Annotated in this window: 51 protein-coding genes and 2 tRNA genes (1 of these 53 cut by a window edge); 22 read left to right on the top strand and 31 right to left on the bottom strand. The window is 62.6% G+C overall.

Annotated features, from left to right (window positions below; genetic code table 11):
* The 5 genes from FHR23_RS11260 to FHR23_RS11240 all read right to left on the bottom strand — a co-directional run.
* Positions 1–184, bottom strand: the beginning of a protein-coding gene (locus FHR23_RS11260) for an enoyl-CoA hydratase (protein WP_184004010.1). The gene continues 593 nt to the left of window position 1, outside the view; the window shows 184 of its 777 coding nt (coding positions 1–184); its start codon is at positions 182–184; its stop codon lies beyond the left edge, outside the window.
* Positions 185–287: 103 nt separating this feature from the next.
* Positions 288–1,331, bottom strand: coding sequence for an enoyl-CoA hydratase/isomerase family protein (locus FHR23_RS11255; RefSeq protein ID WP_184004008.1), 1,044 nt, complete (start codon positions 1,329–1,331; stop codon positions 288–290).
* A 44-nt stretch (positions 1,332–1,375) separates the two neighbouring features.
* The gene (locus tag FHR23_RS11250; RefSeq protein ID WP_184004006.1) at positions 1,376–2,521 is read right to left on the bottom strand and encodes an acyl-CoA dehydrogenase family protein; all 1,146 of its coding nucleotides are present in this window, start codon (positions 2,519–2,521) and stop codon (positions 1,376–1,378) included.
* On the bottom strand, positions 2,518–2,892 hold the full coding sequence (locus FHR23_RS11245; protein ID WP_184004004.1) for a hypothetical protein: 375 nt from the start codon (positions 2,890–2,892) through the stop codon (positions 2,518–2,520). Before FHR23_RS11245 ends, FHR23_RS11250 begins: the two co-directional genes overlap by 4 nt.
* Positions 2,892–4,388, bottom strand: a complete 1,497-nt coding sequence (locus FHR23_RS11240) for a CoA-acylating methylmalonate-semialdehyde dehydrogenase (RefSeq protein ID WP_184004002.1) — start codon at positions 4,386–4,388, stop codon at positions 2,892–2,894. Before FHR23_RS11240 ends, FHR23_RS11245 begins: the two co-directional genes overlap by 1 nt.
* Before the next feature lie 97 nt (positions 4,389–4,485).
* On the opposite strand from FHR23_RS11240, the gene FHR23_RS11235 reads away from it, so the two are divergent.
* From FHR23_RS11235 to FHR23_RS11210, 6 genes are all read left to right on the top strand, one after another.
* Positions 4,486–5,367 carry a LysR family transcriptional regulator gene (locus tag FHR23_RS11235; RefSeq protein WP_184004000.1) on the top strand — a complete coding sequence of 294 codons (882 nt, stop codon included), beginning with the start codon at positions 4,486–4,488 and terminating at the stop codon, positions 5,365–5,367.
* A gap of 75 nt (positions 5,368–5,442) precedes the next feature.
* On the top strand, positions 5,443–6,678 hold the full coding sequence (locus tag FHR23_RS11230) for an alpha-hydroxy acid oxidase (protein WP_246359849.1): 1,236 nt from the start codon (positions 5,443–5,445) through the stop codon (positions 6,676–6,678).
* A gap of 96 nt (positions 6,679–6,774) precedes the next feature.
* A complete protein-coding gene (locus FHR23_RS11225; RefSeq protein ID WP_184003996.1) occupies positions 6,775–8,556 on the top strand; it encodes a thiamine pyrophosphate-requiring protein in 1,782 nt (593 codons plus the stop codon).
* Positions 8,557–8,560: 4 nt separating this feature from the next.
* Entirely contained in the window at positions 8,561–9,403 is an 843-nt protein-coding gene (locus FHR23_RS11220) for a hypothetical protein (RefSeq protein WP_184003994.1), read from the top strand.
* Positions 9,396–10,037 (top strand): gluconate 2-dehydrogenase subunit 3 family protein, encoded by a 642-nt coding sequence (locus FHR23_RS11215; RefSeq protein ID WP_184003992.1) that lies wholly within the window; start codon positions 9,396–9,398, stop codon positions 10,035–10,037. The genes FHR23_RS11220 and FHR23_RS11215 overlap by 8 nt, the downstream gene beginning before the upstream one ends.
* Positions 10,027–11,673: a GMC family oxidoreductase gene (locus FHR23_RS11210; RefSeq protein WP_184003990.1), complete on the top strand. Its 1,647-nt coding sequence runs from the start codon at positions 10,027–10,029 to the stop codon at positions 11,671–11,673. Before FHR23_RS11215 ends, FHR23_RS11210 begins: the two co-directional genes overlap by 11 nt.
* Before the next feature lie 15 nt (positions 11,674–11,688).
* Here FHR23_RS11210 and FHR23_RS11205 read toward each other — a convergent pair whose 3' ends face one another.
* From FHR23_RS11205 to FHR23_RS11195, 3 genes are all read right to left on the bottom strand, one after another.
* The gene (locus FHR23_RS11205; protein WP_184003988.1) at positions 11,689–12,495 is read right to left on the bottom strand and encodes a universal stress protein; all 807 of its coding nucleotides are present in this window, start codon (positions 12,493–12,495) and stop codon (positions 11,689–11,691) included.
* Between the two features lie 118 nt (positions 12,496–12,613).
* Positions 12,614–14,131, bottom strand: a complete 1,518-nt coding sequence (scpC, locus tag FHR23_RS11200) for a succinyl-CoA:acetate CoA-transferase ScpC (protein WP_425506363.1) — start codon at positions 14,129–14,131, stop codon at positions 12,614–12,616.
* Positions 14,132–14,155: 24 nt separating this feature from the next.
* Entirely contained in the window at positions 14,156–14,680 is a 525-nt protein-coding gene (locus FHR23_RS11195) for a GNAT family N-acetyltransferase (protein ID WP_184003986.1), read from the bottom strand.
* Between the two features lie 193 nt (positions 14,681–14,873).
* On the opposite strand from FHR23_RS11195, the gene FHR23_RS11190 reads away from it, so the two are divergent.
* On the top strand, positions 14,874–15,515 hold the full coding sequence (locus FHR23_RS11190) for a peroxiredoxin (protein ID WP_425506365.1): 642 nt from the start codon (positions 14,874–14,876) through the stop codon (positions 15,513–15,515).
* Complete coding sequence (locus FHR23_RS11185; RefSeq protein WP_184003982.1) at positions 15,512–15,892, top strand: ArsR/SmtB family transcription factor; 381 nt, start codon at positions 15,512–15,514, stop codon at positions 15,890–15,892. Before FHR23_RS11190 ends, FHR23_RS11185 begins: the two co-directional genes overlap by 4 nt.
* Positions 15,893–15,909: 17 nt before the next feature.
* On the opposite strand, the gene FHR23_RS11180 is transcribed toward FHR23_RS11185, so the two are convergent.
* The 5 genes from FHR23_RS11180 to FHR23_RS11160 form a co-directional block, all read right to left on the bottom strand.
* Complete coding sequence (locus tag FHR23_RS11180; protein ID WP_184003980.1) at positions 15,910–16,761, bottom strand: GGDEF domain-containing protein; 852 nt, start codon at positions 16,759–16,761, stop codon at positions 15,910–15,912.
* Between the two features lie 162 nt (positions 16,762–16,923).
* A complete protein-coding gene (locus FHR23_RS11175) occupies positions 16,924–18,225 on the bottom strand; it encodes a cytochrome-c peroxidase (protein WP_184003978.1) in 1,302 nt (433 codons plus the stop codon).
* A 3-nt stretch (positions 18,226–18,228) separates the two neighbouring features.
* On the bottom strand, positions 18,229–19,851 hold the full coding sequence (locus FHR23_RS11170; protein ID WP_184003976.1) for a phospholipase C: 1,623 nt from the start codon (positions 19,849–19,851) through the stop codon (positions 18,229–18,231).
* Between the two features lie 189 nt (positions 19,852–20,040).
* A tRNA-Ala gene (locus FHR23_RS11165) sits at positions 20,041–20,116 on the bottom strand.
* Between the two features lie 76 nt (positions 20,117–20,192).
* On the bottom strand, positions 20,193–20,510 hold the full coding sequence (locus FHR23_RS11160) for an FYDLN acid domain-containing protein (protein WP_184003974.1): 318 nt from the start codon (positions 20,508–20,510) through the stop codon (positions 20,193–20,195).
* A gap of 110 nt (positions 20,511–20,620) precedes the next feature.
* Between FHR23_RS11160 and aroA the strand changes: the two genes are divergently transcribed.
* From aroA to FHR23_RS11125, 7 genes are all read left to right on the top strand, one after another.
* The gene (aroA, locus tag FHR23_RS11155; RefSeq protein ID WP_184003972.1) at positions 20,621–21,967 is read left to right on the top strand and encodes a 3-phosphoshikimate 1-carboxyvinyltransferase; all 1,347 of its coding nucleotides are present in this window, start codon (positions 20,621–20,623) and stop codon (positions 21,965–21,967) included.
* Positions 21,964–22,593 carry a (d)CMP kinase gene (locus tag FHR23_RS11150; protein WP_184003970.1) on the top strand — a complete coding sequence of 210 codons (630 nt, stop codon included), beginning with the start codon at positions 21,964–21,966 and terminating at the stop codon, positions 22,591–22,593. Before aroA ends, FHR23_RS11150 begins: the two co-directional genes overlap by 4 nt.
* Positions 22,594–22,800: 207 nt before the next feature.
* On the top strand, positions 22,801–24,513 hold the full coding sequence (gene rpsA, locus FHR23_RS11145; protein ID WP_184003968.1) for a 30S ribosomal protein S1: 1,713 nt from the start codon (positions 22,801–22,803) through the stop codon (positions 24,511–24,513).
* A 165-nt stretch (positions 24,514–24,678) separates the two neighbouring features.
* The gene (locus FHR23_RS11140; RefSeq protein WP_184003966.1) at positions 24,679–24,957 is read left to right on the top strand and encodes an integration host factor subunit beta; all 279 of its coding nucleotides are present in this window, start codon (positions 24,679–24,681) and stop codon (positions 24,955–24,957) included.
* A 675-nt stretch (positions 24,958–25,632) separates the two neighbouring features.
* Positions 25,633–26,037: a hypothetical protein gene (locus tag FHR23_RS11135; protein WP_246359848.1), complete on the top strand. Its 405-nt coding sequence runs from the start codon at positions 25,633–25,635 to the stop codon at positions 26,035–26,037.
* A gap of 12 nt (positions 26,038–26,049) precedes the next feature.
* Positions 26,050–26,268 carry a helix-turn-helix transcriptional regulator gene (locus tag FHR23_RS11130; RefSeq protein WP_184003964.1) on the top strand — a complete coding sequence of 73 codons (219 nt, stop codon included), beginning with the start codon at positions 26,050–26,052 and terminating at the stop codon, positions 26,266–26,268.
* Between the two features lie 831 nt (positions 26,269–27,099).
* Positions 27,100–28,215 carry a permease gene (locus FHR23_RS11125; protein ID WP_184003962.1) on the top strand — a complete coding sequence of 372 codons (1,116 nt, stop codon included), beginning with the start codon at positions 27,100–27,102 and terminating at the stop codon, positions 28,213–28,215.
* 72 nt (positions 28,216–28,287) lie between these two features.
* Here FHR23_RS11125 and FHR23_RS11120 read toward each other — a convergent pair whose 3' ends face one another.
* On the bottom strand, positions 28,288–30,360 hold the full coding sequence (locus FHR23_RS11120) for a S9 family peptidase (RefSeq protein WP_184003960.1): 2,073 nt from the start codon (positions 30,358–30,360) through the stop codon (positions 28,288–28,290).
* Positions 30,361–30,493: 133 nt separating this feature from the next.
* Between FHR23_RS11120 and FHR23_RS11115 the strand changes: the two genes are divergently transcribed.
* Complete coding sequence (locus tag FHR23_RS11115; protein WP_184003958.1) at positions 30,494–31,792, top strand: APC family permease; 1,299 nt, start codon at positions 30,494–30,496, stop codon at positions 31,790–31,792.
* 104 nt (positions 31,793–31,896) lie between these two features.
* On the opposite strand, the gene FHR23_RS11110 is transcribed toward FHR23_RS11115, so the two are convergent.
* Complete coding sequence (locus FHR23_RS11110; RefSeq protein WP_184003956.1) at positions 31,897–32,496, bottom strand: hypothetical protein; 600 nt, start codon at positions 32,494–32,496, stop codon at positions 31,897–31,899.
* Between the two features lie 317 nt (positions 32,497–32,813).
* Here FHR23_RS11110 and FHR23_RS11105 point away from each other — a divergent pair, with 317 nt between their 5' ends.
* Positions 32,814–34,604: an aminopeptidase P family protein gene (locus FHR23_RS11105; protein WP_184003954.1), complete on the top strand. Its 1,791-nt coding sequence runs from the start codon at positions 32,814–32,816 to the stop codon at positions 34,602–34,604.
* A gap of 20 nt (positions 34,605–34,624) precedes the next feature.
* Here FHR23_RS11105 and FHR23_RS11100 read toward each other — a convergent pair whose 3' ends face one another.
* A complete protein-coding gene (locus tag FHR23_RS11100) occupies positions 34,625–34,807 on the bottom strand; it encodes a hypothetical protein (RefSeq protein WP_221227526.1) in 183 nt (60 codons plus the stop codon).
* 55 nt (positions 34,808–34,862) lie between these two features.
* On the opposite strand from FHR23_RS11100, the gene FHR23_RS11095 reads away from it, so the two are divergent.
* Positions 34,863–34,937 (top strand) — tRNA-Thr (locus tag FHR23_RS11095).
* Between the two features lie 342 nt (positions 34,938–35,279).
* On the opposite strand, the gene FHR23_RS11090 is transcribed toward FHR23_RS11095, so the two are convergent.
* The 13 genes from FHR23_RS11090 to FHR23_RS11030 all read right to left on the bottom strand — a co-directional run bounded on the left by FHR23_RS11090 (position 35,280) and on the right by FHR23_RS11030 (position 47,376).
* Entirely contained in the window at positions 35,280–35,528 is a 249-nt protein-coding gene (locus tag FHR23_RS11090) for a helix-turn-helix transcriptional regulator (protein WP_184003952.1), read from the bottom strand.
* Entirely contained in the window at positions 35,506–35,733 is a 228-nt protein-coding gene (locus FHR23_RS11085; RefSeq protein ID WP_184003950.1) for a DUF2274 domain-containing protein, read from the bottom strand. Before FHR23_RS11085 ends, FHR23_RS11090 begins: the two co-directional genes overlap by 23 nt.
* Position 35,734: 1 nt before the next feature.
* A complete protein-coding gene (locus FHR23_RS11080; protein ID WP_184003948.1) occupies positions 35,735–36,949 on the bottom strand; it encodes a TraB/TrbI/VirB10 family type IV secretion system protein in 1,215 nt (404 codons plus the stop codon).
* Entirely contained in the window at positions 36,946–37,857 is a 912-nt protein-coding gene (gene trbG / locus FHR23_RS11075; protein WP_184003946.1) for a P-type conjugative transfer protein TrbG, read from the bottom strand. The genes FHR23_RS11080 and trbG overlap by 4 nt, the downstream gene beginning before the upstream one ends.
* The gene (trbF, locus tag FHR23_RS11070) at positions 37,854–38,669 is read right to left on the bottom strand and encodes a conjugal transfer protein TrbF (RefSeq protein ID WP_184003944.1); all 816 of its coding nucleotides are present in this window, start codon (positions 38,667–38,669) and stop codon (positions 37,854–37,856) included. Before trbF ends, trbG begins: the two co-directional genes overlap by 4 nt.
* A 1-nt stretch (position 38,670) precedes the next feature.
* Entirely contained in the window at positions 38,671–39,975 is a 1,305-nt protein-coding gene (trbL, locus tag FHR23_RS11065; RefSeq protein WP_184003942.1) for a P-type conjugative transfer protein TrbL, read from the bottom strand.
* A gap of 145 nt (positions 39,976–40,120) precedes the next feature.
* A complete protein-coding gene (trbJ, locus tag FHR23_RS11060; protein WP_184003940.1) occupies positions 40,121–40,879 on the bottom strand; it encodes a P-type conjugative transfer protein TrbJ in 759 nt (252 codons plus the stop codon).
* Positions 40,876–43,341, bottom strand: a complete 2,466-nt coding sequence (gene trbE / locus FHR23_RS11055) for a conjugal transfer protein TrbE (protein ID WP_184003938.1) — start codon at positions 43,339–43,341, stop codon at positions 40,876–40,878. Before trbE ends, trbJ begins: the two co-directional genes overlap by 4 nt.
* Positions 43,335–43,607 (bottom strand): VirB3 family type IV secretion system protein, encoded by a 273-nt coding sequence (locus FHR23_RS11050; RefSeq protein WP_184003936.1) that lies wholly within the window; start codon positions 43,605–43,607, stop codon positions 43,335–43,337. The genes trbE and FHR23_RS11050 overlap by 7 nt, the downstream gene beginning before the upstream one ends.
* Positions 43,604–43,945: a TrbC/VirB2 family type IV secretion system protein gene (locus tag FHR23_RS11045; RefSeq protein WP_184003934.1), complete on the bottom strand. Its 342-nt coding sequence runs from the start codon at positions 43,943–43,945 to the stop codon at positions 43,604–43,606. Before FHR23_RS11045 ends, FHR23_RS11050 begins: the two co-directional genes overlap by 4 nt.
* A 3-nt stretch (positions 43,946–43,948) precedes the next feature.
* Complete coding sequence (trbB, locus tag FHR23_RS11040) at positions 43,949–44,953, bottom strand: P-type conjugative transfer ATPase TrbB (RefSeq protein WP_184003932.1); 1,005 nt, start codon at positions 44,951–44,953, stop codon at positions 43,949–43,951.
* Positions 44,950–45,354, bottom strand: coding sequence for a CopG family transcriptional regulator (locus FHR23_RS11035; RefSeq protein WP_184003930.1), 405 nt, complete (start codon positions 45,352–45,354; stop codon positions 44,950–44,952). Before FHR23_RS11035 ends, trbB begins: the two co-directional genes overlap by 4 nt.
* 3 nt (positions 45,355–45,357) lie before the next feature.
* Positions 45,358–47,376 carry a conjugal transfer protein TraG gene (locus FHR23_RS11030; protein ID WP_184003928.1) on the bottom strand — a complete coding sequence of 673 codons (2,019 nt, stop codon included), beginning with the start codon at positions 47,374–47,376 and terminating at the stop codon, positions 45,358–45,360.
* Positions 47,377–49,020: 1,644 nt separating this feature from the next.
* Between FHR23_RS11030 and FHR23_RS11025 the strand changes: the two genes are divergently transcribed.
* On the top strand, positions 49,021–50,385 hold the full coding sequence (locus FHR23_RS11025) for a PIN domain-containing protein (protein WP_184003926.1): 1,365 nt from the start codon (positions 49,021–49,023) through the stop codon (positions 50,383–50,385).
* 274 nt (positions 50,386–50,659) lie between these two features.
* Complete coding sequence (locus FHR23_RS11020) at positions 50,660–53,083, top strand: NACHT domain-containing protein (protein ID WP_184003924.1); 2,424 nt, start codon at positions 50,660–50,662, stop codon at positions 53,081–53,083.
* Between the two features lie 241 nt (positions 53,084–53,324).
* Here FHR23_RS11020 and FHR23_RS11015 read toward each other — a convergent pair whose 3' ends face one another.
* Positions 53,325–53,957: a tyrosine-type recombinase/integrase gene (locus FHR23_RS11015; RefSeq protein ID WP_184003922.1), complete on the bottom strand. Its 633-nt coding sequence runs from the start codon at positions 53,955–53,957 to the stop codon at positions 53,325–53,327.
* A gap of 115 nt (positions 53,958–54,072) precedes the next feature.
* Between FHR23_RS11015 and FHR23_RS11010 the strand changes: the two genes are divergently transcribed.
* Positions 54,073–54,363, top strand: a complete 291-nt coding sequence (locus FHR23_RS11010; RefSeq protein WP_184004387.1) for a type II toxin-antitoxin system RelE/ParE family toxin — start codon at positions 54,073–54,075, stop codon at positions 54,361–54,363.
* Positions 54,353–54,655, top strand: a complete 303-nt coding sequence (locus tag FHR23_RS11005) for a HigA family addiction module antitoxin (protein ID WP_184003920.1) — start codon at positions 54,353–54,355, stop codon at positions 54,653–54,655. The genes FHR23_RS11010 and FHR23_RS11005 overlap by 11 nt, the downstream gene beginning before the upstream one ends.
* 152 nt (positions 54,656–54,807) lie before the next feature.
* Here the strand turns inward: FHR23_RS11005 and FHR23_RS11000 are convergent, their stop codons facing one another.
* The gene (locus FHR23_RS11000) at positions 54,808–56,775 is read right to left on the bottom strand and encodes an AAA family ATPase (RefSeq protein WP_184003918.1); all 1,968 of its coding nucleotides are present in this window, start codon (positions 56,773–56,775) and stop codon (positions 54,808–54,810) included.
* Positions 56,776–56,983: the final 208 nt, after the last annotated feature.

Here is a 56,983-nt window from a genome sequence, read left to right as displayed (position 1 = left end):
ACGCCTTTTCACTGCCGGTCAGGACCGCGCAACGCTGGCTGTCATCGGCATCGAACGCCGCCATCGCGGCAAGCAGGTCGGAAAGGACCTGACTGTTAAGCGCGTTCAGCGCCTTGGGCCGGTTCAGCGTGACCAGCGTAACCGCCCCGCGCTGTTCAACGAGAATGGTTTCATAGTCTGCCATAGGTTTCTCCAAATCGTCATCCCGGACTTGATCCGGGATCGTTTTCGTTAAGCGGCTCGCTTGCCGCCTGCGACCCCAGCTTTCGCTGGGGTGACGCAAAAAATCAGTTCGGCGTCCACGCCGCATCGTCGGGCAACGGCGCGAAAATCTGGTCGATCAGATGCGCCGAAACCCCTTCGGGCGTCGCCGGATTCCATTGCGGCTTATTGTCCTTGTCGATCAGCACCGCGCGCACGCCTTCGATAAAGTCGTGCCGCTGACAGACATGGCTGGCGACCGCATATTCCTGCCGCATCTCATCTTCGAAAGTGGGCATCGTCGCGCCGTCGAGCAACAGCTTCAGGCTGACCTTCATGGTCTGCGGCGATTTGGTGCGCATCGTCTCAAGCTGCTGATTGCCCCAGTCGCTGCCCTCTTCCTCCAGCGCCATGAAGATATCCTCCAGCCGGTCCGACGCGAACAGCCGTTCGATCTCCTGCGCATGATCCATGAGCTTCGATTCCGGCACCTCGACCGCCAGTTCGCTCAGGATCGTCTCGATCGCCTGCGGGTCGGCGGCGATGCGCCGCTTCGCCTCGTCCAGCGCCTCACCCGGCAGATAATGGGTGGCCAGCCCCAGCGCGCAGCAGTCCGCCCCGTCGATCCGCGCGCCGGTCAGCGCCAGATACTGCCCCATCCGCCCCGACAGACGCGACAGATACCAGCCGCCGCCGACATCGGGGAACAGGCCGATCCCGGTTTCGGGCATGGCGAACTTCGTATTCTCGGTGGCGACGCGATATTTCGCAGGCAGCGAAATGCCGACGCCGCCGCCCATGGTAATCCCGTCCATGAACGCGACCACCGGCTTCACATAGGTGAACAGGCGGTGGTTCATGCGATATTCCTCAAAGAAGAACCGCCGTGCCTCGGCACCGTCGCCCTTGCCCGATTCCTGCACCATGCGGATATCGCCGCCCGCACAAAAGCCTCTGCCCTCAGCATGGTCGATCAGCACCGCCTCGACGCCGGTATCGCCGTGCCAGCCGTCCAGCGCCTGCGCCATCGCAATGCACATATCGGTATTGAGCGCATGGATCGCCCTGGGCCGGTTCAGGCGGATGCGCCCCACCTTGCCGTCGGTCGCAATCAGAACATCGTCGGTCATTCAATCTCCCATCCTTGTCCCCGACCGGGGAAAGGGCAACGGCATCACTGCCGGGTCAGTTCCCGGCCGACGATCATGCGCATCACCTGATTGGTGCCTTCCAGAATCGAATGCACGCGCAGGTCGCGCCAGAAGCGTTCGATCGGATAATCCTGCAAATAGCCGTATCCGCCATGCAGTTGCAGCGCGTCGTTGACGACCTTCGACCCCGTATCGGTGGCAAACCGCTTGGCCATCGCGGCAAAGCGCGTCTTGTCGGGCGCATTCGCCGTGACCTTCGCCGCCGCCGTGTAGAGCAGACAGCGTGCCGCCTGCAGCTCGGTATCCATATCGGCAAGCATGAACTGCGTGTTCTGGAAATCCGCGATCCGCTTGCCGAACTGCTGGCGATCCTTCGTATACGCAATCGCTTCGTCGAGGCAGCGTTGCGCACCCCCCAGCGAACAGGCGCCGATATTCAGCCGCCCGCCGTCAAGGCCCATCATTGCGATGCGAAAGCCTTCGCCCTCACCGCCGACGACATTTTCAATTGGCACGCGCACTTCTTCGAGGATCAGTTGCGCCGTCGGCTGCGAATGCCAGCCCAGCTTCTTTTCCTGCGCACCGAAACTGACGCCCGCCATGTCCTTTTCGATGACCATGCAGGTGATGCCCTTCGGCCCGTCCTCACCGGTACGGACCATGACGACATAGACTTCGTTCTCGCCGCCGCCGGAAATGAACTGCTTGGTGCCGGTGACGACATAATGGTCGCCGTCCTTCACCGCCCTGGTCTTCAGCGCCGCCGCATCCGAACCGGATGAAGGTTCGGTCAGGCAATAGCTCGCCATGCGGTCCATGGTGACGAGGCTCGGCAGATATTTCTGCTTCACCGCATCGGCACCGAACCGGTCGATCATCCACGACGCCATATTGTGGATCGAGATGAAGGCACTGGTCGACGGACAGCCATAGGCCATCGCCTCCATGATCAGCGCCGCCTCCAGCCGCCCAAGATTGATGCCGCCCGATGCCTCACTGACATAGATGGAGGCAAAGCCGAGTTCGGCCGCTTCCTTGATCACGTCGCGCGGGAAGATGTGCTTTTCATCCCACTCGCCCGCATTGGGCGTAATCCGGTCGGCGGTGAACCGCTGCGCCATCTCCTGAATCGCGCGCTGGTCGTCGGTAAGGTCGAATTGATCGGTCATGTTGCTTCCGTTGTTGGCGTGTCGAGCCAGTGCTCGGCTTCGGCCAGCGTCCTGAAAACGCGCAGCCGGGGATTGGCGAGGGTGCGGTCGACCTGCATCTTGTTGAGCACGCTGGCAACCACCACGGCCACACGGCCGGTCATGCGCGACATGATGCCCTGCCCCAGCATGCCCAGCATATCCGCCACCTCGTTGGTCTGAACCGGGAAGTCCAGCGACTCGACGATACCGTCGAAGTCGCTGCCTGCATTACGCACCGCCGCGTTCAGCGTTGCCGCGAAAGCGGACACCTCGCTGGGGGACAAATATCCCTTCACGACAATCCGAACACGACGGCGTCCGGCATCATAGCTGACGTCGAAGGCGCCCATCACCCCATCGTCGGGATGACGAAGGCGTTTTCGCCGGTTGCACTGCCGTCGGGCCAGCGTTGCGTCACCGTCTTTACCTTGGTCCAGAACTTCACGCCTTCGGTGCCGTACTGGTTGGTGTCGCCGAACGCCGAACGCTTCCACCCGCCGAAACTGTGATAGCTGACCGGCACCGGGATCGGCACGTTGATGCCGACCATGCCGACATTAACTTGGGCAGCGAACTCCCGCGCGGCATGGCCGTTGCGCGTGAAAATCGCGACGCCGTTGCCGTACTGATGCTGACTGGGCAGACGCACCGCTTCCTCGAAATTCTTCGCGCGCACGATTTGCAGCACGGGACCGAAAATCTCTTCCTTGTACGACTCCATGTCGGTCGTCACGCGATCGAACAGGCTCGGCCCCATGAAGAAGCCCTTTTCATGCCCCTGCAACGAAAAACCGCGCCCGTCAACGACCAGTTCGGCGCCTTCATCCACGCCCTTCTGTATCCAGTTTTCGATGCGCTGCTTATGCTCGGCGGTGACCACCGGGCCATATTGCGCATCCTTGTCGGTCGACACGCCGACGCGCAGGCTGTCGATTGCGGGGATCAGTTTCTCACGCAGCCGTTCAGCCGTCTCCTCACCCACCGGCACCACCACCGGCAGCGCCATGCAGCGTTCGCCCGCCGAGCCATAGGCCGCACCGATCAGGTCGTTGACCGCGCTGTCGAGATCGGCGTCGGGCATGATGATGCCGTGGTTCTTCGCACCGCCCATCGCCTGCACGCGCTTGCCCGCCGCGACGCCGCGCTTATAGACATAGTGCGCAATGTCCGACGATCCGACGAAGCTGACCGCGCTGATCGCTTCATGGTCGAGGATCGCATCGACCATTTCCTTGTCGCCGTGAACGACCTGCAACAAGCCTTCGGGTGCGCCTGCCTCGATAAACAGTTCGGCCAGCCGCACCGGCACGCTGGGGTCGCGTTCCGACGGTTTCAGGATGAAGGCGTTGCCGCACGCAATCGCCATGCCGAACATCCACATCGGGATCATCGCCGGGAAGTTGAACGGCGTGATGCCCGCACCGATGCCCAGCGGCTGACGCATCGAATAAACGTCGATGCCCGGCCCGGCCCCTTGCGTATATTCGCCCTTCAGCACCTGCGGAATGCCGCAGGCATATTCGATGACCTCAAGGCCGCGCTGCACATCGCCATGCGCGTCGTCGACGACCTTGCCATGTTCGGACGACAGCAGGCGGGCGAGATCGTCCTTGTTCGCCTCGACCAGTTCCTTGAATTTGAACATCACCCGCGCGCGGCGCTGCGGATTGGTTGCCGCCCATTCGGGCTGCACCGCCAGCGCGGCCTTCACCGCGGCGTCGAGTTCGGCCTGGCCGCCAAGACCGACCTTCGCCTGCACCTCGCCGCTATTGGGGTCGAAGACTTCGTGTTCCCGCGCCGATCCGCCGCCCGAATGGCCCGCGATGACATGGTCGATAGTGCGCATACGACTCTCCTGAAATTGGTGTTTGGCGTGCTTTTCGGCGATCGGGGTCAAAAAGACAATTGACGCGCATGCAGGTTGTACCTGCATATATGCAGTCATGGACTGGAGCGACCTGCCTTTTTTCCTTGCCGTCGCCCGCACCGGGCAGATTGCCCGCGCGGCGCGTGCGCTGGGGACCGACCCCACCACCGCCGGTCGCCGCATCCGCCGGTTGGAACAGGCGCTGGGCGAACGGTTGTTCGAACAGACGCCCGATGGCCAGCACCTGACCGCCGCGGGTCTGCGCCTGCGCGATCAGGCCGAGGCCATGGCACGCATCGCGACCGGCATCGGCCACCGTCCCAGCCCCAACGAACCAGTGCACGGTTCGCTCCGCGTCAGCGTGTCGGAAGGATTCGGTACCTGGTTCATCAGCCGCCATCTGGGGCAGTTCGCCGAACGCCACCCACAGGTGCAGGTCGAACTAGTGGCGACCAGCGGCTTCCTGAACCCCTCCCGCCGGGAAACCGATCTGGCGGTGCTGCTGGCACGCCCCCGGCGCGGACCGCTGGTGACGCGCAGGCTGACCGACTATGCGCTGACGCTCTATGCGTCGGAGGCGTATCTGGCGCAGCACCCCCTGCCCGATGCCGACGCGCTGCCCGGTCATCGGCTGATCGGCTATATTCCCGACATTCTCTACGCGCCGGAACTCAACTATCTCGACGAGCTGCCGGTGCCCGTCGAACCGCAGCTTCTGTCGTCCAGCATCAATGCGCAGCATCGCATGATCGCCAGCGGTGCCGGCGTCGGCATCCTGCCGCGCTTCATCGGCGACGCCGATCCGGGCCTGCGCCCTGTCCTGCCCGACATCGCCATCCGCCGCAGCTTCTGGCTGGTGACGCATCGCGAGACGCGCGAATTCGCTGCCGTGCGTGCCTTTGCCGACTGGCTGATTACCCTCACCCGGCGCGAACAACGGCTGCTGACCGGCGAATAAACCAGCCGATGGAACCAATTCCCGATGCCGCTCGTCCTGCCTGTGACGGGGCGGGATGCATTGGGAGTAAGCCGCATGGCCTTTGTCGAAACCGGATCCGTAGCGCAGATGAACCGCTCTCCGAAGCGGCGCTACTATACCGGTCGCAGGCTGAGCCGGGTTGAATCCATCGACGATCTGCGCGCCCGCACGCACAGGCTGATGCCGCGTTTCGTACTGGAATATCTCGAAGGCGGGTCGGGCGAGGAAGCGACGCTGCAACGCGAACGCACCGCCTTTTCCGAATGGCGTTTCGTACCGCGCACACTGATCGATGTCTCCGACCGTCATACCCGCCGCGCGCTGCTGGGCAGGGATGCGCAGCTACCGCTCGCCATCGCACCCACCGGCCTCAACGGCCTGTTCATGCGCCACGCCGATACCGCGATTGCCCGCGGGGCCGCACGCTTCGGCGTCCCCTTCATTCAAAGCACCATGTCCAACGATGCGATGGAGCGCGTGGCGGAGGTGCCGGACCTGCGTCACTGGTGGCAGCTATACGTCTTTGGCGGCGACGAAATCTGGCAGGAACTGTTGCGCCGCGCCGACGCCTGCGGTTGCGAGGCGCTGGTGCTGACCACCAATACGCAGGTGTTCGGCGACCGCGAATGGGACAATCGCACTCGCACCGCCGGGTCGCGACCGACGCTGGCCACCACGCTCGACGCCGCGCGCTATCCGCGCTGGTTCGCGACCACGCTGAACCACGGCATGCCCGACTTTCCCAACGTTATCGACTTCATTCCCAAGGATAAGCGCGGCTTTTTCGACGCCTCCTTCTGGATTCGCGAACAGATGCCCAAATCGCTGAGCTGGGACAATGTCGCAAAGATCCGCGACCGCTGGAAAAAGCCCTTCTTCCTGAAAGGGCTGATGAACCCGGAAGATATCCGCAAGGCACGCGACAGCGGCGTAGACGGCGTGATCCTCGGCACCCATGGCGGACGGCAGATGGACTGGTCGGCCTCCGCACTCGACGTCCTGCCGCAGGCGCGGGAAATCGTCGGCGACGACTTCCCGCTCTACATGTCGGGCGGCATCCGCCACGGCACCGATATCATGAAGGCGCTGGCGCTGGGCGCGGACGCGGTGCTCACCGGACGCGCAACGCTGTACGGCCTGTGCGCGAACGGCAGCGGCGGCGTGCACAAGGCGCTGACCATTCTCCAAAACGAGATGATGAATGAAATGGCGCAGGCGGGCGTTCCTTCGCTCGACGCGCTGTCGCCCGACATATTGATCCGCCGCGACGCCATGCCCGAAGCGCCCTGAAATTAGCGCTTTCCATCACGGAACGACCTCCCGGTCGATCCGTTGGTTACCCGAACGCACCGATATTTTTGGAACTATTTGGACAGGAGGCGCATCATGGCGCAGACCGTAGGCGATTTCGTATGGAAACGACTGCATCAATGGGGAGTAAAGCGGATTTACGGCTATCCCGGCGATGGCATTAACGGTCTGCTGGGCGCGCTGGACCGCGCGGATGACGAATTCGAACTCATTCAGGTCCGGCATGAGGAAATGGCCGCCTTCATGGCCTCCGCCCATGCCAAATTCACCGGTGAGCTGGGCGTCTGCATGGCGACTTCCGGCCCCGGCGCATCGCACCTGCTGACCGGCCTGTATGACGCGCGCATGGATCACATGCCGGTGCTCGCCATTGTCGGGCAACAGGCACGCACCGCCATCGGCGCGCATTATCAGCAGGAACTCGACCTTGCGTCGATGTTCAAGGATGTCGCTGGCGCGTTCACCGGCATCGCCAGTGCCCCGGCGCAGGTCCGCCACCTGGTCGACCGGGCGATCCGCATCGCCATCGGCAACCGCCGGGTGACGGCACTGGTGCTGCCTAACGACTTGCAGGATCTGCCGATGGAAGACCCGCCGCGCAAACATGGTGCGGTCTTTTCCGGTGTCGGCTGGAGCGCGCCGAACATCGTTCCTACCGGCAAGGATCTGCAACGCGCCGCCGATGTCATCAACGCCGGTAAAAAGGTCGCCCTGCTCGTCGGTGCAGGCGCCAAATATGCAACCGACGAGGTGATTGCGCTCGCCGACCGCCTTGGCGCAGGCGCTGCCAAGGCGCTGCTCGGCAAGCAAGTGCTGCCCGACGATCTGCCCTGGGTGACGGGATCGATCGGGATGCTGGGTACCAAGCCCAGCTATGACATGATGCTGGAATGCGACACGCTGGTGATGCTCGGTTCGGGCTTCCCCTATGCCGAATTCCTGCCGAAGGAAGGACAGGCGCGCGGCGTGCAGGTCGATATCGACCCCGGCATGCTGTCGATCCGCTATCCGATGGAAGTGCCGCTCACCGGCGACGTCAAACCGACCATCGAGGCGCTGTTGCCGCTGCTCGATCAAAAGGACGGTGCATGGCGCAAGAAAATCGCCGGATGGAAAGAGGAATGGGAAAAAACCATGGAAGAACGCGCCATGGTAGAGGCCAATCCGGTCAATCCGCAGCGCGTCTTTACCGAGCTTTCCCCGCGCCTTCCCGATCGCGCGATCATCACCAGCGATTCGGGTAGTTGCGCCAACTGGTACGCGCGCGACCTGAAAATCCGGCGCGACATGATGTGCTCGCTGTCGGGCGGGCTGGCCTCGATGGGCGCAGGCGTGCCCTATGCTATCGCCGCGAAGTTCACCCATCCCGACCGTCCGGTCATCGCCACGGTGGGCGATGGCGCGATGCAGATGAACAATATGGCGGAGCTGATCACGGTCGCCAAATATTGGGAACGCTGGTCCGATCCGCGCTTCATCGTGCTGGTTCTCAACAATGAGGATCTCAATCAGGTCACCTGGGAGCAACGGGTGATGGAGGGCAATCCACGCTATGAAGCGTCGCAGGAACTGCCCAACGTCCCCTATCATCGCTTTGCGGAGATGATCGGGCTGGACGGCATCTATGTCGACAATCCCGACAATCTGGGCACCGCCTGGGATCGCGCATTGTCGGCCAGCCGCCCGGTGGTGATCGAGGTCAAGACCGATCCGGAAGTACCGCCCCTGCCGCCCCATATCTCGCTCGAACAGGCGCGCAAATTCACCTTCATGCTTGCGAAGGGCGATCCGGACGAAACCGGCGTGATCAAGGGCAGCGCCAAACAGGTGCTTTCCAGCGTCTTCAGCCACGATTGAGATTATGGCTCAGAAGAATAAGGAGGAGGCACTGGCCGTCCGGCTGGTCGCAGGCGGGGCCACCGTGCTTGCCGTCTCGGTGCTGAGCGACAGCGGCATGGAACATTATCGCGGATCGTTTCGCGACCCGGCAATGGTCCTGCCGCTGCTCTCTTCCGCTGCCTCGATCGGCTTCAACGCTCGGCGCGCCGGCGCCCATCCCGAACGCGCGCCGGACAGTGAAGGCACCGAAATCAGCCATCTCATCTCGACCTCGATCGGGATCATCGGCTTCGGTTTCCATGCCTATAATGTGTTGAAACGCCCCGGTGGAATGCGGCTGGTCAACCTGTTTTACGGCGCACCGGTGGGCGCGCCCGTCGCGCTGACGCTGGCGGGGGCGCTCGGCAAGACGGCCGATGCCCTGTCGCGCAACAACGGCATGATCGGCCCCATCGACCTGAAGGACGGCCGCGTTATCGCCGGCGTCACCAGCATCGGTCTGGTCGGCACGGTGGCGGAGGCGGCTCTGCTGCATTTTCGCGGTGCCTATCACGATCCGTTCATGTGGCTGCCGATCATCGTGCCGCCGATCGCCGCCGTTTCTCTGGCCCGCGATGCCATCGACAATGTGCCACGCCCCGTGACCACCGCCTTGCTCGGCACCACCGCCGCACTGGGTCTGATCGGCGTCGGCTTCCACGCCTACGGCGTCGCGCGCAACATGGGTGGCTGGAAGAACTGGCGACAGAATCTGCTGGCCGGTCCGCCCGTCCCGACCCCGCCCGCCTTTACCGGCCTGGCCATTGCCGGGCTGGGCGCCCTGCTGCTCATGCGAACCGCGAAGAAGAAACGCTCCCATGCCTGACCGATTTCCCGATTATGACGTCCTCGCCAAACGCACTAGCCCAAGCTGGAATGACAAGACGCGCGAAGTGATCGACCAACGCCTGTCGATGCCCGAAAGCTGCGACGCGCTGACCGAACAGCAACAGGCGACGCTGCGGCTGGTGATCGACCGGGTGGTGCCGCAGCCGGAGGACCGGGCAAGCGTCAACGCCTTCGCGCTGCTTGCCGCAAAGATCGCCGCGAACAAGAGCGACGGGTTCCGCCATCACCGCCTGCCCCCGGTGCGCGAGGCATGGCAACGTGGGCTGGACGCCATCGATGCCGAAGCGAAAGCGCATTTCGATACGCCCTTCGCGCAACTCGACGCTGCGCAGGCCGACGCCATTCTGTCGATGGTCCAGCAGGAGAAGGTCACGCTTGCCCAATGGGCAGACATTCCGGCCGAACTGTTCTGGTCGTGGCGGCTGATCCCCGACATTGTTTCGGCCTATTACGCCCATCCTTCCGCGTGGAGTGCGATGGGGTTCGGCGGCCCCGCCTCGCCGCGCGGCTATGTCCGCCTGCAAAAGAACCGGCGCGATCCGTGGGAGGCTGCGGAGGCCGATAGCGGCATCCTGATTTCGGCGAAAAGGAAGAACCGGCATGTCGTCTGATCCGCAGGAAAATCCGCGCGCAAGGGACGGTCGCGCGCCGGACGTTTTCACCCCCGGCGGCTGGGTGCCGATGCGCGAACATGACGACGCGGACGAGGTTGATTTCGCCATTGTCGGCACCGGTGCGGGCGGCGGCACGCTCGCCTGCAAACTGGCCGAAGCGGGCTTTTCCGTCGTCGCGTTCGATGCCGGTCCCTATTGGCGCCCGCTGGAAGAATTCGCCTCCGACGAAACGCATCAGGAAAAGCTGTTCTGGACCGATCAGCGGATCGTCGACGGTAACAACCCGATCAAGATGGGCTCCAACAATTCGGGCAAAGCGGTCGGCGGCTCCACCGTTCACTTCGCCATGGTGTCGCTGCGGATGCGTCCCGAACATTTCGCCACCCGGTCGAAGCTCGGCTATGCCGTCGACTGGCCGATCGACTGGCAGGAAATGTGGAAATATTATGCGCAAGTCGAACAGGCGCTGCATATTGCCGGCCCCGTCAACTATCCTTGGGGGCCGCATCGCCCGCGCTATCCGCTGCGCCCGCATCCGCTGAACGCGGCGGCCGAATATCTCGCCCGCGGGGCGGAGGCACTCGGCACGAAATGGACGGAAACCCCGCTCGCCACCGTTTCGGCACCGATCGGCAAGTCTCATCCGTGCGTCTATCGCGGCTTTTGCGTCACCGGCTGCACCACCAACGCCAAACAATCGGTGCTGACGGCATGGCTTCCCCGCGCGCTGAAGGCGGGCGCGGAAATCCGCGATCTGGCGATGGTCGGGCGGATCGAAACCGGCAAGGACGGACGCGTCACCGGACTGCACTATATCCGCAACGGCCAGTGGCGGTTTCAAAAGGCGAAAAACGTCATCGTCGCGGGCTATGCGATCGAAACCCCGCGCCTGCTGCTCAACTCCGCCTGCGACCGGTTTCCCGACGGCCTTGCCAACAGCTCCGGACTGGTCGGCAAGAACCTGATGGTACAGCTCAATCAGGCGGCATGGGGACAGGTGAAGGACGATGTGCGCTCCTATAAGGGGCCGCCCAGCCTCGCCGTTTCCGAACACTGGAACTATACCGACACCGGCAAGGACTATGACGGCGGCTGGTCCTATATGAGTCAGGGACCGCTCCCCATCACCTGGGCCAAAAGCCTTGCGGGCGGGCGCGGCTTGTGGGGACAGGCGCTGATCGACGAAATGGCGCGCAATAACCATTCGGTCGGGCTGAAAATGGTCGGCGAATGCATGCCTGACGAAAACAACCGCGTGACGCTGGCCGATGAAAAGGATCAGTACGGCCTGCCCATCACCCGCATCACCTATGCGCTGACCGACAATGACAAGCGGATGCGCGACCATGCCGTGCGCTTCATGCGCGACAGTCTGCAAGCAACCGGCGCGACCGAATGCTGGGAAGAGATGGACGATACCTGCCACCTGAACGGCACCGCACGGATGGGTGACGATCCCGCCACCAGCGTCGTCAATGCCGACTGCCGAAGCTGGGACATTCCCAATCTGTGGGTGTGCGACGGATCGGTGTTCCCAACCGTGGGCGGCGTCAATCCGTCGCTGACCATTCAGGCGCTGGCGTGCCGCACCGCCGACCGGATCAAGGCCATGGCGGCGCGCGGAGAATTGTAACCGGCAACCCTGCGCCTACCGCGCCATCAGCAGCGGCACCTCCGTCCGGTCCAGCATGCGTTGCGTGACCCCGCCGAACAGGCGCTCACGCACGCGCGAGTGGCTGAACGCACCCATCACCATCAGCTTCGCGTCCATGTCCTGCGCGGCACCCATCAGAATATCCGAAACCATATCGTCGCCATGCGGCAAATGGGTGATCTGCGGCTCGATCCCATATCCGCCGATATAGCGGGCCGCCTCTTCGGGCGTGAAGAACATATCGATTTCGCCGACCGTCAGGATTTTCACGTCCGACGCTCGTGCAAGCAACGGCATGGCGCTGCGTAACGCGGCCGCCGCTTCGGGCGATCCGTTCCACGCCACGACCATCGTACCGGTGCAGTCGAAACTGCGGACCTTTGGCGGCACGACGAGGACCGGCGCACGCGCATTGACCGCTATGTCGGCAGCCTCCGATATGGGTTCGACCCCCTCTTCCTGCCGCACCCGCCGGCTGATGACGACCAGATCCGCAAGGCCGGAGCGCTGGACGAGGACGTCCAGATCCATGCCCGAAACCGTTTGCCAGTCCCAGGGAACATCTTCGGCGTTCATGCGCGTTTCGATGGTCTTGCGAAAAGCCGCCAGCGCCTCTTCCGCCTCGCGCCGGAACTCGGGCGGCAGAACCCCGAAATACGGATCGCCCAGGACCATGTAGTCATAGGGAGCGGCCTGCATACAGGTTACATGGCCATCCATTGCCCGGGCAATGTCCAGCGCAACCTGAAGTCGCGATTCCTGTCCGTCATCCTTGTGAACATGCAGCATAATCGATTTCATCGCGTCCTCCCGAATCTACGCCTCAACGCTTCACCAGTGTACCGGCAACTGACGACACCCGCTAAATATAGGCAGGCTCTGCTCCACAGGCAAAACCCTCTTCAGGAGTATCGGAACATCATGTCCGCATGGTCCCGGTTTCCACGAACCGCTGGTGCCAGGACAGCGCCTCGCCGAGCAGCGACGGCGACTGCTGGCCATAGGAATGTATCTTCGCCCGGTTGTAATAATCCTCCAGCGCGTCGCGATAGTCGGGATGCGCGCAATTGGCGATGATCACGTCCGCCCGCTTTTTGGGACTCAGCCCGCGCAGGTCGGCAAGCCCCTGTTCGGTGACGATCACCTGCACATCCTGCGTGATGTGATCGACATGGCTGACCTGCGGCACGATCGCGGAAATCTTCCCCTGCTTCGCGGTCGACGGCGTCATGAAGATCGAAATATAGCCGTTGCGTGCAAAATCGCCGGAGCCGCCGATGCCGTTCTGAATGCGCGATCCCATGATGTGCGTCGAATTGACATTGCCGTATATATCCGCCTCGATCAGCCCGTTCATTGCGATGCAGCCCAGCCGCCGCACCAGTTCGGGATGGTTGCTGATCTCCTGCGGCCGCAGAATCAGGCGGTCGCGGAAGAATGCCATATTCTCGTTGATATGTGCCGCCTTGTCCGGGCTGAGTGAAAAGGCGGTTGCCGACGCCATGCGCAGCTTGCCTGCTTCCAGCAGGTCGATCATGCCGTCCTGAACGACCTCGGTATAGGCGGTCATGTCGTCGAAGGGGCTGTCGATCAGGCCGGACAGCACGGCATTGGCGATATTACCCACCCCCGACTGAATGGGCAGCAGCGACTGCGGCAGCCGCCCCTTCGCCACCTCATGCCGGAAGAATTCGAGCAGATGACCCGCAATCGCCTGCGCGTTCGCATCGGGCGGTGCGAACGGCAGGTTGCGGTCGGGCGAGTCCGTTTCGACGATCGCGACGATCTTTTCGGGATCGCAACGCAGCACCGGCTCACCGATACGATCATCGGGACGTACCAGCGGAATCGGCACGCGATGCGGCGGCAGCGCGGTGCCGTAATAGATGTCGTGCATCCCCTCCAGCGCGGCGTTCTGCCATCGGTTGACCTCCAGAATCACCTTGTCGGCGCAATCGAGCCACGTCTTGTTGTTGCCGACCGAGGAGGAGGGGATCAGCGTACCATCCGCACGGATGCCGCTCACTTCGATCACCGCCATGTCGAGCTTGCCGAGAAAACCCTCCCACGCCATCGGCGCGACCTGGCTGAGATGCATGTCGAGATATTCCATCTCGCCGCGGTTGATCTTCTCCCGCGCAATCGGGTCCGAATTATAGGGAAGCCGCAATTCGATACCGTCGGCTTTCGCCAGTGCACCGTCGAGTTCGGGACCGGTCGACGCCCCGGTCCAGACGCGGACGTTGAAGGGCGTTCCCGCCGCGTGCGCCTCCTCGATCCGGGATGCAAGCGCCATCGGCACCGCCTTGGGATAGCCGGAGCCGGTAAAGCCGCTCATTCCCACCGTCACACCGGACGGGATCAAACCGGCGGCATCCTGAGCCGACATCAGCTTGTGGCGCAGGCGCGCGCATGCGATCCGCGAAATTCCGTTCACCGCTATCCCCTAAAGTCGTTCGACCTATGCAGACCGAAAGGTCCGGCGCACGACTACTAAGCCTGGATCGTCCGGACAAGGTTCGCTTTTGAAACCCATTTCATGTTCCATCGCAATCGCCGCATGGTTGCCGCTGTCTTCGATCGACTCGACCATCTGTACACCGCGAACCAGTGCGACTTCCGTAATCAGCCGCAGCATCTCCCAGCCGACACCGCGCGTCTTGTAATCGCGATCGACCACAATCGCGATCTCACCGCGTTCCAGTGCGTCGTCACAGGCCAGCATCGCGGTCGAAACCAGCCGCCCCTTCTCGCTGTCGAACCCCAGCAGGGTTTCGCTTGTGCGGTGATCCACCTCCACCATCGCGGCGATCTGTTCGGCATCCACATGCTGAACCGCGGAAAGGAAGCGAAATCGCAAATCTTCGCGAGAAACATGCCGGAAAAACTCCTCCAGCAAGGCCCGGTCCTCATCGCGAACCGCACGGACGCTCAGATGCACGCCACCGCTGGTGGTTACGCTACGCAGTTCGGTTCGTTCGGTCATGCCTGATTCCACTGCTGTTCGCTGGACGCGGAGAGAAACATACAACAATTCGGGCATCCGCCGAAGCGCCCGAACCGACAATTGCGCTTTGGCATTGCCAACCATATCTCATCAATTAAATATAATGTGGAATCTTTACTATCGATACGATGACGGCCGCAAGGCCGCCCCGTCGAATGGAGTTGCCGTGAATATTCCGTCTGCGTCCCCAGCCCCGCTTCGCCTCGGTGACGAAGTTCCCAGCTTCACCGCCCGCAGTACGCAGGGCACGATATCGCTCAGCGACTATCGCGGGCGCTGGCTGGTCCTGTTTGCACATCCGGCAGATTTCACACCGGTATGCACCAGCGAGTTTGTCGCGCTGGCGCAAGCAGCCGACCGGTTTGCAGCACTTGATTGCGCGCTGGTGGCAATGTCGGTGGACAGCCTCTATTCCCACCTCGCATGGCTGCGGCTGATCCATGACCGGTTCGGCGTCCGCGTCGACTTTCCGGTCGTCGAAGACCCTTCGCTCGAAATCGCGCGCGCCTATGGCATGATCGCTCCCGACGCAGCCGATGCGGGCACGGCGCGCACAACCTATTTCATCGATCCTAACGGCATTCTGCGCGCCTGTACCGATTATCCGGCGACCATCGGCCGTTCCGTGGAAGAGATGCTGCGCGTAGTGGAGGCGCTGCAACGCGTTGAAAGCGGCAAATGTCTTGCCCCCGCCAACTGGTCACCGGGCAGCGCCCTGCTGACCACGCCGGGCAATACCGCCGACGCTGCCCTGAACGCGAAGGGCGCCAGCGACTGGTTCTATTCCGAAACCCCGGACAGGAACCGCAAATGAAACAGGTTCTGAAAGATCGCGATCTGGAAGCAGATGCCGAAATCCTACGCGCGCTCGCCCATGGTGTCCGGCTGGAACTGATGCGCACGATCGCCTTGCGGGAACGTTCGGTCGGCGAGATCGAGAGCGCGACCGGCATCGGTCAGCCGGGCTTGTCGCAACAACTTGCGATATTGCGCAAGGCGGACCTGGTTCAGACCCGTCGGGAGGCGAAGCAGATATTCTATCGGATCAATCGCCGGCAACTTGCCGAAATCAACGACCTCATCGTGGCGCTTGCCGATACGGCAACGAACGAGACGGGGAGGAAAAGCGAACCCCGCCCTTCCGCGAAAGATGGCGGCATCGCAATGTTCGCACGCATCGAACGGACGTAACGCCCCCACGCGCCGGTTCAGGCTGCTGCAACGCTGATCCGGTTGCGCCCCTGTTTTTTGGCGCGGTACAGCGCTTCGTCGGCCCGATGTCGGGCCTCGGCAAGGCGCGCATAGCCGCGCACCGGGGCCAGCCCCGATGAAAAGGTCACCACATGGCCGTCGATCGCTGCCTCTTGCCGCGCGGCCATCGCGACACGGATGCGGTCCATGATATCGCGCGCCGTTTCCAGCGCGGTATCGGGGAACAGTACCACGAATTCTTCCCCGCCCCAGCGCGCCACGACATCCGAACGCCGTACCGAACCGCTCAGGTGCCGGGAAAAATCGAGCAGCAACTTATCACCGCGATCATGCCCGAACCGGTCGTTGACCTGCTTGAAACGATCCAGATCAATCATCGCCAGCACGGCGTCACCATCGTCCGACAACAACCCCGCAACCTGATCCATGAATCCGCGCCGGTTATGCAGGCCGGTCAGCATGTCGCGCCCTGCGGCCTCGATCAACTGGTCGATCCGACCGGCATTTTCATCGGCGGCAACCGCAACCCCACTCAGCAACCGGCCGATCACGTCATCGCCACCTGCGGGCACGGTGGCGACAGGCTGCCCCCGCTGGATACAGCGCAGCATTTTCGTCGCCCCGTCGATCGGCGCCAACAGCGCCGACAGGGCCCATAGCCCCGCCGCCGTTCCGGCCAGCGTCGCGATCAGCAGCACGGTCACCGAGATCCAGTCCCAGTGCCCGCGCACTGCTTCCAACCCGGCAAAGGCGATCAGCGGCACATGCACCGCACCGAAACAGATGGCGAGGATTCGCCACTCGTAATGACGGGGAAATAGAAACTGTGTAGCCCGGTAAAACGCCATTTTTGTTCCGGATTGGCTGGGGTCCGGGAATAGGTTTTGATGCTGCATAACGGGCAGCGCTATCGTCCGCCGCTTTCCCAAAAGTTAACGGCTCGGCAATATAAAGAATCGGACGCGACAAACGGGTATGACACCATGTCGCACCGTCGCGACCGCGCGTTTCTATCGATCCGTCAGCGTTTTCAGAAACGCGATGATATCGTCCATCTCCGCGTCGGTCAGCGCGGGCTTATCGCCCTTTTTACGGTTCAGCGGAGCGTCGATCCGGTCGATATTGCGGCGATAGCGCGGTGGCAGGTCGTTGTAGTACGCAATGCTGCCGTCCGCCCGCCGGGGATAGATTTCTCCCGGTCTGGTGTCGCGGTCGGCATAGAAGCGCAGCACCTGTTTCAGGCTGTGATAGACGCCGTTGTGAAAGAAGACGCGGCGTGTCGCGACGTTGCGCAGGGTCGGCGTCTTGAACAGCCCGCAATTGGCGTTCTGATGCGCATAGGCGTCGTGGCGCAAAGGGCCGCAAATGCCCAGATCGTAATAATCGGGATCGTGGTTCGCCGGGATCGCCGGATTGCGCGGCACTGCCAGCGCCTCATATTCATGATCGGTAAAGACCGGCGGCTGCCCGTCGGGCGTCGGCTTGTCGAGGTGGCAGGCCGCGCAATTGCCCTTGTCCGGATCGTTGAACAGCGCCAGCCCGCGCCGTTCGGCGGGCGTCAGCGTCGCATGACCGTGCAGATAGGCGTCATATTTGCTGCTATAGGGATGAAATCGCGGATCCTCGATCTGAAAGCGAGACAGCGCAAAGCCCGCCTCATCCAGCGCGCGGGTCGGGTGGTCGAAGATGTCCGCGCCGAACAACCGCCGGAAATCCTCTGCATAGGTCGCCTTGCGCAGTTTCGCGACCAGCGATGCCGTATCCTTGTTCGCCATCTCGAATGGCGACATCAGCGGCCCTAACGCCTGTTGCTGAAAGGTGTCGGCGCGACCGTCCCAGAACAATCCGCCCTGCGGCACGTCGTTGGGCTGGCCTGCATGTTTGCGTGCCGCCTGCCCTTTCAACGGGCCGAGAGGGTTTTTCGCTCCGGCATTGACGGTTCCCGGCACGGCGACGATCGCATCCTGATCGTACAGGCTTTCCGGGCCGACGGTGAAAGGCGGCGTGCGGTCGAGATAAGCCAGCGAGGGCACCGCGCGAATACCCGACAGTTCCCCGTGCGGGCCGCCGGACTGTACCGACCGGCCATCGGGCGGACCGAAATGATGCGCGGGGTCATGACAGCTTGCGCAGCTTTTCTGTCCCGACGCCGACAGTGCGGGGTCGAAGAACATCTTTGCGCCAAGCTGCGCCATCGCGCTCAGGCGGGGACCGGCGGGAACCTGCCCCGCCGCCATCCGCTCCCGGCTGGCAACCGCCACCGTGAACAGCAGCGCCGCGAGCGCCAGCAGCACGGAACCGGCGCGTATCATGGCTTATCGCGGCGTGCCCGTCTTCGGATCGAGCAGCAGTTTCGGTGCCTTCGCGCCGTGCCAGGCAAACAGACCGTCGATCGATCCCGAATGGGCGTCATACGAACCCTTGCCCAGCCGCGCGCCGCCCATCCAGTTATCCTCAATAAAGCGCAGGACGGAGGTCTGGTCGGTCAGCGTGTGATCGACATAATTCTGCTTCGCATAGGGCGAAATCAGCAGGAACGGCTGGCGTGCGCCATGGCCGCACCGGCCGCCCGCGGGCTTGCCGTCGACACCGGGCAGCGGCGTGCCGGTGCCGCAATGATCGCCTTCCAGCACGTCATAGCCGGGCACATGCGATGCATTCATCACCGCATGGGCATGATCGTACCAGCCGTCCGAATCGTCCCACAGCACGATGATCGCCGTGTCTTTCCACAGGGGCGACTGCTGGATCGCGTTGATCGTGCGGGTCAGGAAATGCTGCTCATCGACCGGGTCGGAATAGCCCGGATGTCCGTCCTCGAACGCGCGCGCCTTCAGGAAGCTGACGGCGGGCAGCCGCCCGGTCTTCAGCACCGCAAAGAAATCGCGGATGTCATATTGGTGGTTGGCGCCGCCGTCATGCGCGGTGCCGATCGCCGCCACCGAACTCGGGCGGACATGCTGCGGATTGGCGGTCGAGGCGTAATATTGGAACGGCTCATGATGCGGGATGTAGTCGGCGCTCGGTACGCCGGTGACGGCGGACCTGGTAAAGCGCTTACAGCCCTTCGAGCCGTTGGCGGCGACATAAGTGCGGTCGAAACCGCCCTCGAACCAGCCCCAGCTCAGATGATGCGCGTTCATCATATCTCCGATATTGGGGCCGGTCATCGTCACCTGCACCGGACTGGTCGAACACACATCGCCCGCCGGATCGGCATCGGAAATCAGCGTCAGCCCGCCATTGCCGTCGGGGGCCACGAAATGCTTTGCCGCCTGCGGGTCGGTGCCCGGTTTCACCACCGCACCGTTGGTCTGACCCGAAACCAGATTGATCGCGCCGATTGTCGAGGGGCCGAAGGTGGTGCCGAAGCTGTTGTCGCTCATCGCGTAGTGCTGCGCATAGTTCCACAGCGCGGTGACTGTATTGCCGTCGAAATAGCCCATCACCTGCCCCTTGGTGCCGAACGCACCGACCCCGCCGGGGCTGGCCCGTCCGGTATATTTGGGAAACAGGTCCATCTTGAAACCGTCAAACGCAGCCTGTTCGGCGGTATAGCCGTGATTCTGCGACTGAGTGGCCGCCTGCGTCACGTCGAGCCGAAACGGCCCGCTGGCATTATCCCCGTTTTCCGGGTTGGTCGCGTTGGGATTGTCATGCAGCAGATGCGCACTGGCCAGCGTGTTGACGGCGTCCGCACCGGGGAGTCCGGGGGTACCGGGGCGAGCATGGAATGCCACTTCTCCCGAAGGATTCGCAGCCACCGGATAGGTGCCGAAATAATGGTCGAAAGACGCATTTTCCTGAAAGATGACCACCAGATGCTTGATCGGCGTTGCGGTCTTATGGGGCTTTTGCGGCTGTCCGGCCGAAGCGACGCCGGTAAGTGCCAGACTGGTAAGCGCAAATGCGGCAAGGCGCGCCGACGAACGGAACATGGCTGGGGGTCTCCTGTGGGGGGAAGATGACTGACCGTGCCCCCTACCTGCCGTTCGTGTCACTTATGCGTCAATTAAAATACAAAAGCGCGCACGCGATACCGGCGTGGCCGACGATGTTCGAAAATCGTCAAAGCCCGCGCGCTGCACGGCCGCAGCCCTACAAATCGACTATCGAAAAAGAGAAAATGGTGGAGCCGAGGGGGATCGAACCCCTGACCTTCGCAATGCCATTGCGACGCTCTCCCAGCTGAGCTACGGCCCCGTTTCCGGTGGGAAGGCGTCGCCCATTAATCAGGCGACGCCGGTTTGGCAAGCGCTGTTTGCGCCCGCCGGGACAATCAGTTGTCCTCGTCCTTTTCTTCCTTGGTGTTGACGCCCAGATCGTCGTCACCACCCAGATCGTCGTCATCGACGGTGTCTTCATCCTCGTCGATGTCCAGATCCTCATCTTCGAGGTCCTGATCCTGCTCGGCTTTCTTTTCCTTATCCGTCTTGACCTGATCGAACGGTACCGGCTGTTTGGATTTCAGCACCGGTTCGGGAATCCAGGCATAGCCGCATTCGATGCAGGTTACCGGGTCTTCCTTCGTCAGGTCATAGAATCGGGTAGCGCATTTCGGGCAGGTCCGCTTCGTGCCCCATTCCGGCTTCACCATAGATACGGCCTCTATTGCCTTTCAACATTGATGTAGGATTCGGCGGATTGTTCCGCAAAGTGGCGCGCGCCTTGCCATAGCGCAAGCGCGCTGTCAAAAGCCGCGCGCTTATGACGATGCAATCGCCCCGCCCGCTGTCGCTTTCGGCACACAGTCCGCTGACCGGAACCATCACGGTTCCCGGCGACAAATCGATCAGCCACCGATCGCTGATGTTTGCCGGACTTGCGGTGGGCGAAAGCCGAATCACCGGCCTGCTGGAGGGCGAAGACGTGCTGGCCACCGCCGCCGCGATGCGCGCGATGGGTGCCGATATCGTACGGGGCGACGACACTGTCTGGCGCGTGCACGGCGTCGGCGTGGGCGGTCTGCTGCAACCCCAAACCGCGCTCGACATGGGCAATTCGGGTACCTCCACACGGCTGCTGATGGGGCTGGTGGCGAGCCATGCGATCACCGTCAGCTTCACCGGCGACGCCTCTTTGTCGAAACGGCCGATGGACCGCGTCATCACCCCGCTGTCGCAAATGGGCGCGGAATTCACCGCCAGTCCGGGCAACCGCCTGCCGCTGATGGTGCGCGGGATCGCGCCCGCCGTACCGATCACCTATACGCTGCCGGTCGCATCCGCGCAGGTAAAGTCGGCGGTGCTGCTCGCCGGACTGAACACCCCCGGTGCGACCCGTGTGATCGAGCCGGTGCCGACGCGCGACCATTCCGAACGGATGTTGCGCGGCTTCGGTGCCGACCTGACCGTCGAGGAAACGCCGGAAGGGCGAATTATCGCGATCACCGGCGAAGCGGAACTGAAGCCGCAGACGATCACCGTACCGGGAGACCCCTCTTCGGCCGCCTTCTGGATGGTCGCCGCCTCGATCGTGCCGGGTTCGGACATCCTGATTCGCAATGTCGGGCTGAATGCGACGCGCAGCGGCATCGTCACCGCGCTGAAGATGATGGGCGCGGACATCGAGGAAGTGGACGCGCGGGATGTCGGAGGCGAGCCGGTCGCGGACCTGCGCGTCCGCCACGCGCCGCTGTCGGGAATCGAGGTGCCGCCCGAACTGGTGCCCAGCATGATCGACGAATATCCCGCACTGTTCGTCGCCGCTTCCTTCGCACAGGGGCGGACCGTCGCGCGCGGGGCGGAGGAACTGCGCGTCAAGGAATCGGATCGCATCGCGGCAATGGCTACCGCACTTCAGGCGTGCGGCGCGGCAATCGAGGAATATCCCGACGGCGCGGCGATCACCGGTACCGGCGGCGAGCCGCTGCCCGGTGGCGCCCGGATCGAAACCCATCTGGATCATCGTATCGCAATGAGTATGGCGATTGCCGGGCTGAACGCGAAAAGCGCCATCGCCATCGACGATGCCCGCCCGATCGCCACCAGCTATCCCGATTTTGTTGACACCGCCACGGCACTTGGTGCCCATAGCGCATGGCTCAACCAATGATCATTGCCGTCGACGGACCCGCCGCATCGGGCAAGGGCACGATCGCGCGCGCATTGGCGCGGCACTATGGCCTGCCGCATCTCGATACCGGGCTGCTCTATCGTGCGGTCGCGGCCAATGTGCTGCGTGAAGAACTCGATCCCGCAGTAGAGGCCGACGCGGTCGCCTGTTGCGATTTTCCCGACAGCCTGCTCGACGATCCCGGTTTGCGCACCGATGAAGTCGGCAAGGTGGCTTCCATCGTTTCCGCGCATCCGCTGGTGCGTGCCGCGCTGCTGCAACGGCAGAAGCGCTTTGCCCAGCAACCCGGCGGCGCGATCCTCGACGGGCGCGATATCGGCACGGTGATCGCGCCGGACGCGAACGCCAAGCTGTTCGTCAAGGCAACCCCGCGCATCCGCGCCCAGCGCCGCCATAGCGAGTTGCGCAAGGCCGGAATCGACGTCACCTTCGACCGGGTGCTGGCCGACATCCGCGCGCGCGACGATCGCGATGCGAAACGCACCGATGCCCCCATGCGGCAGGCCGCAGATGCCGCCTTGCTCGATACGAGCTTTCTCAGTATAGAGGCCGCCGTCCAGCGGGCGATTGCGCTCGTGGAAGCCCGAATAGCGGCGAAGGCGTAACCGCCCCAGCCAACAGCGAACGCGAAACGCGGCCGTAACGACCGGTCGGCGTTGTCGCGTCTATTCGCATATTTACAGGGTTTTCGCGATCGCTTCCGTCCAAAGGATGCCGTGACCGGCGTTCGGCCGCCGCGGCAGTTCGGCCACAAGACCGCCGGAACCAACCGGCTGGCCGGAAAAATGATTTGAAATAGGAACCTCTGGTTTATGGCCACTACGGCAAACCCCAGCCGCGACGATTTCGCGGCGATGCTTGAACAGACCCTTGGCGGCGCCGACAGCTTTGAAGGCCGCGTCGTCATCGGCACCGTTACCGGAATTGAAAACGACATGGCCGTCATCGACGTCGGCCTGAAGTCCGAAGGCCGCGTGCCGCTGCGTGAATTCGCCGCACCGGGTCAGAAGGCGGAACTGAACGTGGGGGATGAGGTCGAAGTCTATATCGACCGCGTCGAAAATGCGAACGGCGAAGCGATGCTGAGCCGCGACCGCGCCCGCCGCGAAGCCGCCTGGGACAAGCTGGAAGCCGAATATGCCGAAAGTGCGCGCGTCGAAGGCGTGATCTTCGGCCGCGTGAAGGGCGGCTTCACCGTCGACCTGAACGGCGCCGTCGCCTTCCTGCCCGGCAGCCAGGTCGATATCCGCCCGGTGCGCGATGTCACCCCGCTGATGGACATGCCGCAGCCGTTCCAGATCCTGAAGATGGACCGCAAGCGCGGCAACATCGTCGTATCGCGTCGCGCGGTTCTGGAAGAAACCCGCGCCGAGCAGCGTTCGGGCCTGATCCAGTCGCTGACCGAAGGCCAGATTATCGAGGGCGTGGTCAAGAACATCACCGATTACGGTGCGTTCGTCGATCTGGGCGGCATTGACGGCCTGCTGCACGTCACCGACCTTTCCTACAAGCGCGTCGGCCACCCCAGCGAGATGCTGGAAATCGGCCAGACGGTGAAGGTGCAGATCATCCGCATCAACCGCGAGACGCAGCGTATCTCGCTGGGCATGAAGCAGCTCGAGAGCGATCCGTGGGAAGGCGCATCGGCCAAATATCCGGTCGGCATGAAGCTGGCGGGCCGCGTCACCAACATCACCGAATATGGTGCGTTCGTGGAACTGGAACCGGGCATCGAAGGTCTGGTCCATGTTTCCGAAATGAGCTGGACGAAGAAGAACGTCCATCCGGGCAAGATCGTCTCCACCTCTCAGGAGGTCGAGGTCATGGTGCTGGAAGTCGACGAAGACAAGCGCCGCATCTCGCTGGGCCTGAAGCAGGCGCAGGCCAATCCGTGGGAGAAGTTCGCGGAAGAACATCCCGTCGGCTCGACCGTCGAGGGCGAAGTCAAGAACGCCACCGAATTCGGCCTGTTCGTCGGTCTCGACAACGATGTCGACGGCATGGTCCACATGTCCGACATCGCCTGGGGCATTTCGGGCGAGGATGCGCTCAACCTGCACCGCAAGGGCGAAACGGTTCAGGCCATCGTGCTGGCCGTCGAGCCGGACAAGGAACGCATCAGCCTGGGCATGAAGCAGCTTGAGCGCGGTGCGCCGACCGTCGGTGTCGCCACCTCGGGCGACCGCCTGTCCAAGGGTGCGATCGTTACCGTCAGCGTGCTGGAAGTCCGCGATGCGGGTCTTGAGGTACAGGCCGGCGACGATGGTGCCACCGGCTTCATCAAGCGCAGCGACCTTGGCCGCGACCGCGACGAACAGCGCCCCGACCGTTTCCAGGTCGGCCAGAAGTTCGACGCGATGGTCACCGGGTTCGACCGTTCCAAGAAGCCGACCTTCTCGATCAAGGCGCTGCAGATCGCCGAAGAGAAGCAGGCGGTTGCGCAGTACGGTTCGTCCGATTCGGGCGCATCGCTGGGCGACATTCTCGGCGAAGCGCTGAAGGCGCGCGGCGGCGACGAAGGCTGATCCCGATCCGGGACGAAAATCGGGCGGTGGAAGAGCAATCTTCCGCCGCCTTTTTCGTATACAGATCTTGATATGGATCAATGGGGTAGCTACACCTTTGCCCCGGTCGCCTGATCATCAGGCATGTGGTATAATCCCGATGCATCACATCATGGGGGAAGTGGAATGATCCGTTCCGAACTGGTGCAGCTTCTTGCACGCGACAACCCCGATCTCGCCCTGGGCGATATCGAACGCATCGTGACGGTTTTCTTCGACACGATCAGCACGCGGCTGGCACAGGACGGGCGTGTCGAACTGCGCGGCTTCGGTGCCTTTTCGACCCGCGCCCGCGATGCACGCACCGGCCGCAATCCGCGCACCGGCGAATCGGTCGATGTGCAGGCCAAGCGCGTGCCCTATTTCAAACCGGGCAAGGAAATGCGCGTCCGCCTCAACGCCTGAAGGCGCAACGTCCCGGATGACCTGGACCGGGCAATGGCTCCCGGCTCCTTGCCGATGCCGATACATGGCCGGCTTCTTTTTTCAGTCACATCCCGCTTGGCGCACGCGATACGCCTGCCTATACCGGCGCGGTCGTGCCTGTGCGGGCGTGGCGAAATCGGTAGACGCAACGGACTTGGACACACAATTGAGTGCTCCTGCGGGAAACCCGGGATGCAGAACTGCTCAAATTCGGGGAACCCTGTCAGATGGCGATCCCGAGCCAAGCCGCCAACGGCCATGCGCTGTCGGCGGAAGGTGTAGAGACTAGACGGGCAGCACCTGTCCTTCGCGCACGCGAAGCAGGGTGAAGGGATAGTCCAGACCACAAACGCTCAAGGGTTGAGCGGCGGCGAAAGCCGTAGCTGGTACGAAAATCCGTAGGGCCGAAAGGCTCGTGGGGGTTCGAGTCCCCCCGCCCGCACCAACTCTGAAACCTGCGCCAAAAAACCGCCTTTCAGGATCCGACCTTAATCGCAGTCATTCGATATCGGTTTAGGGGTCTCCGAGAGCGATCAAATCCGACATGCTTCGAGCGGTGAGTAAAACGTCGGCCGAACTATGTCGAAAATATTCGACATATGCTCGCAGATCTTCTATGTAGAAAATATTCTACATGAACAGGAGATTCACGCCATGTCTTTCAAGGAAAAATCTGCCTGGGCTATGGGGGCGATCATGCTCGTTACCGGGGTTTGGTATGCTCAACTGGTCGCAGCCGCACCGCAAGCCCCTGTCATCGGCCCGCTCATCTCCTATGTTCTCGCAGTGATCGTGCTGTCGATTATCGCGCAGACAGTTCTCGCAATCCTCTCACCGAGAGAAGCTCACGCCAGCGCCGATGAGCGCGAGCGGATCGTGATGGACCGTGCCGGCAATTGGTCGGGCATCGTGCTCGGCCTCGGCGTCATCACTGCCATCATCATGTATATTGGTGGGTGGAGCGCCACCCTGCTGGTTCACGCCATCGTTGGCGCGCTAATCGTGGCGCAGTTGGCAGAATACCTGTTCCAGATTTTCCTTTTCCGCCGCGCGGTCTGACGGGGCGGGACTATGGGTAAGCGCCCCCCAATCACCAACCGCGTGCGGAGCTTGCGCGAGAAACACGGCCAGATGAGCCAGGCCGCGCTGGGCGAGGCGGTGGGGGTCACGCGCCACACAATCATCGCCATTGAGCTGGGGCGCTATTCCCCCAGCCTCGAAACCAGCTTTCGCATTGCGCGACTGTTCAATGTCGGTCTGGAAGATGTATTTGGATGGGAAGGCGACTAACACCTAACGTCTTAACGATGGAAGGCGACTGTCCAGTGACGATCCATTGATAGACGAACGTGAAACCGTCCAAATGGCGCGGCTATTGGGTGCAAGTTGCCTTTGCGTCGAACGTTCGGCCGTCTAATTTTGCGAGTTCGGCCCGACTTGGCCTGTCAAGGCAATGCCAGCTTTACGAAACGATGCGCTTAAAGCAGACATGCGCAAACCCACCTTTTTCCGTCTCTCAAGCTTTCGAATTGGCTTACTGAAAAAAGCAACTCATTCTGGCGTCGATTTGTCTTATCACCCCAGCACCCCTCCTTTCTTCTATACCGCTTTCAAGCCATTCCGGGTCGGCTGCACGCATCCGGCGTCTGCCAATCGCCTCGAATATGTGGTGGACGGGCTGAGACGAAATATCCTCCCAAGCTTTTGCGAATACAGATGCCCATCACGAACGCCTTCGCATAGCAAGCTACCATGCCGTCGCGATGCGCCACGATCACCAGCGGATTTGCAACGAACCAAAGGAGAAACACGGTGCCCGATAATCAAACCCAGCACCTGCTCCATCGCATCGGTGCACTGCTGGCGGAAGAACCGAATATCCGCTGAACGACACGCTGCTCTATGCGGGAGTCGCATCTGATTACGTGCGCCCATCAATCTTCAAGGATCGTGGTAATCATATCCTATATCGCATTCCTGACCTGATACGGATCGGCAAAGCCCTGCTTGCGCTCTGAGAGGCGCCTGCCCGGCGCCGCCGCAAGGGGTTGTGAGGCCGCCCTGCCCTGTCCCGCATATTAGCGGTTGAAAATACCCCACCCCCGTATCATGTAGCGGCACATGGGCATTATCGATCGGCTGGGCGACGCGCTGTTGATGGCGCTGGGCATGTTCTGGAAAACCGGCTGGACGCTGGTGCTGGGCTTCGCGATTTCCGCGGCGTTGCAGACGGTCGTCCCCAATGAGGCGCTGCGCGCGCGGCTGGGCAAGGGCGGCCCGCGTCAGATCGGGCTGGCCGCATTGCTGGGCGCCGCCAGTTCAAGCTGCTCCTTCGCCTCCACCTCGATCACCCGCACGCTGTTCCGCAAGGGTGCGGCGCTGGAGGTGGCGCTGGCCTTCCTCTTCGCCTCCACCAACCTCGTCATCGAACTAGGCATCGTGCTCTATCTGCTGATGGGCTGGCAATTCATGGTCGCCGAATGGGTCGGCGGCATCGTGCTGATCCTGGTGATGAGCCTGATCGTCAAGGCGACTTATCCGGCGAAGCTGGCGGAGGACGCCCGCTCGCACATGGAATCGGGCGACGGACACGGTCATGGCGGCGCCATGCCGCCGGGCGAGCATTGGTGGCAGCGGCTGGCAAGCCGTGAGGGCCGACTGGCGGTTGCGCGGCACTTCACCATGGACTGGTCGATGCTGTGGAAGGATCTGGCCATCGGCTTCGCGGTCGGCGGCCTGATCGCCGCATTCGTGCCCGACAGCTTCTGGCACTCGCTGTTCCTGTCGAACGCGCCCGCCGCGATCCAGATCCCCGCCAACGCCATCCTCGGCCCCATCGTCGCGTCGCTGACCTTTCTCTGCTCGATCGGCAATGTGCCGCTGGCCGCGATCCTGTGGGCAAGCGGGGCGACCTTCGGCGGTGTCATCGCCTTCATTTACGGCGACCTCATCATCCTGCCGCTGCTCGATGCCTATCGCCGCTATTTCGGGCTGCGCATGGCCGCCTATATCGGCGCGGTGCTCTATGCTTCGATGGTGATCGCCGCGATCCTTGTCGATCTCGGCTTCAACGCGCTCGGACTGGTGCCGCAGCTACAGCCCGACATTCGGGTCAAGCTGATGACCTTCTCGATCGACTATACCTTCTGGCTCAACATCGCCTTCGGTGCGCTGGCCATATGGCTCTACCTCCTGAGCAAGAAACAGCCCGCGCCGAAACATCACTGCTGCCATTGAACCCCCGTCACTGCGAGGAGCGAAGCGACGCGGCAGTCCATCCGGCTCGCTTCGCTCGCGATGACGCGGAGATTACCCCATCTCCGCCAGCCCAAGCTGCCACAGCACGAACGCGTTTTCCTCCGCCGCCTCGCGCAGCGATTCCCAGCGCCCCGATTTGCCGCCATGGCCTGCACCCATATTGGTCTTCAGCACCAGCACATGATCGTCGGTCCTGGTCGCGCGCAGCTTCGCCGCCCATTTCGCCGGTTCCCAATAGGTCACGCGCGGATCGTTCAACCCGCCTGAAATGAACATCGGCGGATAGGGTTTCGCCTCGACATTGTCATAGGGCGAATAGCTGCGGATCAGGTCGAACGCCGCCTTGTCCTCGATCGGATTGCCCCATTCCGGCCACTCGCCGGGCGTCAGCGGCAGGCTTTCGTCGAGCATCGTGTTGAGCACATCGACGAACGGCACATCGGCCACCACCACGCCCCACAGATCGGGGTCGGAATTGGCGACCGCACCCATCAGCTCGCCACCCGCCGAACGCCCGCAAATCGCGATATTGCCCGGCGCGGTGAAGCCGCGTTCGATCAGCCCCTTCGCCGCATCGACGAAATCGGTAAAGCTGTTGGTGCGCTTTTCCAGCTTGCCGTCGAGATACCATTGCTGGCCCAGATCGTCGCCACCGCGGATATGCGCGATGGCATAGGCCATGCCGCGATCGAGGAAGCTCAGCCGCCCGGTCGAAAATCCCGGCGGGATCGCATGGCCATAGGCGCCATAGGCATAGAGGTAGAGCCTGCCCGACCCGTCGCGCGGAAAATCCTTCGGATAGACCACCGATACCGGCACCGCCGTCCCGTCGCGCGCGGTAATTTCCAGCCGCTCGCTGGCATAGCCCGACGCGTCATAGCCCGACGGGATTTCCTGTACCTTCAGCGTTTCGAGCGTGCCGGTCGCAATGTCGTAATCATAGACGGTTCCCGGCGTGACCATCGATTCATAGCCCAGCCGCAGCTTCGTAATCGCATATTCGGGATTATCGCCCTCGCCCGCGACATAGCTGCTTTCGGGAAAGACGATCCGGTGCGGTGCGATTGTCGGGTCGTAGCGGTGGATTTCGACCTGATCGAGGCCCCGGTCACGCCCTTCCACGACGAAGAAATCCGCGAAACAGGTGACACCCGTCATGTAGAAATCGTCGGACGGCGCGATCCGCTCCACCCAATCTCCGGGTGCGTCGATACTCGCCGTCACCAGCCGCCAGTTGGTATGGGTGTCGTTGGTGTGGATGAACAGCGTGCCGTCATGTTCCTCCACATCATATTCGCGCCCCGGCTTGCGGGCGGCGACCAGGATCGGCTCGGCCGCCGGATTGTCGGCGGGAAGCAGGTAAATCTCACTGGTCACATGGTCGCCGGCCGAAATCACCAGCCAGTTGCGCGACTGCGTTTCGCCCACCGACACGCGCCAGCCGTCATCGTCTTCATGATAGAGTTCGACATCGTCCGCCGGATCGTCGCCCAGCCTGTGCCAGCGCGCATTGTCGGTGCGCCAGTGCTCGTTGGCGAGGCCGTAGAGAAAGCCCTTCGAGTCCGCCGTCCATACGATCGACGACAACATGCCGGGAATGGTATCGGGCAACAGGGCGCCGGTTTCGAGATCCTTCACGCGAATCTCGAATCGCTCCGCGCCGCTGTCATCCACCGCATAGGCGAGCAGCCTGCCGTCCGGGCTGACCGCAAACGCACCCAGCGAGAAATACTCCTTGCCCTTCGCCAGCGCCGGTTCGTCGAGGATCAGCTGATCCTCGCCCCCGCCCACCGGCTTGCGCCACCAGCGGCGATATTCGCCGCCCTTCTCGAAATCGGTCCAGTAGAGCCAGTCGCCGTCCTTTTGCGGGACGGTCGCATCGTCTTCCTTGATCCGCCCGCGCATCTCGGTGAACAGCGTGTCGGCCAGCGGCTTCAGCGGCTCCATCACCGCTTCGTAATAGGCGTTCTCCGCCTCCAGATAGCCGAGCACATCGGCATCCTCGACCGGCGCGGGATATCCCGGTGCGCGAATCCATGCCCATGGGTCTTCGATGGTCACGCCGTGGCGGGTGTAGCTATGCGGGCGGGTTGCCGCGACGGGCGGCCTGGGGCTGGTTGTCATGCGCCAAGCCCTACGGAATCGAACGCCGGTCGGCAACGCTGCTCGAAAAGCGCCGCCATCATAATTCCCTCAGGATTTCCCATCGAGGCACCGGTACCGTTGCGCATCGGCGGCGGTGGAGAGGCGCGACATCATGCAGGAACGGGTTCCGGTTCGCAGTGTCGGCCTGATCGCGCCCATGCTGTTCACCCTGAACGGCATGATCGGGGCGGGGATTTTCGCCCTGCCCGCCATCCTTACCGGATCGGTCGGTGCATTTGCGCCGTTGCTGATCATCGCGGTCGGACTGCTTCACTTTCCCTCCGCCTTCATCCTGTCGCGGCTCAGCCGACGGTTCGACAGCAATGGCGGCCCCGTTCTCTATGCCGAAGCAGCGTTCGGGAAATTCGTTTCGTTTCAGGTCGGGCTGGGCGCGATGATCGCGCAGGTCGTTGCGCTGGCCGCCAATGCACTGATCATGATCACCTATCTCGCCGCGCTGTTTCCGCCGCTCGCACAGCCTGCGATCCATCTGACGGCGACACTCGCGACCCTGATTGCCGCAACCCTGCTGGCGCTGGCGGGCATGCGAAAATCAGTGCGCACCCTGGGGTTGATCACCTTTATCAAGCTGACGCCCCTCGTCCTGCTGCTCATCGGCGGATTCCTGTTCGGCAGTCCGCAGATCAGCGTCTCGCCACCGGCGGCAGGCGACTATCGCAGCGCGATCCTCATCACCTTCTACGCCTATACGGGCCTCGTCTATGCGGTGTTGTCGGCAGGCGAAGTCCGGCATGCCAGACGCAATGTCACGATCGCGATCGCGGCCGTGCTGATCGGGGTGACGCTGTTTTATGCGCTGCTGGTCGTCGCCTTTGCCGCGATCATGCCCGAAGGCGGTGGCGAGAACGCACTGGCGATGGCGGCAGGGAAGCTGGCTGGACCGGCGGGCACAATCGCCATCGTCATCGCGGCGGGCTTCTCGATCTGGGCAAACCTGCTGAACGGCATCGTTGCCATGCCACGTCTGGTCTATGGCATGGCAGAACAGGAGATATTGCCGCGCTGGTTCGGACATCTGTCGCGGCGCAGGCTGGTGCCCGACAACGCGATCATCCTGATCGGCGGAATGGCCTGCGTGATGGCGATGTGGGGTGATTTCGAAACGCTGGCCACGATCAATGTAGTCGCCAACATTCTGGGCGGCTGCATCATGGTGCTGGTGTTGCCGGTGCTGCGCTGGCGTGAGCCGGGTACCGATGGACGACGCGTCGATGCGGTGGAGATTCTGATATCGTTCATTGCCGGGGCGGTGCTGGTCGGCCTGACCTGGATGGCGGGTGGCGCGCCGTTTGCGCAAATCCTGCCGATGCTTATCGGCGGCACGCTGCTGTATGGCATTGCACGCTTGACGGTACTGCTCAGCGCAAGGCGCGGCATAGCCTCTGCCTGAGCAACTACCGGGCAAAATATGGCAGGATGCACACCGCATCGGGGGGCCGTCCGACCAGATCGTCGGTCCGCATGGGCCGCTCTGCGGTTTCTTCGCGGGTAAGATCAGTCATGAATACGCTCCTCCGGAATGCGGCGAATGCGCGGGTCGGGGGTAGCATCGCCCGACGGTTCATTGACCAGATCGTCGAACAGCGCCCGATAATGGATCATTGCCTGACGCAGGTCTTCGGTGCTCGCCTCACCGCGCGCATGACGTACCGCAATGGCATGAGCGGTGCGATAATTGGTGATGACTTCGCCGTGATCAACCGACAGGTCGGCTGTACGCTGTTCGAAATCGCTGACCGGATAGCCGCGTGCTTGCATCACATCGCCCAGCAGCACATCGGCATGGCCGACGGCACCTTCGGGATTATCGACGAACTGGCCCTGAATACGCTGCCAGTTGCGCACGAAATCGTCGCGCTGCGATGCCGATAGCGGACGTAGTTCGAACTTCGCGACGCGCTTTTCGCGCTCGGCCAGTTCCGCTTCCGCTTTTGACGCGCCGCCGCGGTCCCGTACCGTACGGTCATATTCGTCGCCGAATCGATCTCTCAGATGCGCCGTCCTGTTGCGTCGGATCACCATCACGGCAACGCCGATCAGGACCGCAATAACCACAAGACCGATGGCAATCTGAACAGGTGTCAGTGTAATCATCAGACCTCTCCACAAACTTCATCGCCCCGTACCGCTGTCACGATCGCGACCGCAGCCGTTCGAACCGTTCAGCGGATGTGCAGGGCAGGGTTCCGGCCACATCGACGACGGGAGGGCTGGCCGCGACGGGAAGCGCGAATGGCATCGGCGAAGCCCCCCTGTCCTACATGCGCCGTTTCTGGCACAAGACGCGCCATGATCGCGACGGCCTGCCCTCCCCTACTTTCACAACGCTGCCGCACCCCCCATGTGGGGAAGCATCTCAAGGGGGGACGTACCGTCAACTTCCTAAACTTTGCCAATTCGAAAGTGATCCGATGTCCAGCTATTCCGACCGCCTGAAAGCGCTGCGCGAACAATTGAAGGCCGACCGCCTCGACGGGTTCGTGGTGCCGCTGACCGATGAGCATATGAGCGAATATGTCGGCGAATATGCGCAACGTCTCGCCTGGCTGACCGGGTTTCAGGGGTCGGCGGGCAATGCCGTGGTTCTGCCGGAGGAAGCCGCGATCTTCACCGACGGCCGCTACACGCTTCAGGTGCGTGAACAGGTTGACGGCAAGGACTGGCAATATGTGCCGGTGCCGCAGGAAAGCATTTCCGGCTGGCTGTCCGAACACGCACCACAGGGGGGGCGCATCGGCTACGACCCCTGGCTCCACACCCGCGCATGGGTGAAGGAAGCGAAAAAGGCGCTGGCCGAACGCGGTGCCGATCTGGTGCCGGTGCCGCGTAATCCCATCGACGCGGTTTGGGCCGACCACCCTGCCCCTTCGCCTGCAAAACTGGAGGTACAGTCCGATATGGCGGCGGGCCGGTCGTCCGCCGACAAGCGCGCTGAAATTGCCGACTGGCTGGCGGAGCGCAAGGCCGATGCCGTGGTGCTGTCCGCACTCGATTCGATCGCATGGGCGTTCAACATTCGCGGCACCGATGTCGTCCACACACCGGTCGCGCTCAGCTATGCCATCGTCCATGCCGACGGCACCGCCGACCTGTTCGTCGCGCCGGAAAAAGTGACTGACGCCGTCGCACAGCATCTCGGTAACGCGGTGCGGGTGCAGGACCGCGCGACGTTCGGCGATGCGCTGACCCGGTTTGCGGGCAAGCGCGTTGCCGCCGATCCCGAACGCGCGGTCGCGGCGATTTTCGACGGGCTGGACGCGGGCGGTGCGAAGGTGCTGAGCGTGCGCGATCCCGTCGTGCTGGCAAAGGCGCTCAAGAACCCGGCCGAAATCGCCGGGCATCGCGCCGCCCAGTCCCGCGACGGGGCGGCGATCGTCCGTTTCCTGCGCTGGGTTTCCGAAACCGCGCCGAAAGGCGGGCTGACCGAACTCGATTGCGTCGCCAGACTGCTTGAATTCCGGCAGCAGACCGGCGTGCTGCGCGACACGTCCTTCGACACGATTTCCGCCGCGGGCGGCCATGGAGCCAGCCCGCATTACCGCGTCGATGAAGCCTCCAACGCCGAACTGAAGCCGGGCCAGCTTTATCTCGTCGATTCGGGCGGTCAGTATGAAGACGGCACCACCGACATCACCCGCGTCCTGCCCATCGGCGAACCGACGGCGGAAATGCGCGACCGCTTCACCCGCGTGCTGAAGGGGCATATCGCCATCGACACCGCGCTATGGCCCGAAGGCGTGACCGGCGGCCAGCTCGATTCCTTCGCACGCCGCCCGCTATGGGAAGTCGGCCTCGATTACGCCCATGGCACCGGCCATGGCGTCGGCGCCTATCTGTCGGTGCATGAAGGGCCGCAGCGTATCTCCACACCCAACTATCCGGGCAGCGGTGCGACCGAGCCGCTGCGCGCGGGCATGATCTGCTCGAACGAACCGGGTTATTACAAGGCGGGTGAATATGGCATCCGCATCGAAAATCTGGTGCTGATCGTCGAAAAGCCGGTCGAGGACCGCACCGTGCTGGGGTTCGAAACGCTGACCTTCGCGCCGATCGAGCGCGACCTGATCGAACCCGCCTTGCTGACGCCGGACGAACTGGCGTGGCTCAACGCCTATCATGCGCGGGTATTGGAAATGATCGGCCCGCAGCTTGATGGCGAGGACAAGGCGTGGCTGGAACGCAAATGCGCGCCCATCGGGTGATGCGGGTCGCGCGGCGCGCCCTACTCGCCGGAGGGCGCGTCCGGCTCTGAAGGGGCGCCGGGTTCGGGCGCGGGGGCCGGTTGTGCCCGCGCCTGCGCCTTGCGCTTGCGAAGATTGGCACGCAGCGCCTCGGCCAGCCGGGCCTGTTTGTCGTCCTTGTCGGTCATGAAAATCGCATAGACCAACACGCTTCGGGTTGACAATCGGACCTGTCCAAGCACATAGGCCCCCTCCGCCCGCAATAACGACGCTGGCAGTGCTGCCGTAGCTCAGTGGTAGAGCGCATCCTTGGTAAGGCTGAGGTCGTGAGTTCAATCCTCACCGGCAGCACCATTTTCCCCGCATAACGATAAATAGTGCCGCACACAGGCTTTCGCACAGCCATCGACATGGCGGCGATCCTGCCAATCGCCACCGGCAACACAGACGGGATTTTATACAGTGTGAAAATGGCGGAGAGGGTGGGATTCGAACTCAGTCGGTAAGTGATTGAATTTATACCGCTGGGCCCGTCAATCCTTTCCCAAGTGCCACACCGAATACCACGCGAGCTAAGTCGCAGATTTCCGCAAAAAACGACCGCTTTCGCTGTCAGTTCAACGGCAAGAGGATTCTAGTCGAGAAATCTTCCGAGATCAACTTAAGCTGTGTCGTCTAATCGGTTAGAGAAGAACGCTAAAACTTGCGCTTCTTTCCCTCAAACCCGTCCTTCACATCGGAGATCCAGGCCACAATCTCCTGTTCGCTCCAGCGCGACGCAAAGGGCGAAATCTTATACGGGCGCGGAAAGCGGCCCTCCTTGATCATCTGGTAGATCATGGATTTGCCGAGCCCCACGCGCCGACTGACTTCCTCCAGCTTGATCAGCCGCTCCGGCCTATCGGCAAAGTCAAGCGGGCGCTCATGCGGATTTGGGTCGGCCATGGCGTATTCGGGCAAATTCGCGGTCGCCTGCGAGGAAAGCCGCAAGCATATGAGGCACGAGCTCGACAACCGGTTCCTCCTGCCCGTAAACCGTGCGGTAGAACTCGGCGTATTCGTCGAGTGCGCGTTTGAGATCCGGCGTAATCGTTATCGAAAGCTTGACCGGCGTGCGGTCGGGCAGCTTGCTCAGCTTGATCCCGGCCATGTCAGTTCTTCCCGACTGGCGCGAACACCAAATCCTTGTGCACGACCAACCTGACCGGCGCCCCCGGCCTGATGGTAATCGTGGGCTGAATGCCGAGGCTTCGTCGGGTGATCTGGCCCCCTGCCCGAGAGACGGTATCCTGCGTTGACATGCGGATCGCCTGCACGAGGTCGCTTTGCCCGGACAGCGACAGCTCGGAGCCGACCCCGAGCAAGGTCGAGAGCACGACGCCCTTCAGCAACTGCCAGGTGTGGAAATCGACCTTGTCCTGGAGCCCGGTATAGCCCGAAGGATCGGTGGTTGGCACATTATCGATGCGCAGGGATGAACCATCCGGCATGACGATGCGCTGCCAGACAATGAGCGCGCGTTTCTGACCATATGCCACGACGCTGTCATAGCTGCCGATCAGCCGCGCACCCTGCGGTATCAGCAAAAAACGCCCCGTCGCGCTGTCATAGACATTCTCGGTGACCTGGGCGGTGACGAGGCCCGGCAGATCGGAACGCAAGCCGGTGATCAGACTCGCAGCAATCACGCTGCCGGCCGATAGCGTGTACGGCGACACCAGCGGTATCAGCGCGTGCGGGTTAATGTCGCCGCGCGGATCAAGTTTGCCGACGAATGCTTCCTTGCGCCCCTGCGCATTGGGATCGTTGGTTGGATCGAGCGCCAGCGCGGGTCTTTCCGGCTGGTCCGCAGCCGCCTGCACTGCGGCGACGGGCACCGCGTCGGCAGTGCTGGCGGCCTGCCGGCTCTGCACCAGCACACCGGATTCGCGCGCGGCCTTGCGTTCGGCAAGCTGACGCTCGCGCTCTGCCGTCCGGACCTGCTGAAGCTGCTGCGCCGCCGGATCGACAGGGGTCATCATTGCCTGTTGATTTTCCAGGATCGGCTTGCCGAGATCGCCGGGTAATGGCGGCCCGAGCTGTGGCACCTGGCCATAGTTGGCGGGAGCATTTGCAAGCGTATCACTGGCTGACCGCACATTGGGCTGCGACAGTTCCTGCTGCATGTCCGCGCGGTGGAACAGGCGCGGTTTTAACGCCATCCATGTCACCGCAACCAGACTCACCGAACCCAGTGCAGCGACCGCGATGATGACGCCGCGCTTGAACCGGATGGCACGTGGCGGCCGACTGCGGATTGCCAGGGTTTCGGGATCGAGTTTGACAGGCTGGGCCGGCACGGGACCATCTGATGCTTCGTCGCTCATGCCCCCCTCCGCCGTTTGCGCGTATCGCCAGTCCGGCTTATCCGCACCACGTCCTGATGCTTGAGCCCGAGGCGCAGTTCGGCGGTGTCGAATATCCGGTCGACGACGTAGTAGCGGCCTTGCAGCCGGTAATTCACCAACTGCGCGTTCCCCTTTGAATCGACGAGGAACAGCGGCGGCGCCTCCCCTTCCCCCAAGCTTGGCGGAAACTCGATGAAGGTCTGCCGCCCGTCATCGAAGGCGCGCAGCGGCCGCCATGCCGGCTTGTCGCCGGAGATGACATAGCCGAAGTGCAACTGCTCGGGCCTTAATCCCGATGCGACCGGCTGCGCCGCGCGCGCTGCCTCGGCCGCGACCCTCAAGGCGATCAGCTCGTCATGCGGATAGCTCCAGGATAGCGCCGACATGGCGGTATGCCCTGTGCTGGTGAGCGTCAGATGATAGGTGCGCCGATCGGTGGTGATGACGAGATTGGTCGAAAGCCCGGCGGTGAACGGCTTCACCAACACATGGGTGCGCTTCGCCTTCCCGCTGCCGCTTCCTCCCGACGTCGTATCGCCGATCACCCATCGCACCGTGTCGCCGGCGGCTACGGCAACGAGCTCCTCACCGGGTTGAAGCGCGATGTCGGTTACTTGCCCCGGAGCGGTGAACACCTGGTAAATCGCGCCTTCGTTGAAGGGATAGAATTCCACGCCGCCAAGATAGCCGCCGGTCAAAGGCTCCATCGTCGCGGCGTGGTTGGCGGCACGCACGCGCTGTTCGGCAGGCGATGGCGGACGAGTGCGGTGGGTCGTGGCTTTGGGCGCCGGCGCAACGATAGGTTCGCTCGGCATGGCAGACGCGGTCTGGGCGAGGACAGGGGTGGCGATCACAAGCGCCGCCGCTGACAGGACTATGGATTTCATGGCTGGGTCTCCGGATTGGTGGTGCCGAGGCCAGGATCGGGTGGCGATCCGGCCGGGATGTTCGCCGGTGGCGGCAAGGCTGACCGCGACGGTTCGAGGGCTGGCGTCGTGGCTGGCGGCGAACCTTCCGGTTCGATCTCGCGGCTCCAGTCGATCGCATCGACATAGATACCGAGCGGGTTCTTCCTGAGCGTGTCGGCGCTCCTGGGCGGCGCCATCACGATGGTAAGGATCGCCGTCCAGTGCGAGGTGCCTGTTACGCTGCCGCGTTCGTAGGCGGTTTCGACCCATTTGATCTGGAACGATGTGTCGGACGCGCGCACCACGCTCGTCACCTGCACCGAAGTCGTGCGCTCTCCGACGTGACCGAACGGGTCGGATTGCCTTGCATAATCGCCAAGGAATAGCGCGCCACGCTTGGTGGCGAAGTCGTAGGCCGAGAGCCAGTTGGCCCGCATGAGCACCGGATCGAGCGAGACCGAGCGCACATCCTCGATGAATTTGGAAAGGAACCACGCGATCTGCGGATCGGTTGGGTGATAAGTTTTGTCGGCGGGTTGGACGGCGCGAGCCTCGCCGAGCTTATCGACCTCCACCACATAGGGAACGATCCGGCTCTGCAGCGACTGCCAGAGCAGGCCGCCCGACAAGGCGGTGGTGAGCCCCAGGCAGCCAAAGGCCATCAGCCGCCAGTTTTTCGCCTGCACCCGAGCCGAACCGATGCGCTCGTCCCAGAGCTGGTTCGCGCGCTGATAGGGCGTTTCCGGTTCGGGTGTGCGTCCATAGCGCTGCACCGCTCGTTTGAAGAGCATATCAGTCGTCCCTTTGCTTGATGTCTGGCGTGGCGCCATGACCGCCGCTTGTCCCCGATTGGATTACGTGCATGGCGGTCTGACGGTGGTGGCGAGATGTCTGCTGGGCCTTCATCGCGCGCGCCCATCCGGGCATCGATGACGGAGCGCTTTCGGCGGTTCCTACATCGGAGCCGGTTCGCCCGGCCATGGCGTTGAACGCGGCCTGGCGGCCCGACCCGGCGGCCTCACCAAGACCCAGTGTGGCGGACAGGCGCGCCCGCGCGGCACTGCCTGCAGCGCTCGCCATGCCGCGAATGCCGGCACCGACGCTGGCCGAACCGGCCCCTTGCTGGCCGAGGGTGTATGCGGTCGACGCCGCCGATCCCATCGACGTGCCTGCACGTACCGCGCCGAGACCAGCGGCGGCAAGACCGCGCGCAGCGCCAACTGCGCCGGCTCCGCCCATATACATGATGCCGCCGGCGCCGAGCACGGTGCCGAACGCCGAGCCGGCGCCTAGCTGCGGCGCGCCGGCGACGAGACCGGAAGCGATACCGGGGCCGAATATGCCGAGTCCGAACAGGGCAAGGCTTGCGAGCACCAGGCTCATCGCCTGATTGATGTCGGGCTGCTGGCCCTGCAGCGCGGTCGCGAACTGGTTGAAATAGTTCGAGCCGATCCCGACGATGACCGCGAGGACCATGACCTTGATGCCCGAGGAGACCACATTGCCCAGCACCCGTTCGGCAAGGAAACTCGTCCGGTTCCACAGGGCGAACGGCACGAGGATGAAGCCGGCCAATGAGGTCAGCTTGAACTCGAGGATCGTGACAAACATCTGCACCGCGAGGATGAAGAAGGCGAGGATGACAATGATCCAGGCGACGAGCAGCACAATGATGGTCAGGAAGTTATCGAAAAGGCTTGTAAAACCGAGATACTGATTGACCTGCTGAAGCAGTGGCCAGGCGGCGGAGAAGCCGGTCCCGGCGAGCCGACCCGGTTTCAGCAAGTCTGCTGCGGTAATAGTCCCGCCGCCCGCAGCAAGCCCGGCCTGTGCGAACGAGCGGAAGATGATGTCGCTGAGGGTCGAGAAGCTGTTCAGGATGAACGCGAAGGCCCCGATATAGAGGATCTTGCGGATCAGGCGTCCGAGCACATTGTCCTCGCCGCCCAAGGCCCAGAACAAGCCGGCCAATGTGATGTCGAGCGCGATCAGCGTGCGCGACAAAAAGCTGACGTCGCCGCCCAGGAGGCCAAACCCACTGTCGATGTAGGTGATGAAGGCCTGCATGAATTGATCGATGATGTTGAGATTGTCCACGTCGCGTCAGCTTTCGGATGTCGGAGAGATGGTCCGCGAGACCCGCCGCCCTGAACTTGGGAGGTGAGAATCAGGGTAAGCGAGCCCCGCGGTGACGGCACGGGCGACAAGCGGGGGTGTTATCGCCAGCACCGCCGATCGGGTGTCAGTTCGGCGTGTATGCGTGGCCCGAACCGAGGAATTTCGTCGCCGCCCCTCGCGCGTCGCGGCGCGACTGGTTGCGGTTGGCGCGTTCGATCGCATCGGCGCGATATTGCGCTGCCATCAGTGTCTGGATCTGGAACTGCTGCTTGGCCACGAGCGCGAGGAGCTGGTTGGTTGCCTGGCCGACCTGCAACGCACCCTCGGCGCCCTGGCTACGCTGGACGATACCGTTCAATGCAGCTTCGTCGGCGGCAATGTTCTCGACCACCTGGGCCTGCACGGTCATGGTTTGCTTATAGGCCGCCATCGACATGTCGAGCCGACCCCGCGCATCGATCACATGTTGATCGTTGGTCAGCGCCGCGTCAAAGGCCATTGGATATTGCGCCCGGAATTGCTGGTCTAGACCCGCGACCCGAAAGCGGATGGCCTGCGCCTGTCCCATCAGCACATCGATTTGCTGGATGGTCTGCCTGAGCTGTTGAAGCTCGGGGAAACTGATCGTGGTCAGGTTCTTCGCCTGATTGATCAGGCTCTGCGCCTGGTTCTGTAGCATTCGCATCTGGTTGTTGATCTGCTGGAGCGATCGCGCGGCAGTGAGCAGGTTCTGAGTGTAATTCGTGGGATCGAATACCGTCCATTGTGCGTGGGCCGGCTCGCTCGTCACGACGAGGCCAATTTCCGCCGATCCAACGGTGGCAAACCCAAGCGCGCTCGCGATCACGTATTTCTTGAAGGGCATCTTTCTGGTCATGGTCATTCTCCGGGGGCTGGAGGTTGGGGATCGATGGAGTGGGAAGTGCCGGGAAAGGTGCAGAGCAGATCGGCGGCCCAGGCAAGATCGGCGGAGCGCAGAAACTCGGCGGCGAAGCCGACCGACCCATACTCGGCAAGGATCGCATCGATCCGCTTCTGGCTGGCGGGATCGGACGCACCGGTGAGCGTCAGCGCGATCGGCCCAAGGCCCAGTTCGAACAGCCGGTTGCCGCGCGCCGACTGCAGATAATAGTGGCGCTTCGGCGTCGCCCGGCTGACCAGTTCGATCTGGCGATAGTTGAGACCGAAACGGGTATAGGCTTCGCGCGACTGCGGCTCGATCGCCCGATCGTTGGGAAGCAGGATACGCTGCGGGCAGCTCTCGATGATGGCGGGCGCGATAGTGCTGTCGGCGATATCCGCCAAGCTTTGTGTCGCGAACAGGACCGCGACGTTCTTCTTACGCAGCGTCTTCAGCCACTCGCGGATGCGTGCGGCGAACAGCGGATGGTCGAGGAAGATCCATGCTTCGTCGAGCACCAGTAATGTCGGGCGGCCGTCGAACCGTTCTTCCAGCCGATGGAACAGATAGGTCAGCACCGGCGCGACGACGCTCGCCTGCCCCAGCAGCGCCTCGGTCTCAAAGCATTGGACGTCGGCGAAGGCGAATCCGCTCTCGACCGCGTCGAGCAGCGCACCGTGCGGCCCGTCGAGCGTGTAGGGCTGGATCGCGGTTCTGAGCGCATTGGATTGCAACAACAGCGAAAGGCCGGTCATGGTCCGCTCCTGGGGCGGCGCGGAGGCGAGGTTGGTGAGTGCTGACCAGACGGCGTCCTTCACTTCCGGGGTGACGGCGACTTTTTCGGCTTCGAGCATCGCAGCAATCCATTCCGCCGCCCAGCCACGTTCGGTCGCATCATCGATCCGCAGCAGGGGCTGGAAGGCGAGCGCGTCGCCGTCGACATCACCGGAACCCAGCGCATGATGCGCGCCGCCCATGGCCAATACCGCGGCACGTGCGGAGAGGCCCTTGTCGAAGATAGTGACCTGGGCACCGGCGTAACGTCTGAACTGGAGCGCAATCAGCGCAAGCAGCACCGATTTGCCCGCGCCGGTCGGGCCGACCACCATCATATGCCCGACATCGCCGACATGGGTCGAAAGCCGGAAGGGGGTCGAGCCGGCGGTCTGCGCGGTGAGCAACGGTGGGCCGTCCAAATGTGCGTTGCGCGCCGGTCCCGCCCAGACTGCCGACAGCGGCATCAGGTGCGCGAGATTCAGCGTATGAACGATGGGCTGGCGAACATTGGCGTAGGCATGGCCAGGGAGTGAGGACAGCCAGGCCTCGATCGCATTGACGCCTTCGCGGATGGTGACGAAGCCCAGGCCGCCGACGATCCGCTCGATGGCCCGAATCTTGTCCTCGACCCGGGCGCGGTCGGTGTCCGATACGGTGATCGTGGTGGTCAGATAGCCGAAGGCGACATGATCGCCGCCCAATGCCTGAAGCGCGAGATCGGCATCGGCGACCTTGTTGTCAGCATCGCTGTCGAGCAATTGCGCTGGCTGATTGTACATTACTTCGCGCAGCAGCGCGGTGATCGACTTGCGCTTGTTGAACCATTGCCGCCGCAGCCTGGTCAGCAGCTTGGTGGCGTCCGCCTTGTCGAGCGCGATGAAGCGGGTCGCCCAGCGATAGGGAAAATCGGCCTCATTGAGCGCATCGAGAATCCCCGGCCGGCTCATATTGGGAAAGCCGGTGACGGTGAGTGTGCGCAGATGCTGGTCGCCCAGCCTGGGTTCGAGACCGCCGGTGAGCGGGGTGTCGGCCAGCAAGCCATCGAGATAGATCGGCGTCTCGGGCACTGCGACAGGATGACGGCGGTTCGAGATCGCGGCGTGCAGATAGGTCAGCGTCTCTGCTGAATTAAGCGCGCGCACCTCGGGCATGAAGGCGGAGAACAGGTCGAGTGCGCGGGTGGTCTCGGCGATGAAATTGGCGAGGCTCCCACGCCAGTCACGGCCCTGCTTCGCTTCGGGCCGATCGACCAGCGAACGCCCGGCGGCATCGGCGCCGTCGGCGGCGGGCAGCCAGGTGAGCGTCAGATGATAGCGGCTTTCATAATGGATGCCTTCGGCCTCGAACCGGGCGCGGCGTTCCTGATCGACCAGCCAACTCGCCGGATCGGGGAACTGGCTGGCGGGATAGCCCAGCGCCTCGCGCCGTTCTGCCTCGAAATGGAGCGCCCACCCGGTGCCGAAGCGCATCAGGACGTTGTTTGCGCGCGCACAGGCCGCGACCAGTTCGGCTTCGGTCGCGGATTCGAGATCAGGGCCACGGAATGCAAACGTCCGCTGGAAGCTGCCGTCCTTGTTGAGGACGACGCCTTCGGCAACCAGCGCCGCCCAGGGCAGATGATCGGCGAGCCGGTCTGCGCTTTGGCGATATTCTCGCAAGTTCAGCATGAAAGGTAGCTCCGCTGGCGCAGGTGACGGGCGAGAACAGGCGCGAAGGCGGGGTCGCGCCGCGCCGCGAAGACCGCAACACTGTGTCCGACGGCCCAGACGACGATGCCGGCGATCCATTGCTGCAAGCCCAGGCCGATCGCGGCGGCGAGCGTGCCGTTGATGATGGCAAGACCGCGTGGCGCGCCGCCCAATAGGATCGGCGCCCCGAGGCTCCCGTGAATGGGAACCTCGAAGCCTTCAATATGTTGACTGCTCCCGCTCATGCGATCAGCGCTCCACCGCCGAACGAGAAGAACGACAGGAAAAAGCTCGATGCGGCGAACGCGATCGACAGGCCGAAAATGATCTGGATCAGCCGCCGAAAGCCGCCCGCGGTCTCGCCGAAGGCCAGCGTCAGCCCGGTGATAATGATGATGATCACCGCGATGATCTTGGCGACCGGCCCTTCAACCGAGGATAGTACCTGCTGGAGCGGCTGCTCCCACGGCATGCCGGTGCCGGCGGCATAGGCCCGGCTCGATAACATCAGTCCGAAGCCAATGACGGCGCCGGCGAGAAAAGTGGAACGGCGTGACGGGATTTTCAAGGCAAGCGAACGCATGTGTCAGTCTCCTTCGGGATGGGCGTGAGGGGTGATGTCGATGAGGCCGTAACCGCCGTCCGGATCGAGGCCGGCGACGCGCGCGATGGTCTCGACGCGGCGGGCAAGGCCGCGACCGGCGATGAACACGACGAGGTCGATGGCATCGGCGATCAGCACCCGCGGCACGCTGACCACCGCTTCGGCCACGAGCTGTTCGATCCGGTAGAGCGCCGACAGCGCCGAATTGGCGTGGACCGTCGCAATCCCGCCGGGATGGCCGGTATTCCAGGCCTTGAGCATGTCGAGCGCTTCGGGACCGCGGACTTCGCCGACGATGATGCGATCGGGCCGCAGGCGCAGCGTCGATCGCACTAGATCGGCCATCGTCACGCCGGCGCTCCTGTCGGCCGTATTCGGGCGCGTGCGCAGCGCCACCACATCTGGCGCAGCGCATTGCAGTTCGCGCGTGTCCTCGATCAGGATCACGCGCTCGTCCAGCCCAGCCATTTCGGTGAGCAAAGCGTTCGCCAGCGTGGTCTTGCCCGACGAGGTGCCGCCCACCACGAGAATGTTACGGCGTTCGACTATTGCTTGAGCAAGAAGGCGCGCGGCTTCGGCCGACATGATGCCGTCGGCCACATAATCGAGCAGCGTGTAGATGCGTGCCGCCGGCTTCCTGATCGAGAAGCAGGGCGCCAGGGCAACCGGAGGCAATATTCCTTCGAACCGCTCGCCTGCACTATCTCCGTGCGGCGGCAGTTCGGCCGAGACGATCGGACGGTCGCTATGAACTTCGCTGCGGGCATGACTGGCGACGAGGCGGATAATCCGCTCGACCTGCGCGGGATCGATACGGACCTTGGTATCGACGCGGCCCTCACCCAATATATCGACGCGCAGCGCGCCATCGGGGTTGACCATCACTTCGATCACTTTGGGGTCCGACAGCGCCACCGCGATTGCCGACCCCATCGCCGAGCGCAGCATTACGCGTCGGCGTTCTGCGGAGATCGCCGAACCGCTCATCGGGCATCACCACCGGCATCGGCTGCAGCGAGGGTCCGCTTGCCCCCCGCGATCTGGCGGCCGAGTTGGGCAATGAAGCGCTCGAAGCGTTCATTTCCCACCGCGCGCGCGGCGCTGTCCGCTTCGGGAAGCGGCGCGGTGACGGTGAGCTGGTAACGCACGAACAGCGACAGCGCTTCGAGTACCACCTCGATGTCGCGCCGGCATCCACCGACCTCGCGCGAAATACGGTCGAGCCGGGGCTTCAGGAGATCGTCGACCTCCTTGGTCGCGCGCCGCGCCAGCCATTGGCCGAGCGCCTCGTTGACGATACGCGACTTGTTGCCGCCCGGACGCAGCGCCAGCGCGTCGAGCGCGTCGCTCAAACTCTGGTCGATGTAGAGATTCTGCCGGACCTTCATCGCCTACATGCCCGGCAGAAGGTCGCGGTCACGGCCCTGATTCATCGCATCGGCGCGCGTGAGTGCCGTGCGCACGCAGTCCATGGCATTTTTGTCGGCGGCACCGTCGATGTCGTCCCGATCGAGATCGGGAAGATCGAGCTGCCTGGGCGGTTCCTGAATTGAAGCCGGCTGTTCGATCCCAGGATGGCGCTCCTGCTGAAGCCCACCGTCTTCGGCCTCAGCTGAATTGTCCTCGGATCGGCCAAGCCGCGCATCGGGAAGCCGGGCAAGCCGGCCCCAGTCGTTGCTGCGTGGGCCAGGCGCATCGGTATATCGACTCGTCGACAAAGCCGGCGGCGGCATTACCCGCGCGGTGAAGGTGCGGTCTTCATAGTAGCGCAGCTTCTGAGCGCGGATTGGGGCAAGCCCTGCGACCATCACCAGCTCATCCGTCGCGGGGAGCTGCATGACCTCGCCCAGGGTCAGCAGCGGGCGTGCGGTCTCCTGCCGGCTGACCATGACATGCGCGAGCCAGGGCGCGAGCCGATGCCCGGCATAGTTGCGCATCGCGCGCTGTTCGGTCGCCTGCCCGAGCGAGTCGGAAATCCGCCGCGCGGTACGTTCGTCGTTGGTCGCAAAGGCCACGCGCACATGGCAATTGTCGAGGATTGAATTATGCTCGCCATAGGCCTTCTCGATCTGATTGAGGCTCTGGGCGATGAGGAAGGCGCGCACACCATAGCCGGCCATGAAGGCAAGACTGGTCTCGAAGAAATCGAGGCGCCCGAGCGCCGGGAACTCGTCGAGCATCATCAAGAGCTGGTGCTTGCGGGCGTAGACGGTGCCGGTATCGAGCTTTTCGGTGAGACGCCGGCCGATCTGGTTGAGGATCAGGCGGATAAGCGGCTTGGTCCGGCTGATGTCCGATGGCGGTACGACCAGATAGAGCGAGACCGGCTGTTTGGCTTGCGTAAGATCGGCAATCCGCCAGTCGCAGCGTGAGGTGATTTCGGCAACGGTGGGATCGCGATACAATCCCAAGAACGACATCGCGGTCGAGAGCACGCCCGAGCGTTCGTTCTCGCTTTTGTTGAGCACTTCGCGCGCGGCCGATGCGACGACCGGATGGACCTGCGGCGCCTCGCGCGTGCCCAGATGATTGGTGGTCATCATCCGCCTGAGCGTCGCCGAGAACGGGCGCTGTGGATCGGACAGGAAGGTGGCCACCCGCGCGAGGGTCTTTTCTTCCTCGGCATAGAGCACGTGGAGGATCGCGCCGACCAGCAGCGAGTGGCTGGTCTTTTCCCAATGGTTGCGCCGTTCGAGCGCGCCTTCCGGGTCGACCAGGATGTCGGCGATGTTCTGGACGTCGCGCACTTCATATTCGCCGCGGCGCACTTCGAGCAGCGGATTGTAGCGGGCGGATGCCGTGTCGGTCGGATTGAACAGCAGGCAGTGCGAGAAGCGCGAACGAAAGCCCGCGGTCAGGTGCCAGTTCTCGCCCTTTATATCGTGGATGACCGCCGAGCCGGTCCAGCCCAACAATGTCGGAACCACGAGGCCGACACCCTTGCCCGAACGCGTCGGCGCGAAGGCCATGACATGATCGGGGCCGTCATGGCGGAGATAGTGCCCGCCGAGTTGTCCAAGGAAGACGCCCGCATCGCGGTGAAGACCAGCTCGTTCGACCTCACGCGCGGTTGCCCATCGCGCGGACCCGTAGGTGGTGACGTTGCGTGACTGCCGGGCGCGCCACAATGATCCGGCGATGGCTGCGCCACATCCGACAAAGCCGCTGGCACCCGCGATCGCGCCGGCCCGGTCGAAGACGTGCGGCGCATAGGCGTCGAAATGATACCACCACGGGAAAATCGACCAGGGGTGATAGACCGGCCAGTGACCAACAACGAACCACGGGGCGCCCAGCTCGGGCTGCCAGGCCAGCTTCCAAGCCGCCCATTCGGTCGCGAACCATAGCCCTGCGACGACGATCGCAAAAACGATGATGATCTGGCCGATCAGCAGCCTGGTGGGGGTCATGCTCTTGCTCCGGAAAGGATGGATTGTCCCTGCCGGATAAGAATCACACTGTTTTAGGTCAGAGCGTTAGAGCCTCGCTGCCGACTCTCGCCCACTCACGACCGACATTTTGGATACGACAATTCGTCCTTTGTCGAGTTGTATGGAACGTCAGCAATTTTGCGCGGGCCGAATCGCAGATGTCAGCACCCGCCGACAAACTCTTCGGAATAGGGGCCTAGCCAGCCCGTTGAGAGCGGCCCTCCGTTCATGCCGAACTCCAGCACCAAACCAGTCAGCGAATTCGGTGCGGTCCACTCGCCCGCACCGTCCCGCCTCATTGCGCCACAGCCCAATCTTCGCCTGGCGAGGGCTGGCACCACATGACAGTGGGAGACTGCTGTTGATCCTGTCCGTTAAAAGTTGTGACCGTGACGTTGCGGCAAGTTCTATCAGCGTAGCGCTGCGCAGCGCTCACCAGAACATAACCCGATTGATCATCCGTCGACCATCGCTTCGTTTTGCCTGCGTCCAGAGCTCGCTCGATCGATCGGTGCTGGACATCAGCGATCTGGTAAGTGCCGCTGCTGGTGGCCGCTGTCGAATTGGATGATGACGGAGCGGCCGACAGTGAGGCACCCTCGGGCGGTAATGATTGGCCATCGACTTGACTGATCTGGTTACTGTCGTCTGCCCCAGCGCTCTCAACGACTACGGGCGCTTGCACGTTTCCTGGTGAGGCCTTGGCAATGGTTGTAGGAAAGGTGTTGCTCGAAATTGCTGCCGTGGCAGGTCCCGAAGCTCGGTTTGCCAACACCCACCCAGCCGCGGCCACACCCGCAGCGACGACCGCGACCCAAAACAGAAATCGACGCAATTGAGCGCGCTTGCGCGAGCTATAACAGTCTGGGCAAATCATTGCCGAGTGATAGCGATAGGTCGACGATGAACCTCCGCCAGAACCGTGGCGCCCATCCACTCCTGTGTAAGAACGATGATGATGGCTGCTGGAAACCAGCTGGCGCTGTGTCTCACGCCGAAATTCATAGGCAGGAAGGATTACACCGCAGTACTCGCACTCTCGATCAGCATACTCAGCCATCGCGCTTGCCCCTCCCGCTGCAACCGCCGGCATAATCGGTGTTTCTCCACGAAGATCAAGCGATTGATGGTTATTACCATTTGCGATGACGGAGCCAATGAAAGCCAGCGAGAAGGTCGCTATGGATTTTCACACTCGGCTTTGGATGACAACGCGTGGTTCAGACTGGTTTCGACCGAACGGCATTGGCCGCCTTTTTCCTTTCCCCTCAAGCGGCAGGCTTAGGTGATGACGCTGGGGTTCGTCCTATTGCTGCTGGCGACAGCCTTGTTCACAATCTTGAACTGGCTTGGATTACCCGGTTTGGGCTCTGCGTCGGAATGCTCACAGATCGGCAGCTCGGGCGCTTAACCGTGATCCTGTCAAAGACCGCCAACAAACATGCTATTGAGAGAGGCGGTCGTCTTCACCAAAACCTGCCGCTCGTTCAGCTCCCGATTTGGCAGGTTCGACCGTCACTCTTTTTGGCTCGATCGCGAGCGATTGTTTCTGATGAGCATCGATAGCGGCAACAGCGTTTTGTCCGGCTTGTCTGCATCTGCGCGAAGCGCCACAAGGGCAAGATGACGGATACTCGGTTGGCGCTGTTCTTGGATACGAATTGCTTTCTCCAGCTCAGGGATTTCGAACAGATTGCGTGGCGCGAGCTGTTCCCCGAAGCAAAGCAAATTGCCTTGTTTGTCTGTAGCGCAGTGATCAGCGAATTGGACAAGCACAAGACTTCGACCAATCAGAGGCGACGTAATCGGGCTCGTAAAGCGCTCCGCTTAATCGAAGCAGCGGCGGATGCTTCCGAGATGACGTTGCCAATCAGAACCGAGAACCCAAACGTAGAGTTGGCGATCTGGCGCGGTCGACCAGTTTGGTCGGATTTCCCCAGTCTCGATGAGCGCAATCCGGACGACTATCTCGTAGTTGCTGCGGCGACCGATCCGCACGGCACCGTGCTTTCGCATGACACAGGGCCTCGTATCCGCGCGCGCATGGTTGGCGTTCGGGCGGCCTGTCCGCCCGATGCCTGGTTACTGCCGGTGGAGCAAACCGACGACCAGCGTAAAATTGGTCAGCTCACCCGGGAATTGGAGGCGGCCCACAATGCGCGGCCGCGGCTTGAAGTACTTCTACCTAACGACGATCCCGTGACTATGACAGTCGTCTCGGTCCCCTATCTTGGCCCTTCTGCGATCCGCGATCTAGTTGCCCGAACCTTAGCGCAGTTCCCAATGAAGCACGTTCAAGCGACCAACTATTCCGACCGGTACTCGGTGCTGAGCGATCGATTCGCAATCGGACAAACGCGCATTGACGCATATCATGACGAGTACGAGCAATTCCAATCGGCGGTGCGTACCTATTATACGACGCTTCACGAGAAGGTAAGCGATCATGCGCTCGCACAATTCGCGCCTGGCATCATACAGAATGTTGGCAGCGTGTCGGCAAAAAACCTGACGATCGTCATCGTGGCGGAAGGAGCGATCGAGATAATGGCCGACCGCAATGATGCAGAACTGCGCCTTGGCAGCATCTCATTACCGAAGCCACCAGAGCCCCCACGAGCAAGAACGTTCTACGATGCGAGGCAAGTGATCCGGCCACCCAAGCCGAGGGATCCAATGCGCTTCTACTGGCGCGAACGCCCCCAAACCATCGGATCCACCCAATCGAGCCTTGAATGTGCGGACTTTCGCCCAGGATGCGAATATAATGTCGGTGTTCTTATCTATGCGGGCGGCGATTTGCCTTCGTCCGGTACGCTCTCCATAAGCGCGAGCGCTGAGCATCACGAGACGGTTACCGCCAAGCGTATGTTTACTTTCAGGCGCGATACTGCCGGATGGCTGGATCCGCTCGTCCAATCGCTATTGCCGGACCCTGTGCGCATTGCCTTTGCCGAAATCGATGCAGCGCAACTTCCCGACTGGTGACTGCGCTGTCGCGCGGCAGCGCACTCGTAAGCGTAAAGGCCTGAGTTGATCGAGGGGCAGACGCAAGCACGAGATGGAGTAGGCTTGGCGGCACGCGCCGGCATAGCCGCCGTTCGCATTTATAAAATGCCTTGTCGATAGCGGCCGTACATTCATTGCCCGCGATCGGCCTTATCGGACAGTTTCCGTATGCACCGAAGTCATCTATGGGTTACCGACGGATGTCGTCCCGTGGCCCTATCCCCCCTGCAGATGTTCTGGTAGTGTTCCGGCCATGGCAACGTTCGACCTCGAGAATCCCAAACCCTTGTCTGGCGACGCCTTGCGGGACGAAGCAGCGAATCTCCTCTCTGTCCGCTACGGGCGCCCCGTTCGCGAGGAGATCGTGCTCGGCAAGAAGGTCGACCTCCATTTCGTCAAGAGCGAGTTCGGGAAGACCACCCGGATTTTCGTCGAAGCCAAGGACTATGCCAAGCCGCTCAGCCGCAAGCAGGTCAACGAGATCTGGACCGATTATAGCGGGCTGATTGATCGCCACCAGCCAGCTTTCCTGTTGCTCGTGACGCGCCACGGCCTGGCGCCAGCAGCCCAGACTTATGTGAGCACCGAACAGTCGGCGCTGCGTCACCAGACCATCTGGGAACTCGAAAATGAGACGCTCGGCCTCACCGAGTATATCCGCAGCCTGACCAGCCTCTTCGACGACGATGGGCTCAGCAGGTACTATATCGAAAGCGTGGGAAGGCGAATCGCCTATGACGATGCCCATGCCCGCTCGCAGGATTCCGAAAGCATCCGGCTTTTCGATGCGCTGCAGGAATGGATCGCCAGCCCGGACCAACGACCCGTCGCGGTCCTTGGAGGCTATGGCGCCGGCAAAACCAGCCTGGCGCGGAGGTTGGTCGCCGCGCAGGCCCGCGCCGCGCTCGCCGATCCGCTCGCCCGTCGCCCAGTTCTGATCCGGCTCGGCGAGCTGTCGCGTTACGCCAGCATCGAAGGGCTGTTGGGCGGGATGTTCACCTTCGACTTCCCCGTCGACGGCTTCAATGTCCGGCGCTTCCTCGACCTAAACGCTAAGGGACGCCTGCTGATCGTGCTCGACGGCTTCGATGAGATGAAGCACGCTATGAGCTGGGCCGACTTTCGCCACCAGATCAGCGATCTCAACCGCTTCACCGGAGGCGCAGCCAAGGTTATCCTGCTTGGCCGCCCGAGCGCGTTCACGTCGACCGAAGAGCATTTTCACGTGCTGCGCGGCCTAAAGAAGTGGGACGGTGGATATCGGCGCTTGCCGGACTGGCCCGACTTCGTCGAATTCGAGTTGTGCGAGTTCACGCGCCAAGAGCGCTCCGCCTTCGTCGCCGGCTATCTGACCCATCGCGCCAGCCTCGGGCCGCAGACCGATGTCGGTAACGGCAGCTGGGTCCGAGGTCGGGTCCAGGAAGTCGACCGCTTGGCCGATGCCGATCCCGACCTGTTCAGTAAGCCGGTCCATGCCAAGATCCTGGTGGACATGGCCGCCGACCCGCACGTCAATCTCAGCCGCTTCGCCGATGGCATCACGCGATGGGGACTTTACGAGGTTTTCTTCCAGTCTCTGGTCGAGCGCGAGACGGGGAAGACCGCACGGCGACCGATCGCGGAGGCCGCACGACTGGAATTCCTGCGCGAAGTCGCCTTCTGGCTCTGGACCGAGCGGGGCGGCGCAACGTCCTTCGCGGCGGCCGACCTGCCGGATCGCCTGTTGGAGAGCCTTCCCCAAGGCGACGCCGCGGACATCGACGCGCTCAAGCGCGAATATCTCACCGGCTCATTTCTCGAGAAAAAATCGGGCGACATCTACTATTTCGGTCATAGGTCCTTTGCAGAATATCTTGTTGCCGAGCGCATGCTGGCGAAGACGCCTTCGCCGTCCGATCAATCAACCTATTCCTCACTAGTTCGGGACGGCGTTTTAACCTTCCTTAAGGAAGCACCCGATCGTGAGCGCTTTCGCGCCTGGCTCGAGACGATCTCGAGTCCGCAAGGCGACATCAACGTCGAGTATTTCGTCTTCCTCGGCTACGCGTTGGGCGGTCGCGACGAGCTAGCCAATGCCTTGGTTGATACATCGATCTGGCAGCCTGTCCTCGACGTGTTCGAGCCCGACATGACGCTTAACGGCCATGCGCCGCATCGCATTCTCGCCGCCATGCAAACAGAGAACAACAATCTGTTTTTCCTGCTGCTCTCGCTGCTGCTCTATCAGGCGCCGCGCCTAAATGGCCGACAGGTCGATTATGTCTCCATGATCGCGGCGGCGCTTCTCGACCGGGTGTTCATCCGCGCTACGATTGATGAAACCTCCCGCAAGGCCTCTGTCGAGGCCGATGGCAACGATGCTCGACAGCTGGCGCAGATCGTCGTTCCGGAGATCGAATCCGGCCTCGCCGATCGACAGCTTGTCTTCCGTGGTGACGCGCTGCTCCGCGAAAAGACGGAGAAGCTACGTCAAGTCGGGGTAGACCTTACCTTCCACCCGCCCGCTCAGGTTCTCGGACTGCCGCAGGAGGCGCGCCTCTCATGGTCGACTGTGCTGGGCCACATGAGCCGCCAAGGTCGGGACGCCGCCACGCGCTATTTCCGCGTCGCCCACAGCATGAGTGGCGTCTTTACCCGCAATGTGAAGCCACCATCGCGCGCTGTGCGAAGGGCATAGGCGATGCGCTTCCTTGGCCCCGTCGTCGAACTTCTCATCCATCGCTGCGGCATCGAAGCCGCAGCAGCGCGGCCATGGGATTTTCTCGCTTATGGAAGCGCCGATAGGAACCTTAAGCGGGCGACCTCGGAAACCGCCAACAAAGCGGTCCTTTATTGGATCAGAACAGCCCGCCAATACCTGCCGGTCGTTCATCAGGCCAAACCGGCTTCCCGGCGACCTCGGGAAGCCGGAACCAGTGTCAAATTTCCGTCCGTTCGGACAGTGTCAGGGCATCATCCACGTCGACGCCTAGGTAACGGACCGTGTTCTCAATGTTCGTATGACCCAGCAGGATCTGAACGGCCCGAAGATTGCCTGTGGCTTTGTAGATCAGCGCTGCCTTGGTCCGTCGCATCGAGTGCGTGCCATACTCCCGCTTGTCGAGGCCAATCGTTGAAACCCACTCGTCGACAAGACGCGCATACTGCCGTGTGCTCAAATGGCCGAGATAATCGATCCTGCTTGGGAATACGAAGTCGCGAATCGTGCCGCCGCGCCGATCGAGCCATGTCGTCAGGCTCTTGCGTGCTTCCGTCATGATCTCAAACTGTACGGGCCGATCGGTTTTTTGTTGGATGACGGTCGCGCGATCCCGAAATGACCCCGCGCTCATCAGGTCACCGATCCTGATTTTGACCAGATCGCAGCCTCGCAATTTGCTGTCGATGGCGAGATCGAACAGGGCCCGGTCGCGCAAACGTTTGTGTTCGTCGAGATAGAAACGGATCGCCCAGATATCGCGAGGCTTCAGCGGGCGCTTCGGCCCAACTTTTTTCCCTGCGTTCCAGGGGCTCCGATCATGAATGGCGGGGTCGAGGTCTGAATGTCCCATGATAATTCTCCGATGGCCGGGATGGCCAGCGCGAGTGTAGGATTCATGCTTCACGCCTTCCGACATGCGTCGCGCGACACTTGACAATTCCGCGACGCTGCGTTACATCCGAACGATGGAAATAGAGAGCATCAGGCACAAAGGCCTGCGCCGCTTCTTTGAGACGGGCAACGCCAAAGGCCTGGTTGGAGATGCGGGGCGGCTGCGCAAGATGCTCGCTTTCATCGACGCTGCGGAAAGCTTCGAGGAGCTGTCAGTGCCTCCGAACTTCGGATTGCATGAGCTGACAGGCGATCGGAAGGGGAACTGGTCGATGACGGTTACGAGAAACTGGCGGATGACCTTCGGTTTGAATGATGAAGGCGCGCTGATCGATATGGATCTGGAGGATTATCATGGCGCTTAAGATGCACCCCTCAATCGCCGTCCATGTTGGCGATTGGCTGAAGACGGAAATCGTGGAGCCCGCGCAGGTCAGCGTGACGGCGCTGGCGGAGCATTTCGGCGTATCGAGGCAGGCGCTGAGTACGTTGCTCAATGGTAATGCGAAGCTATCTGCTGATATGGCTATTCGGTTTGAGAAGGCTTTCGGCATCAAAGCCGACACGCTGCTGCGGATGCAAACATCCTATGAGCTGGCCCAGGCCCGCGAGCACGAGGCTGACATCAAGGTAAGCAAATTTGCCAAGGCGGCATAGCGTCGTCGCCCCCAACATAGCAGACGATCCAAGGCGCCCGTGAGCCCTTCGAACGCTGCCTTCCATTCATTGGAATGTCGGCGCCCCAATCGACTGGGGCTGGACCATTGGCGAACTCGCAGGTCCGAGAAGTCGGCACAGTATAGCCGCCGTCAGAATCCAATGCGCGTGCCGCATTCCGGCTTTGCCGCGCTTTCGCATTCCAGACGCTCGACGATGTCGAGGGACGAACGTGCGGGTAAATGCCGCAATTGTCGCGCGACAACCGAGAAGTCTCCAGGCGTCAGGTTGGTGAGGCTGTCCAGTGCCCTCGGCGCCTCGCTGCCAAAGAAACGCTTGAACGCGAGCGCCGCACGGGCCTGCCCCAATGGCCGCAGCCGCAGCTTGAACACGAACCGCCTCAGGGTCGCCGGATCGAGTTTGCCGGGATGGTTCGTCGCCGCGATCACCGGCAGCGGATGCCGATCAAGCCATGTCAGCATCTCGTTCACTTGGGTGACTTCCCACGTCGCCCTGGCAGTGGTGCGATCGAACAGGATCGAGTCGACCTCATCGAAAAGTAATACGCCACCGCGGATGCGCGCCTCTCGAAAGGCATCGGCGATGCGGGCTTCGGTCTCGCCAACCCATTTAGACAACAGGTCCGAGGCCCGTTTCACGATCAAAGGGCGGTCGAGAGAGCGCGCGCAATGGTGCGCGAATGCCGTCTTGCCGGTGCCGGGTGCTCCGGTAAGCAACAGCGAGACGTCGGCCTGCGCACTGTCCCGCATGGCCGCGAGTAACGGCGCGAGCGGGATATCGGTCTCGAACAGATCAATGTCGAGCGCATCAGGACCGTCGATCGGCAACTCGCCATCGCGCAGCGCTCGAACCAGCGACTCCGCCGGCTGAATGCTTGCCGCGTTGAGGCCGGCCAAGCGCGACGCCCGCGCGGTGACCCGCAACACCGTCGCCGTTTCCGGCGCCCGGTCGATGAGGTGAACGAGATCGGCGCTCGTCTCGACGCTTTCGTCGAGCGCGATGCGATCGAGCATACGGAGCGCCGCGCTGCGCGGCGGCAGGCCGAGCTTCAGGACGAAGCTCATCCGCCGCAGGATGGCGTCGTCGACATTGCCGATCGCGTTGGTCGTCCAGATCACCGGCACCGGATTGGTCTCGAGCATCCGGTTGACGAACACCTTGCTGCCCTCGCGCTTGGCGAACCAGTCGCCATCGCCGGGCCGCGCGCCGCCGATAAGGTCTTCCATCTCGTCGAACAGCAATGCCGCACCGCCACGCGGGCCGAGTACACGCTGCGCCAGACCCAGCGCGCTCACCCGTTCCCAGCGAGTGGGCTCCTCGCCGTCATCGTCGGCTTCGCCGATCGCGTGCAGGTCGATGCCGGCCGCGGCTGCGATAGTGCGGGCGAATTCGGTCTTGCCGGTGCCGGGCGGGCCATGGACGAGGATGTTGATTCCCGCAGCCCGCTCGCGAGCTGCCCCGGCTAATAGCCGCACCAGAAAATCGGCATCATCGATATGCGCGAAGTCGTCGAGCGCCAGCGACGCCGGTTGCCGTACGCCGACCAGCGTGTCGATCATGGCGGTCCCAGCGGCAGGCGCGCGATCGAGCAGCCGTTCGAGCGCCCAGCGCACGTCGACCGTGACCTCGCCCTGACGATTGGCCACAAACCCGACCAGACCGAGCCGCAGCACGGTGCTGCACCGGACACGACGTTCTGCGTCATGCGGGTCGGCACCGGACAGTTCGCCGAGCAAGCCGGGCAGATCGTGGCCATGGCGGCCCGCCACAGCGGCAAGCGCCGCGACACGCGGCAGGCGATCGCACGCGATCATGATCGTCAGCAGCGCGGCATCGAATGCATCGAGCGCAAGAAGCGCGACAAGTTCCTCGGCGAGCAGCAGGACGTGCGGGCGTGGCTCATCATTGGCTGGCGTCTGCTCGACGCCGGCCAATAATTGATCCCAGGCCAGTTCGGCGGGATCTTGTGGTCCCATACCGAACAGCCAGCCGACATGCGGCTGCGCCCATTCGACAGCCGCCTTGGCAAGCGGCGCGGACGCGGGAATGCCGCGGCCGATGCGGCGCAACATGCGCCGCGTGATACTAAATTCGTTCATGGTCGTCCCACTGGGCCGAGCGCACGCCCAGTCAGCGTACAGCATCGGCATCAATTCGATGATGTCAGATTGATCGAGGTGCGACAGCGGCGGTCCCCGCCCTGCCGCCGCGCCGTGGGACGCTTAGGAAAAGGGCTGGAAACCGACGGGCTGAGCGCCCCGATAGGCGGTTAGGTCCAGCAATTCATGTCTCCGTTTGTCGCCGCTA

This window comes from Stakelama sediminis (assembly GCF_014199335.1).
Classification (GTDB): Bacteria; Pseudomonadota; Alphaproteobacteria; order Sphingomonadales; family Sphingomonadaceae; genus Sphingomonas; species Sphingomonas sediminis.
The sequence above is the reverse complement of the archived record's forward strand: the minus strand, read 5'-3'. Positions and strand labels throughout refer to the sequence as shown.

Coding starts and splice junctions, on each gene's coding strand:
- FHR23_RS11230 (WP_246359849.1), top strand. CDS start 5,443: ATGGCCTTTGTCGAAACCGGATCCGTAGCGCAGATGAACCGCTCTCCG.
- FHR23_RS11170 (WP_184003976.1), bottom strand. CDS start 19,851: ATGTTCCGTTCGTCGGCGCGCCTTGCCGCATTTGCGCTTACCAGTCTG.
- FHR23_RS11105 (WP_184003954.1), top strand. CDS start 32,814: ATGTCCAGCTATTCCGACCGCCTGAAAGCGCTGCGCGAACAATTGAAG.
- FHR23_RS11205 (WP_184003988.1), bottom strand. CDS start 12,495: ATGAAATCGATTATGCTGCATGTTCACAAGGATGACGGACAGGAATCG.
- FHR23_RS11130 (WP_184003964.1), top strand. CDS start 26,050: ATGGGTAAGCGCCCCCCAATCACCAACCGCGTGCGGAGCTTGCGCGAG.
- FHR23_RS11005 (WP_184003920.1), top strand. CDS start 54,353: ATGGCGCTTAAGATGCACCCCTCAATCGCCGTCCATGTTGGCGATTGG.
- FHR23_RS11025 (WP_184003926.1), top strand. CDS start 49,021: ATGACGGATACTCGGTTGGCGCTGTTCTTGGATACGAATTGCTTTCTC.
- FHR23_RS11150 (WP_184003970.1), top strand. CDS start 21,964: ATGATCATTGCCGTCGACGGACCCGCCGCATCGGGCAAGGGCACGATC.
- rpsA (WP_184003968.1), top strand. CDS start 22,801: ATGGCCACTACGGCAAACCCCAGCCGCGACGATTTCGCGGCGATGCTT.
- FHR23_RS11030 (WP_184003928.1), bottom strand. CDS start 47,376: ATGACCCCCACCAGGCTGCTGATCGGCCAGATCATCATCGTTTTTGCG.
- FHR23_RS11085 (WP_184003950.1), bottom strand. CDS start 35,733: ATGGCCGGGATCAAGCTGAGCAAGCTGCCCGACCGCACGCCGGTCAAG.
- trbJ (WP_184003940.1), bottom strand. CDS start 40,879: ATGACCATGACCAGAAAGATGCCCTTCAAGAAATACGTGATCGCGAGC.
- trbG (WP_184003946.1), bottom strand. CDS start 37,857: ATGAAATCCATAGTCCTGTCAGCGGCGGCGCTTGTGATCGCCACCCCT.
- FHR23_RS11255 (WP_184004008.1), bottom strand. CDS start 1,331: ATGACCGACGATGTTCTGATTGCGACCGACGGCAAGGTGGGGCGCATC.
- FHR23_RS11020 (WP_184003924.1), top strand. CDS start 50,660: ATGGCAACGTTCGACCTCGAGAATCCCAAACCCTTGTCTGGCGACGCC.
- FHR23_RS11245 (WP_184004004.1), bottom strand. CDS start 2,892: ATGGGCGCCTTCGACGTCAGCTATGATGCCGGACGCCGTCGTGTTCGG.
- FHR23_RS11080 (WP_184003948.1), bottom strand. CDS start 36,949: ATGAGCGACGAAGCATCAGATGGTCCCGTGCCGGCCCAGCCTGTCAAA.
- FHR23_RS11125 (WP_184003962.1), top strand. CDS start 27,100: ATGGGCATTATCGATCGGCTGGGCGACGCGCTGTTGATGGCGCTGGGC.
- FHR23_RS11240 (WP_184004002.1), bottom strand. CDS start 4,388: ATGCGCACTATCGACCATGTCATCGCGGGCCATTCGGGCGGCGGATCG.
- FHR23_RS11140 (WP_184003966.1), top strand. CDS start 24,679: ATGATCCGTTCCGAACTGGTGCAGCTTCTTGCACGCGACAACCCCGAT.
- FHR23_RS11175 (WP_184003978.1), bottom strand. CDS start 18,225: ATGATACGCGCCGGTTCCGTGCTGCTGGCGCTCGCGGCGCTGCTGTTC.
- FHR23_RS11220 (WP_184003994.1), top strand. CDS start 8,561: ATGGCTCAGAAGAATAAGGAGGAGGCACTGGCCGTCCGGCTGGTCGCA.
- FHR23_RS11225 (WP_184003996.1), top strand. CDS start 6,775: ATGGCGCAGACCGTAGGCGATTTCGTATGGAAACGACTGCATCAATGG.
- FHR23_RS11045 (WP_184003934.1), bottom strand. CDS start 43,945: ATGCGTTCGCTTGCCTTGAAAATCCCGTCACGCCGTTCCACTTTTCTC.
- trbE (WP_184003938.1), bottom strand. CDS start 43,341: ATGCTGAACTTGCGAGAATATCGCCAAAGCGCAGACCGGCTCGCCGAT.
- FHR23_RS11010 (WP_184004387.1), top strand. CDS start 54,073: ATGGAAATAGAGAGCATCAGGCACAAAGGCCTGCGCCGCTTCTTTGAG.
- FHR23_RS11180 (WP_184003980.1), bottom strand. CDS start 16,761: ATGGCGTTTTACCGGGCTACACAGTTTCTATTTCCCCGTCATTACGAG.
- FHR23_RS11185 (WP_184003982.1), top strand. CDS start 15,512: ATGAAACAGGTTCTGAAAGATCGCGATCTGGAAGCAGATGCCGAAATC.
- FHR23_RS11235 (WP_184004000.1), top strand. CDS start 4,486: ATGGACTGGAGCGACCTGCCTTTTTTCCTTGCCGTCGCCCGCACCGGG.
- FHR23_RS11015 (WP_184003922.1), bottom strand. CDS start 53,957: ATGGGACATTCAGACCTCGACCCCGCCATTCATGATCGGAGCCCCTGG.
- FHR23_RS11110 (WP_184003956.1), bottom strand. CDS start 32,496: ATGATTACACTGACACCTGTTCAGATTGCCATCGGTCTTGTGGTTATT.
- FHR23_RS11115 (WP_184003958.1), top strand. CDS start 30,494: ATGCAGGAACGGGTTCCGGTTCGCAGTGTCGGCCTGATCGCGCCCATG.
- FHR23_RS11050 (WP_184003936.1), bottom strand. CDS start 43,607: ATGAGCGGGAGCAGTCAACATATTGAAGGCTTCGAGGTTCCCATTCAC.
- FHR23_RS11090 (WP_184003952.1), bottom strand. CDS start 35,528: ATGGCCGACCCAAATCCGCATGAGCGCCCGCTTGACTTTGCCGATAGG.
- FHR23_RS11195 (WP_184003986.1), bottom strand. CDS start 14,680: ATGACCGAACGAACCGAACTGCGTAGCGTAACCACCAGCGGTGGCGTG.
- FHR23_RS11000 (WP_184003918.1), bottom strand. CDS start 56,775: ATGAACGAATTTAGTATCACGCGGCGCATGTTGCGCCGCATCGGCCGC.
- FHR23_RS11035 (WP_184003930.1), bottom strand. CDS start 45,354: ATGAAGGTCCGGCAGAATCTCTACATCGACCAGAGTTTGAGCGACGCG.
- FHR23_RS11250 (WP_184004006.1), bottom strand. CDS start 2,521: ATGACCGATCAATTCGACCTTACCGACGACCAGCGCGCGATTCAGGAG.
- FHR23_RS11215 (WP_184003992.1), top strand. CDS start 9,396: ATGCCTGACCGATTTCCCGATTATGACGTCCTCGCCAAACGCACTAGC.
- FHR23_RS11210 (WP_184003990.1), top strand. CDS start 10,027: ATGTCGTCTGATCCGCAGGAAAATCCGCGCGCAAGGGACGGTCGCGCG.
- aroA (WP_184003972.1), top strand. CDS start 20,621: ATGACGATGCAATCGCCCCGCCCGCTGTCGCTTTCGGCACACAGTCCG.
- trbB (WP_184003932.1), bottom strand. CDS start 44,953: ATGAGCGGTTCGGCGATCTCCGCAGAACGCCGACGCGTAATGCTGCGC.
- FHR23_RS11135 (WP_246359848.1), top strand. CDS start 25,633: ATGTCTTTCAAGGAAAAATCTGCCTGGGCTATGGGGGCGATCATGCTC.
- trbF (WP_184003944.1), bottom strand. CDS start 38,669: ATGCTCTTCAAACGAGCGGTGCAGCGCTATGGACGCACACCCGAACCG.
- FHR23_RS11160 (WP_184003974.1), bottom strand. CDS start 20,510: ATGGTGAAGCCGGAATGGGGCACGAAGCGGACCTGCCCGAAATGCGCT.
- FHR23_RS11120 (WP_184003960.1), bottom strand. CDS start 30,360: ATGACAACCAGCCCCAGGCCGCCCGTCGCGGCAACCCGCCCGCATAGC.